39 protein-coding genes and 1 pseudogene are annotated in these 41,469 nt (G+C 67.3%); 14 read left to right on the plus strand and 26 right to left on the minus strand.

All coding sequences use genetic code 11. The annotated features are described in order from the left end of the window. Window positions 1–114: 114 nt before the first annotated feature. From CR157_RS13545 to CR157_RS13555, 3 genes are all read right to left on the minus strand, one after another. Window positions 115–1,167, minus strand: coding sequence for a class I fructose-bisphosphate aldolase (locus CR157_RS13545; protein WP_110284068.1), 1,053 nt, complete (start codon window positions 1,165–1,167; stop codon window positions 115–117). 131 nt (window positions 1,168–1,298) lie between these two features. Next, window positions 1,299–1,688 (minus strand): Hsp20/alpha crystallin family protein, encoded by a 390-nt coding sequence (locus CR157_RS13550; protein ID WP_110284069.1) that lies wholly within the window; start codon window positions 1,686–1,688, stop codon window positions 1,299–1,301. A 28-nt stretch (window positions 1,689–1,716) separates the two neighbouring features. Continuing rightward, window positions 1,717–2,178, minus strand: coding sequence for an Hsp20/alpha crystallin family protein (locus CR157_RS13555; protein WP_110284070.1), 462 nt, complete (start codon window positions 2,176–2,178; stop codon window positions 1,717–1,719). A gap of 241 nt (window positions 2,179–2,419) precedes the next feature. Between CR157_RS13555 and CR157_RS13560 the strand changes: the two genes are divergently transcribed. From CR157_RS13560 to CR157_RS13575, 4 genes are all read left to right on the plus strand, one after another. Continuing rightward, window positions 2,420–3,457, plus strand: a complete 1,038-nt coding sequence (locus tag CR157_RS13560) for a type I glyceraldehyde-3-phosphate dehydrogenase (protein ID WP_110284071.1) — start codon at window positions 2,420–2,422, stop codon at window positions 3,455–3,457. A gap of 37 nt (window positions 3,458–3,494) precedes the next feature. After that, window positions 3,495–4,661: a phosphoglycerate kinase gene (locus CR157_RS13565; RefSeq protein WP_110284072.1), complete on the plus strand. Its 1,167-nt coding sequence runs from the start codon at window positions 3,495–3,497 to the stop codon at window positions 4,659–4,661. Between the two features lie 84 nt (window positions 4,662–4,745). Further along, window positions 4,746–5,810, plus strand: coding sequence for a class II fructose-bisphosphate aldolase (gene fba, locus CR157_RS13570; protein WP_110284073.1), 1,065 nt, complete (start codon window positions 4,746–4,748; stop codon window positions 5,808–5,810). Window positions 5,811–5,931: 121 nt separating this feature from the next. Continuing rightward, a complete protein-coding gene (locus CR157_RS13575; protein ID WP_110284074.1) occupies window positions 5,932–6,918 on the plus strand; it encodes a 2-hydroxyacid dehydrogenase in 987 nt (328 codons plus the stop codon). Window positions 6,919–7,032: 114 nt separating this feature from the next. On the opposite strand, the gene CR157_RS13580 is transcribed toward CR157_RS13575, so the two are convergent. After that, a complete protein-coding gene (locus CR157_RS13580; RefSeq protein WP_110284075.1) occupies window positions 7,033–7,320 on the minus strand; it encodes a hypothetical protein in 288 nt (95 codons plus the stop codon). A gap of 383 nt (window positions 7,321–7,703) precedes the next feature. On the opposite strand from CR157_RS13580, the gene CR157_RS13585 reads away from it, so the two are divergent. From CR157_RS13585 to CR157_RS13595, 3 genes are read left to right on the plus strand one after another with little or no spacing between them, the layout of a single operon-like run. After that, window positions 7,704–8,732 (plus strand): LacI family DNA-binding transcriptional regulator, encoded by a 1,029-nt coding sequence (locus CR157_RS13585; RefSeq protein ID WP_110284076.1) that lies wholly within the window; start codon window positions 7,704–7,706, stop codon window positions 8,730–8,732. Between the two features lie 60 nt (window positions 8,733–8,792). Further along, window positions 8,793–9,782, plus strand: coding sequence for a sugar kinase (locus CR157_RS13590; RefSeq protein ID WP_110284077.1), 990 nt, complete (start codon window positions 8,793–8,795; stop codon window positions 9,780–9,782). An 11-nt stretch (window positions 9,783–9,793) separates the two neighbouring features. After that, a complete protein-coding gene (locus CR157_RS13595) occupies window positions 9,794–10,471 on the plus strand; it encodes an HAD-IA family hydrolase (RefSeq protein ID WP_110284078.1) in 678 nt (225 codons plus the stop codon). Here the strand turns inward: CR157_RS13595 and CR157_RS13600 are convergent. The 9 genes from CR157_RS13600 to CR157_RS13640 all read right to left on the minus strand — a co-directional run bounded on the left by CR157_RS13600 (window position 10,468) and on the right by CR157_RS13640 (window position 20,891). Next, window positions 10,468–11,358: an SMP-30/gluconolactonase/LRE family protein gene (locus CR157_RS13600; protein WP_110284079.1), complete on the minus strand. Its 891-nt coding sequence runs from the start codon at window positions 11,356–11,358 to the stop codon at window positions 10,468–10,470. The two genes, CR157_RS13595 and CR157_RS13600, sit on opposite strands and share 4 nt — an antisense overlap. Before the next feature lie 17 nt (window positions 11,359–11,375). Next, window positions 11,376–13,175 carry an IlvD/Edd family dehydratase gene (locus CR157_RS13605; protein WP_258364201.1) on the minus strand — a complete coding sequence of 600 codons (1,800 nt, stop codon included), beginning with the start codon at window positions 13,173–13,175 and terminating at the stop codon, window positions 11,376–11,378. Window positions 13,176–13,273: 98 nt separating this feature from the next. After that, complete coding sequence (locus CR157_RS13610) at window positions 13,274–14,158, minus strand: aldose 1-epimerase (protein WP_110284081.1); 885 nt, start codon at window positions 14,156–14,158, stop codon at window positions 13,274–13,276. Between the two features lie 19 nt (window positions 14,159–14,177). Continuing rightward, window positions 14,178–15,224 carry an ABC transporter ATP-binding protein gene (locus CR157_RS13615; RefSeq protein WP_110284082.1) on the minus strand — a complete coding sequence of 349 codons (1,047 nt, stop codon included), beginning with the start codon at window positions 15,222–15,224 and terminating at the stop codon, window positions 14,178–14,180. A gap of 56 nt (window positions 15,225–15,280) precedes the next feature. After that, complete coding sequence (locus CR157_RS13620) at window positions 15,281–16,888, minus strand: glycoside hydrolase family 43 protein (RefSeq protein WP_110284083.1); 1,608 nt, start codon at window positions 16,886–16,888, stop codon at window positions 15,281–15,283. Between the two features lie 12 nt (window positions 16,889–16,900). After that, window positions 16,901–17,728: a carbohydrate ABC transporter permease gene (locus CR157_RS13625; RefSeq protein ID WP_110284084.1), complete on the minus strand. Its 828-nt coding sequence runs from the start codon at window positions 17,726–17,728 to the stop codon at window positions 16,901–16,903. After that, window positions 17,725–18,657 (minus strand): carbohydrate ABC transporter permease, encoded by a 933-nt coding sequence (locus tag CR157_RS13630; protein ID WP_110284085.1) that lies wholly within the window; start codon window positions 18,655–18,657, stop codon window positions 17,725–17,727. The genes CR157_RS13625 and CR157_RS13630 overlap by 4 nt, the downstream gene beginning before the upstream one ends. 87 nt (window positions 18,658–18,744) lie before the next feature. Further along, window positions 18,745–20,034 (minus strand): ABC transporter substrate-binding protein, encoded by a 1,290-nt coding sequence (locus tag CR157_RS13635; protein ID WP_110284086.1) that lies wholly within the window; start codon window positions 20,032–20,034, stop codon window positions 18,745–18,747. 86 nt (window positions 20,035–20,120) lie between these two features. Beyond that, window positions 20,121–20,891, minus strand: coding sequence for an SDR family NAD(P)-dependent oxidoreductase (locus CR157_RS13640; protein ID WP_110284087.1), 771 nt, complete (start codon window positions 20,889–20,891; stop codon window positions 20,121–20,123). A gap of 257 nt (window positions 20,892–21,148) precedes the next feature. On the opposite strand from CR157_RS13640, the gene CR157_RS13645 reads away from it, so the two are divergent. From CR157_RS13645 to CR157_RS13660, 4 genes are all read left to right on the plus strand, one after another. Further along, the gene (locus CR157_RS13645) at window positions 21,149–22,351 is read left to right on the plus strand and encodes an ROK family protein (RefSeq protein ID WP_110284088.1); all 1,203 of its coding nucleotides are present in this window, start codon (window positions 21,149–21,151) and stop codon (window positions 22,349–22,351) included. 103 nt (window positions 22,352–22,454) lie between these two features. Then, window positions 22,455–24,026, plus strand: coding sequence for an aldehyde dehydrogenase (NADP(+)) (locus CR157_RS13650; protein ID WP_110284089.1), 1,572 nt, complete (start codon window positions 22,455–22,457; stop codon window positions 24,024–24,026). A 17-nt stretch (window positions 24,027–24,043) separates the two neighbouring features. Beyond that, window positions 24,044–25,222: a fumarylacetoacetate hydrolase family protein gene (locus CR157_RS13655; protein ID WP_110284571.1), complete on the plus strand. Its 1,179-nt coding sequence runs from the start codon at window positions 24,044–24,046 to the stop codon at window positions 25,220–25,222. Between the two features lie 47 nt (window positions 25,223–25,269). Beyond that, a complete protein-coding gene (locus tag CR157_RS13660; protein WP_219999953.1) occupies window positions 25,270–26,268 on the plus strand; it encodes a Gfo/Idh/MocA family protein in 999 nt (332 codons plus the stop codon). Between the two features lie 70 nt (window positions 26,269–26,338). Here CR157_RS13660 and uxuA read toward each other — a convergent pair whose 3' ends face one another. From uxuA to CR157_RS13700, 8 genes are all read right to left on the minus strand, one after another. Continuing rightward, a complete protein-coding gene (gene uxuA / locus CR157_RS13665; RefSeq protein ID WP_110284091.1) occupies window positions 26,339–27,517 on the minus strand; it encodes a mannonate dehydratase in 1,179 nt (392 codons plus the stop codon). Window positions 27,518–27,529: 12 nt separating this feature from the next. Further along, entirely contained in the window at window positions 27,530–28,999 is a 1,470-nt protein-coding gene (locus CR157_RS13670; RefSeq protein WP_110284092.1) for a mannitol dehydrogenase family protein, read from the minus strand. 62 nt (window positions 29,000–29,061) lie between these two features. Continuing rightward, window positions 29,062–30,342: a TRAP transporter large permease gene (locus CR157_RS13675; protein WP_110284093.1), complete on the minus strand. Its 1,281-nt coding sequence runs from the start codon at window positions 30,340–30,342 to the stop codon at window positions 29,062–29,064. Next, entirely contained in the window at window positions 30,342–30,926 is a 585-nt protein-coding gene (locus CR157_RS13680) for a TRAP transporter small permease (protein ID WP_110284094.1), read from the minus strand. Before CR157_RS13680 ends, CR157_RS13675 begins: the two co-directional genes overlap by 1 nt. A gap of 81 nt (window positions 30,927–31,007) precedes the next feature. After that, a complete protein-coding gene (locus CR157_RS13685) occupies window positions 31,008–31,976 on the minus strand; it encodes a TRAP transporter substrate-binding protein (RefSeq protein WP_110284095.1) in 969 nt (322 codons plus the stop codon). Between the two features lie 63 nt (window positions 31,977–32,039). Further along, window positions 32,040–33,062: a Zn-dependent oxidoreductase gene (locus CR157_RS13690; RefSeq protein ID WP_110284096.1), complete on the minus strand. Its 1,023-nt coding sequence runs from the start codon at window positions 33,060–33,062 to the stop codon at window positions 32,040–32,042. Between the two features lie 15 nt (window positions 33,063–33,077). Next, on the minus strand, window positions 33,078–34,289 hold the full coding sequence (gene manD / locus CR157_RS13695) for a D-mannonate dehydratase ManD (protein WP_110284097.1): 1,212 nt from the start codon (window positions 34,287–34,289) through the stop codon (window positions 33,078–33,080). Continuing rightward, window positions 34,286–35,023 carry a GntR family transcriptional regulator gene (locus CR157_RS13700; RefSeq protein WP_110284098.1) on the minus strand — a complete coding sequence of 246 codons (738 nt, stop codon included), beginning with the start codon at window positions 35,021–35,023 and terminating at the stop codon, window positions 34,286–34,288. The genes manD and CR157_RS13700 overlap by 4 nt, the downstream gene beginning before the upstream one ends. Window positions 35,024–35,282: 259 nt before the next feature. Here CR157_RS13700 and CR157_RS13705 point away from each other — a divergent pair, with 259 nt between their 5' ends. Both CR157_RS13705 and CR157_RS13710 read left to right on the plus strand, forming a co-directional pair. Beyond that, entirely contained in the window at window positions 35,283–35,969 is a 687-nt protein-coding gene (locus tag CR157_RS13705; RefSeq protein ID WP_110284099.1) for an HAD family hydrolase, read from the plus strand. Window positions 35,970–36,043: 74 nt separating this feature from the next. After that, window positions 36,044–36,418, plus strand: a complete 375-nt coding sequence (locus CR157_RS13710; protein ID WP_110284100.1) for a translation initiation factor Sui1 — start codon at window positions 36,044–36,046, stop codon at window positions 36,416–36,418. Here the strand turns inward: CR157_RS13710 and CR157_RS13715 are convergent. Further along, window positions 36,399–37,280, minus strand: coding sequence for an NAD-dependent protein deacetylase (locus CR157_RS13715; protein ID WP_110284101.1), 882 nt, complete (start codon window positions 37,278–37,280; stop codon window positions 36,399–36,401). The genes CR157_RS13710 and CR157_RS13715 overlap by 20 nt on opposite strands. A gap of 96 nt (window positions 37,281–37,376) precedes the next feature. Between CR157_RS13715 and CR157_RS13720 the strand changes: the two genes are divergently transcribed. Next, window positions 37,377–38,288 (plus strand): nuclease-related domain-containing protein, encoded by a 912-nt coding sequence (locus tag CR157_RS13720; RefSeq protein WP_110284102.1) that lies wholly within the window; start codon window positions 37,377–37,379, stop codon window positions 38,286–38,288. A gap of 9 nt (window positions 38,289–38,297) precedes the next feature. On the opposite strand, the gene CR157_RS13725 is transcribed toward CR157_RS13720, so the two are convergent. The 4 genes and pseudogenes from CR157_RS13725 to CR157_RS23220 all read right to left on the minus strand — a co-directional run. Continuing rightward, window positions 38,298–39,077 (minus strand): ribonuclease T2 family protein, encoded by a 780-nt coding sequence (locus tag CR157_RS13725; protein WP_110284103.1) that lies wholly within the window; start codon window positions 39,075–39,077, stop codon window positions 38,298–38,300. 4 nt (window positions 39,078–39,081) lie between these two features. After that, window positions 39,082–40,431 carry a deoxyguanosinetriphosphate triphosphohydrolase gene (locus CR157_RS13730; protein ID WP_110284104.1) on the minus strand — a complete coding sequence of 450 codons (1,350 nt, stop codon included), beginning with the start codon at window positions 40,429–40,431 and terminating at the stop codon, window positions 39,082–39,084. Window positions 40,432–41,147: 716 nt separating this feature from the next. After that, window positions 41,148–41,315 (minus strand): annotated as a pseudogene (locus CR157_RS13735) (helix-turn-helix domain-containing protein); the annotation flags it as partial. Next, a partial coding sequence (locus CR157_RS23220) for a helix-turn-helix domain-containing protein (RefSeq protein ID WP_306766785.1) occupies window positions 41,314–41,469 on the minus strand: 156 nt, incomplete at its 5' end. The gene CR157_RS23220 and the pseudogene CR157_RS13735, both read right to left, overlap by 2 nt.

Here is a 41,469-nt window from a genome sequence, read left to right on the forward strand (position 1 = left end):
CCCAGGCCAACGAGCTGCTCGACGCCTGAGCGCTGGCAGCGAGTCACGAAAGAGGGCACGGCCGATCGGCCGTGCCCTCTTCGTTTCCCGTCACCCTGGCTCAGGCAATGGTTCTCAGGCGATGGTCACGTCCTTCGACAGGTAGACGTCCTGGATGGCGTTGAGCAGCTCGACGCCCTCGGCCATCGGCTTCTGGAACGCCTTGCGCCCGGAGATCAACCCCATGCCGCCGGCACGCTTGTTGATCACCGCGGTGCGTACCGCCTGGGTCAGGTCGCCGGCGCCGCTGGAGGCACCACCGGAGTTGATCAGCCCGGCACGCCCCATGAAGCAGTTGGCCACCTGATAGCGGGCCAGGTCGATGGGATGGTCCGAGGTCAACTCGCTGTAGACCTTGTCGTGGGTGTGGCCGAAGCCGATGGCACGGTAGCCGCCGTTGGTCTCGGGCAGCTTCTGCTTGACGATATCGGCCTTGATGGTGGCGGCCATGTGGATCGCCTGGCCGGTGAGATCCGAGGCCACGTGGTAATCGGTGCCATCCTTCTTGAAGGCCGGGTTGCGCAGGTAGGACCACAGCACCGTGACCATGCCCAGTTCGTGGGCCCGCTCGAAGGCCTCGCTGACCTCCGTGATCTGGCGGCGACTCTCCGACGAACCGTAGTAGATGGTCGCCCCCACCGCCACGCAGCCCATGTCGAAGGCCTGCTCGACCTGGGCGAACAGCGTCTGGTCGTAGACCGCCGGGTAGGTCAGGGTCTCGTTGTGGTTGAGCTTGAGCAGCATCGGGATCCGGTGTGCGTAGCGCCGCGCCACCGAGGCGAGCCCGCCCAGCGTCGAGGCCACCGCGTTGCAGCCCCCCTCGATGGCCAGCTCGACGATGTTGGCCGGGTCGAAATAGATCGGGTTGGGGGCGAAGGAGGCCCCGGCCGAGTGCTCGATGCCCTGGTCCACCGGCAGGATGCTGAGGTAGCCGGTGCCGGCCAGCCGGCCATGGTCGAACAGCGCCTGCATGTTGCGCAGCACATGGGGCCGGCGGTCGCTGAGGGCCATCACCCGATCGATGAAGTCCGCCCCGGGCAGGTGCAGGCGCTCACCGGGAAAGCCGGTACAGACGTGGCCCAGCAGGTCGTCGGCCTCGTCACCCAGCAGCTTGGCGATATCGGTCATGTCGTTCCTCTCCTTGGGTTATCAAAGACGCTATTCCCAGCGTAGTGTAGGACCCTACCGAGCGGACACCCCCCCTTGCAAATGCGAGCGCCCACCCGCAGGGAGTGGGCGCTCGACGGCTAGCGCTCGGCTCAGGCCGCCTGGACCTCGATGCGCCGAGTCCGGTGGCTATCCTTCTTCGGCAGCACCAGATGCAGGACGCCATCCTCGACGCGCGCTTCGATGGCCTCACCGTCGATCTCGTGGCTCAGCGTGAAGCGGCGCGCGAAGCGCTGCGCCCGCACCTCGGCATAGGTCGCGGAGATGCCTTCGGGCATGTCGACCTGGATCTCGCCCTCGAGGCTCAACACATTGTTGTCCACCTCGATGCTCAGCGACTCCCGTTTCACCCCCGGCAGATCGGCCAACAGGTGCAGGGCATTGTCCTCCTCGTAGATGTCCACCGGCGGCAGCATGGCGGGTTCGCGCTGTTCGCGGGTGGCAAGGTCCCGAGCTTCCTCACGTTTGGCGATATCACTCATGGCAGATCACCTCCTTATCTCTCTCGCGTCATGCCGCCTTGATCTCGATGCGCCGCGGCTTGAGTTCCTCGCGCTTGGGCAAGTGAATCTCGAAGATCCCGTCATGGAAGCGCGCCTCGGAGAGGTCGGCATCCAGACCCTCGGGCAGGGCGATGGAGCGAGCAAACTCGCCGTCGAATCGCTCGCGACGGAAGTAGGGACGCCGACTGTCGCCTTCCGGCTCGGGCGGCAGCGCCTCGCGTTTGCCCCGCAGGGTCAGCACGTTGTCCTGGATGCTGATCTCGAGGTCGCTGGGTGAGAGACCCGCGGCAAACACATAGACACGAACCGCGTCGTCGGTGCGACCGACATTGATCATCGGATAACTGCCCCGCGGTACGGCACGGATATCCGCGACGCCACCTTCCGGGAAGAACTCGTCCATCAGTTGCCGGAACCAGTCCAGCCCCTGGAACGGGCCGGTATCGAAACGCCTGAGATCGTCGAACATATCAACCACCTCCTGCTGAAGACAGGTTGTCGGAAGGGGCCAGGTCGGGGCTGACAAGGCCCCCGTAATCTGCAAAATAGGAGCGCTCGATGGCGTTTCAAGTGCCCCGCAAGCAAAATTTTTCGCCCCCTTCACGGTGGCCGAAACCGCCTTTCGCGACTCGACCGGTGGGCCTGCTGGCCGCAAATGCGCTAGAATCGCGGGTTCGTGTTTCACGGCCCGGGGAGACTCCACCACCACCATGGCCCATCGCATCGCCATCAACGGTTACGGCCGCATCGGCCAGTGCGTGCTGCGCGCCCTCTTCGAACGCGCCGAACCGGCGCGTGAGCCGGAACTGGAGATCGTCGCGATCAACGAGCTCTCCGACCTGGCCACCATCGCCTACCTGACCCGCTACGACACCACCCACGGCCGCTTCCCCGGCCGGGTGGAGGTCGAGGGCGACCAGCTGGTGGTCAATGGTCGGGCGATTCGGCTGCTCTCCGAGTCCGATCCCGCCCGACTGCCCTGGGCCGAGCTCGGCATCGACCTGGTGCTCGAGTGCTCCGGCAGCTTCAAGGACCGCGCCACCGCCGAACGGCACCTGGCGGCCGGCGCCGGGCGGCTGCTGTTCTCCCAGCCGGCGGAGAGCGACGTCGACGCCACCATCGTCAGCGGCATCAACGACCAGGTGCTCGAGGCACACCACCGCATCATCTCGGCGGCCTCCTGCACCACCAACTGCCTGGTGCCGGTGCTCACCGTGCTCGACGAGGCGCTCGGCATCGAGCACGGCGTGACCACCACCGTGCACTCGGCGATGAACGACCAGCCGGTGATCGACGCCTACCACCAGACCGACCTGCGCCTGACCCGCTCGGCGATGCACTCCATCGTGCCGGTGGACACCGGCCTGGCCCGCGGCATCAATCGCCTGATGCCGCACCTGGCCGGGCGCCTCGAGTGCCTGCACATGCGCGTGCCGACCATCAATGTCTCGGCCATGGACCTGTCGATCTGCGTGCGACGCGACACCAGCGCCGCCGAGGTCAATGCCCTGCTGCGCGCCGAGAGCCACGCGCGGCTGGCCGGGCTGCTCGGCTACACCGAGGAGCCCATGGCCTCCATCGACTTCAACCACGATCCACGCTCCGGTATCGTGGACGCCACCCAGACCCGGGTGGCGGGAAGCCGCCTGATCAAGCTGCTGTGCTGGTTCGACAACGAGTGGGGCTTCGCCAATCGCATGCTCGACGTGAGCCGGCGCCTGGCCGCCATGCCCCCGCCCACCCCATGACCCCGCTTCGGTTTCTCCAGATGAGGAAGACGCCCCGATGAACGTGCGCAAGATGACCGACCTCGACCTCAACGGCCAGCGCGTGCTGATCCGCGAGGACCTGAACGTACCCGTCAAGCACGGCAAGGTGACCAGCGACGCCCGCCTGCGGGCCTGCCTGCCGACCATCCAGGCCGCCCGGGACGCCGGCGCCAGGGTGATGCTGATGAGCCACCTGGGTCGCCCCACCGAAGGCGAGCCGGCCGAGGAGTTCTCGCTGGCCCCGGTGGCCGAGCACCTCGGCGAGCTGCTCGGCCGCCCGGTCACCCTGGTCAGGGACTACCTGGGCGCCGCCCTGGACCTGGCCGACGGCGAGGTGGTGCTGCTCGAGAACGTGCGCTTCAATGCCGGCGAGAAGAAGGATGACGAGACCCTGGCGAAGCAGTATGCCGCGCTGTGCGACGTCTTCGTGATGGACGCCTTCGGTACCGCCCATCGTGCCCAGGCCTCCACCCATGGCGTCGCGCGCTTCGCCCCCACCGCCTGCGCCGGCCCCCTGCTGGCCGCCGAGCTCGACGCCCTGGAGAAGGCGCTCGCCGCCCCCAGGCGCCCCATGGCGGCCATCGTCGGCGGCTCCAAGGTCTCCACCAAGCTCGAGGTGCTCAATGCACTCTCCGCGAAGTGCGACCAGCTGATCGTCGGCGGCGGCATCGCCAACACCTTCATCGCCGCCGCCGGGCACAAGGTCGGCAAGTCGCTGCACGAGGCCGACCTGATCGAGAAGGCCAGGGAACTGATGGGCCGGGTCGAGATCCCGCTGCCCAGCGACGTGGTGGTGGCCACCGAGTTCTCCGAATCGGCCGAGGCCGTGGTCAAGCCGGTCGACCAGGTCGCCGACGACGAGATGATCCTCGACATCGGCCCCGAGACCGCCGCCCGCCTGGCCGCCCTGCTCAAGGACGCCGGCACCATCCTGTGGAACGGCCCGGTGGGCGTGTTCGAGATCGACCAGTTCGGCCGTGGCACCGAGGTGATCTCGCAGGCCATCGCCGAGAGCCCGGCCTTCTCCATCGCCGGCGGCGGCGACACCCTGGCGGCCATCGACAAGTACGGCATCGGCGACCGGATCTCCTATATCTCCACCGGCGGCGGCGCCTTCCTCGAATACGTGGAAGGCAAGACCCTGCCCGCGGTGAAGGCCCTGGAAGACGCCGCCGCGCGCTGAGACCGCCTCCCCCCTCGATACCCCCTGTCGGCGTGGCCCCTCGGTCACGCCGGCATCGATCGGATTTCACAGACAGGACACTTCATGGCACTGATCAGCATGCGCCAGATGCTCGACCACGCCGCCGAGCGCGGCTACGGCATCCCGGCCTTCAACGTCAACAACCTCGAGCAGATGCGCGCCATCATGGAAGCCGCCGACGCGACCGACTCGCCGGTCATCGTCCAGGCCTCCGCCGGCGCCCGCAAGTACGCCGGGGCCCCCTTCCTGCGTCACCTGATCCTGGCCGCCGTGGAGGAGTTCCCCCACATCCCGGTGGTCATGCACCAGGACCACGGCACCAGCCCCGCGGTGTGCCAGCGCTCGATCCAGCTCGGCTTCTCCTCGGTGATGATGGACGGTTCGCTGGGCGAGGACGGCAAGACGCCCATGGACTACGACTACAACGTCGACGTCACCCGCCGTACCGTCGAGATGGCCCACGCCTGCGGCGTCTCGGTGGAGGGTGAGCTGGGCTGCCTGGGCAGCCTGGAGACCGGCATGGCCGGCGAGGAAGACGGCATCGGCGCCGAGGGCAAGCTGGACATGGAGCAGCTGCTCACCGACCCGGAAGAGGCCGCCGACTTCGTCAAGGCGACCGGCGTGGACGCCCTGGCCATCGCCATCGGCACCAGCCACGGCGCCTACAAGTTCACCCGGCCGCCCACCGGCGACACCCTCTCCATCCGGCGCATCAAGGAGATCCACGAGCGCATCCCCGACACCCATCTGGTGATGCACGGCTCCTCCTCGGTGCCCCAGGAGTGGCTGGCGATCATCAACGAGTTCGGCGGCGAGATCCCCGAGACCTACGGCGTGCCGGTCGAGGAGATCGTCGAGGGCATCCGCCACGGCGTGCGCAAGGTCAACATCGACACCGACCTGCGCCTGGCCTCCACCGGCGCGGTGCGCCGCTTCCTGGCCCAGCACCCCGCCGAGTTCGACCCGCGCAAGTACCTCAAGGAGACCGTGGCCGCCATGCGTGATGTCTGCATCGCGCGCTACGAGGCCTTCGGCACCGCGGGCAATGCCTCCAGGATCAAGCCGATCAGCCTGGAAGCCATGTTCGAGCGCTACGCGAGCGGCGAGCTGGATCCCAAGGTGAAGTGATCTCCTCGCATCCCTTCGCGCATCTCTGTGCGACAGGCGAGTTCGGGCGGCCCTGGTGGCCGCCCTTTTCGTGGCAGGCTGCTAGGCTAGGAAACTGCCCACCCTCGATCAGGAGCCCCAGATGACCAAGCGCATCGTCGCCTATCGGCGGATCAAGCCCCACCACCTCGAGGCCCTGCGCCGCGATTTCCACGTGGATCATTTCCCCGAGCTCGCTTCCGCCGACGACCCGGCCTTTCGTGAGGCGATGGCCAGGGCCCACGGCCTGATCGGGGCGGGGCTCGGGGTCACCCCCGAACTGCTCGACGCCGCGCCGCGCCTGGAAGCCATCGCCACCATCTCGGTGGGCTACGACAACTTCCCGGTGGAGGAACTGACCCGTCGCGGCATCCTGCTCTGCAATACGCCCGACGTGCTCACCGAGACCACCGCCGATACCGGCTTCCTGCTGATCATGGCCGCGGCCCGCCGGGCGGTGGAGCTGGCCGAGCTGGTCAAGCGCGGCGACTGGCAGGCGAGCATCGACGAGCCGCACTTCGGCAGCGACGTGCACGGCAAGACCCTGGGCATGATCGGCTTCGGTCGCATCGGGGCGGCCATCGCCCGCCGCGGCGCGCTGGGCTTCGGCATGCGCATCCTCTACTCCAATGCCTCGCCCAAGCCGGCACTGGAGGCCGAGCTCGGTGCCGAACGTCGCGAACTGGACGCCCTGCTCGCCGAAGCGGATTTCGTCTGCGTGACGGTGCCGCTGACCGCCGAGACCGTGCACCTGATCGGCGCCCATGAGTTCGCCCGGATGAAGCCCTCGGCGATCTTCGTCAATATCGCCCGCGGCAAGGTGGTCGACGAGTCGGCCCTGATCGCCGCCCTGGAAAAGGGCCAGATCCTGGCCGCCGGCCTCGACGTCTTCGAGCAGGAACCGTTGTCGCCGGAATCGCCGCTGCCGCACATGACCAACGTGGTGGCCCTGCCGCACATCGGCTCGGCGACCCACGAGACCCGCGACGCCATGGCACAGCGCGCCGTCGACAACCTCACCCTGGCGCTGACGGGCGAGCGGCCCATCAGCCTGGTCAACGAGGCGGCCTGGACACGGCGCCGGCGCTGAGGCGGGCACGAAAAAAGCCGCCCCCGGCAGGGGCCGGAGGCGGTCGAGGCGGATGACGCCGGGAACGTCAACCGATGGGAGAACCCGCCGCCCGTCCGTGGGCAGCGTCAGGGCTTACCAACCCTGCTCTTCGTCATCCCCTTCTTCTTCCCACTCTTCTTCCTCGTACTCGAACTCCTCCTCCTCGTACTCGAACTCCTCCTCCTCGTTCTCGTACTCAGTGGTGCTATCGACGCCAGCACCCGCTTCGGCATTACCGCCAGCATCCGGCGCCGTCTCTTCCTGGGGAACGCCTTCCTGCTCCTCTTCCTCGTGGAAGTCGGCGAAGGCCAGCGGGCTGGCGATCAGGCCGAAAGAAACACCGAAGATACCGAGTTTCTTGAGGAATTCCTTGGACATCATGTTCGTACCTCCAATGGAGTCTGAGCTTGAGTTTCCTTGTGAAGCCTGGGGCTTCGCTCGTCATGCCGGTGAGGGTCCGCTTGCCACTTGGCGTGTCGAGGTCTCGGCCGGCATGTCTTGCTCGTCCTGACGACTGCAGGGAGCGGACCAGTTCTGCGCCAACAACAGATAAAAGACCTTAAAATCAAATTGCTATAACAAAATCCCGAATCCGAAACGGCACCCGAGCTCCCCTCGCGAGGTGGTGATATCTGACACATGGGCCCCGCGGACACAGCCACAGAGGATGGGGCGGCGATCGCCCGGCCTCACTCCCGCACCTTGCCGATCCTGCCCGATCGAATTAGAATGGGAACGTTCCCATAGGAGATCATCGAGTCATCATGACCACCACGCCGCCGCTACGACGTGCCACCATCCTCGAGGTCGCCAGGTCAGCCGGCGCCTCCAAGACCAGTGTGTCGCGCTACTTCAGTGGTGAACGTGAACGCCTCTCGCGGGAACTGCAGGCACGCATCGCCGAGGCCGCCCGCTGCCTGGGCTACCGCCCCAACCAGATGGCCCGTGGCCTCAAGGGCGGCCACTCGCGATTGATCGGCATGCTGGTGGCGGACATCCGCAACCCCTTCTCGGTGGCGGTGATGCATGGCGTGGAGCAAGCCTGCCGCGAGCAGGGCTATTCCCTGCTGGTCTGCAATACCGACAACGACCCGGCCCAGGAGCGCGCCCGCCTGGCATTGCTGGCCTCCTATCGAGTCGAGGGACTGGTGATCAACGTCGCCGGTCGACCCAGCCGCGAACTCCACACCCTGGCCGACCAGGGCATTCCCCTGGTGCTGCTCGACCGGGAGCTGGATCTGGTCGAGGCCGACGTGGTCGGCCTCGACAATGCCGGGGCCATCGACATGGCCCTCGACCACCTGGCTGGCCAGGGCTACGGCGAGTTGCTCTATGTCAGCGAGCCGCCGGAGCAGATCAGCTCGCGCCAGCGGCGTCTCGAGCGCTTCCGGCAGGGGCTGGGCGAACGTGGCCTGACGGGCGAGGCGCTCTGCCTGGCACTGGAAGGCCAGGAGGGCGCCCTGACCGACGGGATCACCACCTTCCTCGCCAGGCCGGGCCGCCCACCCAGGGCCCTGCTGTGCGCCAACGGCAATGTCACCCTCGCCGTCACCCGCACGCTCCAGAGGCTCGGTATCCGCCTCGGCGAGACCGGGCTGCTCGGTATCGACGAACTCGACTGGTGCGAGCTGGTCCCGCCGGGCATCACCACCCTGGCCCAACCCACGGCGATGATCGGCCAGGCCGCGGTCGACCGCCTGCTGCAACGCCTGGAAGCTTCCGGTCACCGAGCCCCACCGCGACGCCTCCACTATCAGCCGACATTGATCTCGCGAGGCTCCACGCGCCGCTGATTCACGGGAGCTTCACGACGACCCGCGACACAAGGTCCCGACACCCGAGAGAACACGACCATGACGCACGCCAGCGCAGCCAGTCCGGAAATCCTCGCCTTCGGTGAGGCCATGACCATGTTCGTTGCCGACACACCCGGCCCACTGGCCGAGGTGGAGCACTTCCATCGCCGGATCGCCGGCGCCGATACCAACGTGGCCATCGGCCTGGCGCGACTGGGCTTCCCGGTCGGCTGGCTGAGTCGGGTCGGTGCCGACAGCTTCGGCGACTTCATTCGCCACACCCTCGAGGCCGAGGGACTCGACTGCCGGCATCTGACATCCGACCCCACACACCCCACCGGCCTGCTGTTCAAGGCACGCGCCGAGGGCGGCGCCGACCCCCGGGTCGAATACTTCCGTCGCGGCAGTGCCGCCAGCCGGTTGTCGCCGGACGATACCCTCAGCGTCGACTTCGGCGCCCTGCGCCACCTGCATGCCACCGGCATCCCCCCAGCGGTCTCCACGAGCTGTCGCGAACTCTCCTGGCACATGCTGGACAATGCCCGCGCCGCCGGCGCCAGCATCTCCTTCGACCCCAACCTGCGCCCCAGCCTGTGGGCAAGCGAAGCCGAGATGCGCGAGACACTGAACGCCATGGCAGCCAGAGCTGACTGGGTGTTGCCGGGGCTGGCAGAGGGCCGGCGCCTGACCGGGCTCGAGACGCCCCACGATATCGCCGGCTACTATCTCGACCGGGGTGCCAGGGCGGTGATCATCAAGCTCGGTCCCGAGGGCAGCTACTACCGTGGTACCCTCGCGGGCCGGGAAGAGAGCTTCACTCAGGCCGGTTTTCCGGTGGCCGAGGTAGTGGATACCGTCGGCGCCGGTGACGGCTTCGCGGTGGGCGTGGTCAGCGCCCTGCTCGATGGCCTCTCGCCCCGGGGGGCCGTGCGCCGCGGCAACCTGATCGGCGCCCAGGCGGTTCAGGTGGTCGGCGACATGGAAGGCCTCCCCGACCGAGCCCGCCTGGGGGCACTCGAAGCCTCCCTGCCGCCCCTCACCCCCTGAAAGGAGCCCTCATGACCCCACCGCTCTGCCTGCTCTTCGACTCCGACGGTACCCTGGTCGACAGCGAGATCCTGCTCGCCCAGGTCATGGCGGAGGTGCTGCCGCGCTTCGGCCTGCCCTTCACCGCCCACCAGTACATGGAGGAGTTTCGCGGCGTCCGCTTCCTCACCATCGTGCTCACCCTGGAGCAGCGCCACGCCACGCTCGACGAACAACGCCGCCAGCAGATGGAGAGCGAGATGCGCGCGCTGATGGAGGCCCGCATGCGCGCCGAGCTGCTGCCCATCGACGGCATGCCGAAGGCCCTGGGGGCCCTGGCCGCCCACCCCAAGGCGGTGGTCTCTAACGGCCCGGAAGGCAAGATCCGCTGCGCCATGGAGAGCACCGGCCTCGCCCCGCATTTCGGCGACCGGCTGTTCAGCGCCTACACCCTGGGCGTGTGGAAGCCCGATCCGGGCCTCTACCGCCAGGCCGCCGAGGCCATGGGCCATCCCCCCGAACGCTGTGTGGTGATCGACGACGCCGCGGTGGGCGTGGCCGCCGGCCTCGAGGCCGGTATGCGGGTGATCCACCTCAACCGCCTCCCCGACGAGGAAGTCACCCCACCGGGTGCCATCGGCATCCGACATGCCAGCGAGCTGCCGGGGGTGGTGGCCCGGCTGGCTGCCGCCACCCACCCCCTCTGCTAGCCGCGACCGACGGGCTCCTCCAGCCCGGCCACCGGGGCCGGCATCCTGAGCAGGCCGCCGGCGGCCGGCCAGCGGGCTTTCCCTTCAGCATCCAGGTGCTGGGTGGCGGTGGTGATATAGAGGGTCTGCAGGTCGGCCCCGCCGAAGGCCACCATGGTGGGGTGCGGGCAAGGCAGTTCGACGCCGGCTACCAGTTCCCCGTCGGGCGAAAAGCGCACCAGTTGCCCCCCACCGTAGAGCACGCTCCAGTAGTGCCCCTCGCTGTCCACCGCGGCGCCATCGGGCACCCCCGGCAACCCCAGCGCCTCCAGATCAACCCAGGTCTCCGCCACGCCGGTGCCACCGCTCGCCACGTCGAAGGGATAGCGCAGGATACGCCGCGTCAGCGAGTCGGTATGGTAGAGCCAATGCCCGTCGGGGCTGAAGGCCAGGCCGTTGGAGATGCCGATGCCCGACCGGCGTGGTACCAGTTGGCCCTGGTCGAGGCAGTAGAGTGCCGCCGTGGGGCTCTGCTCGTCGGCGGCGATGGTGCCCACCCAGAGCCGGCCGTGCGCATCGCAGCGACCATCATTGAAGCGATTGCCGCCCTCCTCCCGCCACTCCGGGTTGTCCGCCAGACGCTCGGTCCGGCCATCGAACGGCAGGCGCAGCCTGACGATCCCCGAGGCGGTCGCGGCCAGCAGCCCCGCCTCGCACAGGGCAAGGCAACCGACCTTTTCGTCCAGCTCGATACGGGTGGGAGCTTCATCGTGGTCTGGCCGCCAGGCGTAGATCACCCCACGATTGATATCCACCCAATAGAGCGTCTGCCGCGCCACCGACCACAGCGGGCTCTCGCCCAGGCTCATGCCCAACGCGAGCGCCACCTCGATACGTGCCTCCGTCATCGCATCACCCCCCTGCCTCAGTGGTTGTCCCGCGGCGGGCTGAGCCTTGCCACGTCCCGGTACTTGGGCGCCGGTTCCAGCGTCATGCCGCGATCCAGCGGTTCCACCAGCGTGCGCTGGATCTCCTGCCAGGGTGTCTGGTGATCCGGGTAGCGGTAGCCGCCGTTCGCCTCCAGCCTCTGGCGGCGGGCCTCGAGCTCGGCGTCATCGATCAGCAGCTGCACCTCGCCCTTGCCCAGGTCGACTCGCAAGCGATCGCCGGTCTCGAGCAGCGCCAGGCCTCCGCCGCTGGCCGCTTCGGGCGAGGCGTTGAGGATCGACGGCGAACCCGAGGTGCCCGACTGTCGGCCGTCACCCAGGCACGGTAGCGATTCGATGCCGCGTCGGATCAGCGCCTCCGGCGGCTGCATGTTGACCACCTCGGCGCCGCCGGGATGGCCCACGGGGCCGGCACCGCGCATCACCAGGATGGTGCGCTCGTCGATGGCGAGGCTCGGGTCGTCGATGCGCGCATGGTAGTCCTCGGAACCGTCGAACACCGCCACGCGACCCTCGAAGGCGTCCGGGTCGTCGGGGTCGCTGAGGAAGCGCTCGCGGAAGTCCTTCGAAATCACGCTGGTCTTCATCAGCGCCGAATCGAAGAGGTTGCCCCCGAGGTTGAGGAAGCCGGCGTGCGCGACCAGGGGATTGCCATAGCGGCGGATCACGTCGTCGTCGCGGGTCTCCCGTCCGCGGACATTGTCGGCCAGCGAACGGCCGTTGACGGTCATGACATCCCCGTGCAGATGGCCGGCACCCAGGAGTTCACTGATGACCGCCGGCACCCCGCCGGCACGATGGAACTCCTCGCCGAGATAGGCCCCCGCCGGCATGACGTTGGCCAGCAGCGGGATGGCGTGGCCCAGGTGCTGCCAATCGTCGTTGTCGAGTTCGAGGCCGGCGTGGCGGGCGATGGCGTTGACGTGGATCGGCGCATTGGAGGAGCCGCCCAGCGCCGAGCAGGTGACGATGGCGTTCTCGAATGCCTCGCGGGTGAGGATGTCGCTGGGGCGCAGGTCCTCCCAGACCATCTCGACGATCCGCTCGCCGGTCCGGTAGGCGACCATGGCGCGCTCCTTGTAGGGCGCAGGAATCATCGCCGAGCCCGGCAGGCTCATGCCCAGCGCCTCGGCCATGGCGTTCATGGTCGAGGCGGTGCCCATGGTGTTGCAGTGGCCCACCGAGGGCGCCGAATCGGTAGCCCGGGCGAGGAACTCGGCATAGTCGATGTCACCGGCGGCGAGCCGCTTGCGCAGCTCCCAGATGATGGTCCCCGAGCCGACCCGCTCGCTGCCCCGCCAGCCGTTGAGCATGGGCCCGCCGGAGAGCACGATGGCCGGGATATTGACCGTGGCCGCCGCCATCAACGCCGCCGGGGTGGTCTTGTCGCAGCCGGTGGTCAGCACCACGCCATCGAGTGGGTAACCGTGCAGCACCTCCACCAGGCCCAGGTAGGCCAGGTTGCGATCCAGCGCCGCCGTGGGGCGGCGGGCATTCTCGTGGATCGGATGCATGGGGAACTCGAAGGGCACGCCGCCGGCGGCGCGGATGCCGTCCTTGACCCGCTTGGCGAGCTCCACGTGGTGGCGATTGCAGGGCGTCAGGTCGGAGCCCGACTGGCAGATGCCGATGATCGGCCGGCCGCTCGTGAGCTCCTCCAGGGTGATGCCGTAGTTCAGGTAGCGCTCGATGCACAGCGCCGTGGTCCCCGGGTGCTCGGGGTTGTCGAACCAGTCGCGCGAGCGCAGCTGGTCGGATGTGATCTTGGCGTTACTCATCATGTCGATACTCGTCTCATGGATAAAGGAAGCATTTCAGAGGGGAGGGTCAAGTGTCCCCCCAGGCTCCTGCATCACCGCTCGCCAGGCCTCGATCCTCAAGTCACGATAGACGAAGCCCGGAAACGGTAGCGCCGACGCAGGGACTGGCCAGGCGCCAGCTCGACCAGGCCATGCTCGCTGGCACCCAGATGATGGGCATCGACCGCGTGACTGACCGGCTCCACGCAGAAGAAGTCGGCCTCCGCCCCGGGCGAATAGACCAGATACCGCGACACTGCCGGTCCGGCGCTCATCTCCAGCGCCACCCCCCGTTCGGGCCAGTGCAGCAGCGCCCGTCCGCCCCAGCCGGTGAAGAGGTTGTCGATCTTGCCCTCGGGCAGGGCCGAGGGGGCAGAGAAGTTCCACGCCTCCCCCGTCTCGAGTCGGCGCCACTGGGTGGGCAGTTGGGCGGCATCCACCTCCCACACGCCCTCGGCGAGTGCCTCGAGGCGCGCGTCGGCGCTGCGCGGAAACCAGGGGTGCAGCCCCAGGCCGTAGGGCGCCGGCGCCTCGCCCAGGTGTGTGGCCGAGAGCTCGACCGCCAGGCTCTCGCCCTCGAGGCGATAGACCAGCTCCGCGCGGTAGTCGAAGGGGGGCTGCTCGCGCGAGCGCAGCACCAGGCGCAGCTCATGCCTCTCCTGGCCCTCGACCCGCCAGGGTCGCTGCCAGCCGTCGCCATGGATCGGCAACGGCTCGCCGGCGAGGTTGGGCGCCAGCGGATAGTGCCGGCCACGCCACTCGAAGCCTCCCGCCGAGATGCGGTTCGACCAGGGCACCAGCGGGTACATGGCGAGCCGGTTGGGGTCCTGCTCGTCGACGGTGCCGGGACGCATCAGCGCCACCGGGCCATCTTCGGTCAGGGCATCGAAGCGCACCACTGCCCCGCCAATGGCCGGATTGACCAACAGGCGCAACTTGCCGTTGTCGAGAGCAACCATCATGGCGTCCTCCGTGAGATGGTCAGCCGAGGCTGGTGGCATCAGTGCGCCGACGCACGACGTCATCCGACAGGCGCTTTCCGTCGTCGCCGAAGGCGTGCAGCAGCTCATGACGCGGCGTCATATACAGGGTGTCACCATGGCGCAAATCGGAATCGCCGGGCAGACGCACAATCATCGAGCCGGTCGCCTCACTGTCGACATAGGCGAAAGCATCGGCGCCGAGCATCTCGATGACCCGTACATAGCCCTGCCATTCGCCGCTATCGCGACTAACGTCAAGATGTTCCGGACGAATCCCGATCGTGTTAGCGCCGTAGGTTTCGGCGATCCGGCCCTCGATCAGATTCATCTTCGGCGAGCCGATGAAACCCGCCACGAACAGTGTCTCGGGGCGCTGATAGAGCGCCATGGGCGAGCCGACCTGCTCGATCTGTCCAGCGTTCATGACCACAATGCGATCGGCCAGGGTCATGGCCTCGACCTGATCGTGAGTGACATAGATCATGGTGGCGTCGAGACGATAGTGAAGCTCGGCGAGTTCCACGCGCATGCGGTTGCGCAACGACGCATCGAGGTTGGAGAGCGGTTCGTCAAACAGGAAGACCCCGGGGTTGCGCACGATGGCGCGACCGATCGCCACGCGCTGGCGCTGGCCACCGGATAACTCGGCCGGCTTGCGCTCGAGCAGCTCCTCGAGATGCAGCAGCTTTGCCGCTTCTTCGACCTTGGCCTGGCGCTCCTTGACGGGCACCTTGGCCAGGCGCATGCCAAAGTCGATGTTGCGAGCGACCGTCATGTGCGGATAGAGCGCATAGGACTGGAAAACCATAGCGATGTCACGGTCACTGGGCTCCGCCGTGGTCACGTCGCGCTCGCCGATGGCGATCGAGCCACGGGTCACCGTTTCGAGACCGGCGATCATGCGCAGCAGGGTCGACTTGCCGCACCCGGAGGGCCCCACGAGTACCGTGAAGGAGCCATCCTCGATCTGCAGGTTGAGATTGGGAATCACCGTGGCATTGCCGCGGAAGGTCTTTTCGATATCGACCAGTGTCACTTCAGACATGGTGTGCACTCTTTATCAAGCATAGGTTATGGTTCTCAGGCGTGATTGGCAGGCGCTCAACGGAGCTCGCGGCGATAGCGGAACCTGGCGAAGTCGGCCGGCGTACCGCGACCACTGATGTCGTGGGCCGCCATGCCCAGGAAATTGCCGGTGAAGTAGCCATGTGCGCGGCCACTGCCCTCGTCCGAGAGCAGCCCGGCATCGAGCACCGGACCGATCGGCTGCCACTCACCGTCGCCCTGGGCGTAGCGAAACTGCAGCTCTCGCTCGCGAATATCGACGCCGAGCTGCACGGGCGTTCCGGGCTCGAGAACCGCCCCCTGGGTGTCGGCGATATCCAGACGCCCGCTGGGCCACTCGTCGTGGCAGCTCATCACGCTGAGCACCTTGTCGCCGCCATCACCACGGGTTACCGCCAGATAGTGGAACTTGAAGCGGTTGTAGTAGGCAATCAGGCCAGCGAACTGCTGCAGGTCGTCCGGCTCGAATTCAAGCACGGTCTCGGCACTGCAGTACCAGTTGTCCTGACGCCGCGCCACCAGCGCCTGCTCGAACCAGGAGCCCACCGATTCGCGACCATAAAGGCGCAGGAAACCAGGGCGCTCACTCAGGGAGAAGAGCCGCTCGGGCTCGGGGGTGCGCAGCCACTGGAAGTTCGCCGGTAGCGTCTCGGATGCGAACTCGTGGGTCTCCTCGGTGTCCGGGGCACGTTGATCCGTGCCGGGCATCGACACCTCCAGCGTCGGGGTCTTGCCGCCGTCGGCCAGTCGCAACCAGCCGTCGTTGTCCCAGACGGCTCGCTGAATCGCCGTTTCGCGCCCCAACGGCGATAACCGCGTACCCGGCAGCGGACGGCCGCACAGATGCACCATCCAGGTCTCGCCCTCGGGTGTCTCGACCAGGTCGGCGTGGCCGGCACGCTGTAGCGGGTTGTCCGGGTCCTGGCGCGTGGTCAGCACCGGATTGTCGGGATGTACCGCATAGGGGCCGGTAAGATGGCGCGAGCGAGCCATGGTCACGGCGTGGCCGTAACCCGTACCGCCCTCGGCCACCAGCAGGTGGTACCAGCCATCGCGGCGATAGAGGTGCGGTCCCTCGGTGAGCTTCATTTCGGTGCCGGCGAAGATGTTATGGATCGGCCCCACCAGGCGCCTCCGCTCGGTGTCGTACTCCTGGAGCAGGATACCGCCGAAGCGGTCGCCGCCCTCGCGCTGGCGATAGTCCCACTGCAGGTTGACCAGCCACTTGCGACCGTCGTCATCGTGGAACAGCGAGGGATCGAAGCCGCTGGAGTTGAGGTAGACCGGATCGCTCCAGGGCCCCTCAATGGTGGGCGCGGTGACCAGGTAATTGTGGCCATCCTTGAAGTTGCCCTCGTAGCGCTTCATGTCAGTGTAGATCAGCCAGAACTGGCCGTCGGCATAGGACAGGCAGGGCGCCCAGATCCCGCAGGAGTCGGGGTTGCCGCGCATATCGAGCTGAGCGGCCCGCGTCAGCGGCCGAGTGACCAGGCGCCAGTTGGCCAGGTCTCGGGAGTGATGGATCTGTACCCCCGGGTACCACTCGAAGGTGGAGGTGGCAATGTAGTAGTCCTCGCCCACCCGACAGATCGAAGGATCTGGATTGAAGCCGGGCAGGATCGGATTGCGAATCACGTCTTTCATTTGCGGTATCCCTTATCCCTTGACGGAGCCGCCGGTGAGGCCGGCCACGATGTATTTCTGGGCAGCGAGGAAGAAGATCACGGCCGGTGTGATGGTCAGGGTCACGAAGGCCAGGATCATGTTCCACTGGGTCAGGTATTCGCCCTGGAACTGCATCATGCCGAGCGGCCAGGTGTAGATGTCACGGTCGTTGAGCACCACCAGCGGCAGCAGGAAATTGTTCCAGCTCTGCACGAAGACGAACACGCCCACGGTAGCCAGGATCGGCGTCGACAGCGGCAGGGTGAACGACCAGAAGAAGCGCAGATAGCTGCAGCCATCAAGGTAGGCGGCCTCGAACAGCTCCTTGGGAAGCTGATCGAAGAATGCCTTGAACAACAGGATCGCCAGCGACAGACCGAAGGCCGTCTGCGGCAAGATCACCGACCAGTAAGTGTCCAGCAGCCCCAGGTCGCGCACCTTGATGAACAGCGGCAGGATCGCTGCGGCAAAGGGAAACATCAGCCCCAGCAAGAGGTACGAGAGGATCATCTTCGAGCCGAAGAAGCGGATTTGTGAGAACACATAGGCTGCGGCCGCACCCACCACCAGAGTCAGGAATACCGTCATCGAGGAGATGAAGAAGGAGTTGCCCAGGTAACGCCAGAAGCTGCCGTCGAGAAAGATCGCGATGTAGTTTTCCGCGTTCCAGCTATTCGGTAGCCAAAGTGGGTTGGTACGTAACTCAGCATTACTCTTGAAACCGCCGAAGAACGATGCGAGCAAGGGGGCAATGACCAGGCTGGCGACCAAGATCAACAGGATCACGCGTAACGTATTGCGGGTTGTTACATTCTTCATGCTCGGCCCCCCCTCGTTGTAGCGCGCTGGTAGAAGAAGGCAAAACCGATGGCGAGTACGAACAGCACCACGGCGGCGGCGCTACCGAAGCCGATGTTCAGTCGTGACAGGCCGAAGGTATAGAGGTAGGTGACGATGGTATGGGTCGAGTTCGAGGGGCCGCCATTGGTCAGCGGGATGATGATGTCGAAGATCTGCAGCGAGCCGATGATGGCGAAGAAGCCGCTCACCACCAGGGCATGCTTGATCAGCGGGATCTGCACGAACAGGGCCACCTGGCGCGGCTTGGCCCCCTCCAGCTTGGCTGCCTCGATCAGGTCCTTGGGTACGCTCTGGAGCGCCGCAATGTAGATCATCATATGGAAGCCGAAGTACTTCCATACGATCACCGTCATGATTGCCGGAAAGGCCCACTGGTGATCGGCCAATACATAGATTGACTCCTGCCCAAGCGACTGGAATATAGAAGCGGTAATGCCGTAATCGCCGTCGAAGACAAAGCTCCAGATCAGGCCAGCGGCCACTTCCGCCAGGATATAGGGCAGGAAGAACACCAGCCGGAACAGGGTATTGGTCGGCGTCTTGCGATACACCAGCAATGCCAGCCCCAAGGCAAGCGGCATCTGGATGATTAGGGAAACCAGAATCAGCTTGGTGGTATTCCACAGCGCCGTATGGAACACCGAGTGATCAAACAGGCGCGTGTAGTTCTGAGTGCCGACGAAGTCCGTGGGCGAGCCATAGCCGTTCCACGAGAAGCCGCTGTAGTAGGCCGCATCGACCAACGGCAGGATGACAAACAGCGAGAACAGGATCAGTGCCGGTGGCAACAAGATGAGAACAGCGGAGAGCTTGCCGCTGACCAGGTTCTTCTTGATGCGATCGGCGGTACCCCGTTTGTGCACGGTGGGGCGAGTCATAGTCGTCATGATGAGCATCCATCCCGAGACGGGGAGTTGGTGCGTGCCGGCGGCATGCCGCCGGCGTAACAGCAAGGCCGTGCTGGCCGGCCAGGTTTACCGGAACTGCCAGGCCTCATCGACGCGTTCCGCCGCTTCCTCGGGGGTGATTACCCCCTGGGCCAGGTCGCCGCTGATATCGTTGACGGTGGCGCCGACCGAGGTGCCCAGGGCCTGATCGAGGAACACCTGATGGAAGGTCGATTCGCGGAGGATCTCGGCCACCTTGCGGGCATAGGGAGTGGCAAGCTCCTCCTCCGAGCCATGTGCCACCGGCACGAAGATCCCGCGGCTCGCGGCTTCGCGCTGGTTCTCCTCGTTGAGCAGGAAGCGCAGGAAGTCGACCGCCTCGTCGGGGGCCCCCTGGGTGACGGCGTAACCGTTCATGCCACCGAAGCTATGATCATTGCCGGGGGCGCCCTCCACGCTGGGGAAGGGAAGGAACTCCAGGTTCTCATCCGGTACCCCCTCGCCGCTCATGGAGCGCTCCTTCGAGGGGAGATAGTCCCAGTCCCCCATCAAGTGAAAGGCCGCCTCGCCATCACCGAACATGGCGCTGGCTCGTTCATAGGTGGTCGACATGAAGCCCGACTGGAAGGGCTCGAGATCGACGAACGCCTGAAGCAGCTCACCGGCTCGGACGAAGGGCTCGCCAGCGAAACCGCCATCCGCTCCGGTCTTGGCGGCCTCGATGCCGTCACCGCCGGCCAAGCGAGTGGCGAGATAGCCCCAGTAGAAGTGCATCGGCCAACCATCCTTGCCGCCCACGACCGCCGGGGTGATACCCTGCTCGCGCAGCGCCACCACGGCCTCTTCGAGGTCCTCCCAGGTCTCGATGGCATCGACATCGACACCGGCCTGCTCGGTCAGGGCGGTGTTTGTCCAGAAACCCACCACGGTGGCGTAGAGCGGTGCCCCATAGACCTTGCCATCGAGGGTGAAGGCGCTCACCGCCGACTCCGGATAGAGGTCCTGCCAACCGGCCTGCATCTCCTCGGTGATGTCGCGCACGAAACCGGCCTCCACCTTGTCGCGCAGCCCCTCGCCGCCCCAGCTATAGAAGATGTCGGGGCGCTGGTCGGACTGAAGCAGGGTCGGCAGCCGTGTCTTGTAGGCCTCGTTGGAGATATATTCGAGCTCGATGTTGACGTCCGGATTCTGCGCCTCGTACTCGGCGGCGATCTCGCTGTAGTACTCCTTCTCGACATCACTGATCTCGACCCGCAGCACCCGCAGGGTGGTATCCGCCAGGGCCACGCAAGGCCCCAGGAACGAAGCGACGGCGATCGCCACCGCCAGCCGGCGCCGATGGGGATAAGTGGCATTGTGCTGATAGGAAGCGTGCATTACGGACTCCTTGTTGTGTTGTAAGAGCATGGCGCACCTCTAATTTCTGATTACTGAAGAGAAGGCTGGTAACAGATACGACTGGATCAGCCCCAGCCGCCATCAACGGCGAGTTCCTGCCCGGTGATGGCGGCACTCTCGGCACTGGCCAGGAAGAGCACCGCCGGGGCGATATGTTGGGGTTCCAGGCGCAGCTTCAGGCACTGGTGAGCCTGAATGGAGGCCTCCTCCTCGGGACCGATCCATTTCTCGAGCTGCCTTTCGGTCATGATCGAGCCGGGCACCAGGGTGTTGACGCGGATATTGTGGGTGCCGAGATCGCGAGCCAGGCTGCGCGTCAGCCCGTGGACCGCTGCCTTGGCAGTGACGTAGGTGGAGAGATCACCGATAGCCATCTGCACGCTGATCGAGCCGAAGTTGATGATGGACCCGCCACCGGCCTCGATCATCTGGTGCGCGGCGGCCTGGGCGGCGAAGAACATGGGGCGCAGGTTGAGCGACATGCGCTCGTCCCAGTAATCGACATCGACGTCCTGCCAGGAGTGGCGGTCGTCGTTGGCGGCGTTGTTGACCAGGGTGTGGATCGGTCCCAGGCTCTCGCCGATCTCGGCGATCACCGCTTGCAGCGCCTCCACGTCACGAATGTCGCAGCGGTGAAACTGCGGTGCCGTGCCGGTCGCGGCCTTCAACTCATCGACCAGCGCCTGGCTGGCGGCGTCATCGATATCGACGAAGACCACCTTGGCTCCCTGGCGATGGAAGGCGCGGGTCAGTCCCGCGCCAATGCCACTACCGCCACCGGTGATGAAGACCACCCGCTGTTCCAGGCTGGGGTAACGTGTCGCATCATTGCTCATCTTGGCTCCCACTTGGTTTTATCTATTTACTAAGTGCAGAATGATGGGCGGTCCCTTATCCTTCAATGCGACGTTGGTATAAGTGCGGAAAGTCTCAATGCGTTGAGGTAGGCTTAGGGACCGGATCAGGCCGCCGACGGCACCTTCGACGAGGTGATCCGCAGCGTACGATTCGTTTAATATCAGTACCAAGATCCGGCGCGTGATGCTCGCCGAGCCATCGACACCGGGCAGAACGGATAGGGTTCGTTTCTTTTATGTCAACCAGCTTCCAGCAGCACAAGGCGGGCGACCTGCACTTCCTCAAGCGCCTCAACCGTAGCGCCATCCTCGAGCTGGTGCGCCGCACCCCCGGCCTGACCCGGGCCGACATCGCCACCCAGGCCCAACTGACCAAGGCCACCGTCGGCACCGGCGTGCAGTCCCTGCTGAACCAGGGCTGGCTCAGCGAGGGCGAACTGCAGAAGAGCAGTGGCGGCCGGCCGGGGCGGGCGCTGCATCTCAATGACCGTCACTACGTCATGCTCGGCGCCGAGGTCGGCGTGCACGGCCTGCGCCTGGTGGCCTGCTCGCTCTCCGGCGAGGTTCTCGCCTCGCACCATGAGCACCTGGTCCCGACCACTCCCGAGGTCACCGCCGGGCTGCTCGCCGAGCGGCTGCACTCACTGCACTCCGCACCTTCGGTTAGCGACCGTCACTGCCTGGGTGTAGGCGTCGCCCTGCCCGGCCCCATCGACCCCCGCAAACCCGTGCTGCGCCTGGCCCCCAACCTGGGCTGGCGCGACATCCGCTTCCTCGAACTGCTGCGCCCCCATTTCCCGAAGCTGGAGGGCACCTGGCTGATGGACAACGAGGCCAAGTCGGCCGCCTTCGGGGAGTTCTATTTCCGTACCGGCCAGGTGCCCGATTCACTGGTCTATGTCAGCGCCGGCACCGGTATCGGCAGCGGCATGGTCGAGGGCAATCACCTGCCGCTGCTTTCCCGGGGCCTCCAGGGCCTGGCCGGCGAGATCGGCCACACCATCCTGCAGCCCGGAGGCCTCTACTGCCACTGCGGCAATCGCGGCTGTGCGGAGACCCTGGTCAGCGGCTGGTCGATCCGGGCAGCCCTGGGTATCGCCGAGGACGAGGAACTCGTCGAGTCCCTGCTGCCCAGGCTGCAGGAGGAGAACGTCCAACTCACCCTGCGCCGCGCCGGCGAGGCCCTGGGTACCCTGCTGCTCAATCTGCACCACACCCAGAACCCCTCCGAGCTCGTTCTCGGCGGCTCGCTGGTCCAACTGGGTGCCCCACTCCTCGACCCCGCCCTGGCCTACTTCAAGGCCAACCAGAACCGCCTCCTCGGCACGACACAGCAGGTCCCGCTCCGCGTGATCGAGGATTCCACCTTCATCGCCGCCCGCGGCGCCGCCGCCCAGGTGCTGGCCAGCGTCATCCATGGTCCCAGCGACCTCATCTGAGGCATCGACCAAAGTCGAAGCCGGCAAGTAAGTAAATAGCTTGAACTTACACGCTCGACCGCTCAGGATAGTAAAAAGTACAAACCAACATGGGAGGCTCCCTATGCAACCGGCAGGAACGCTACTGCTCGGCCAACAGGCCGTCACCGGTACCCGTGGCGAGATCCGCGCCATCGATCCATCCAGCGGCGAGGCCCTTGAGCCCATCTACCGTGGCGGCGGTGAATTCGAGGTGGCACGAGCCTGCGAGCTCGCCGAGGAGGCCTTCGCCGGCTACCGCGAGAGCTCGCTGGAGGCGCGCGCGACGTTTCTGGAAACCGTCGCCGGCGAGATCGAGGCCCTGGGCGATGCCCTGATCGAGCGCGCCATGGCCGAGACCGGCCTGCCCCGGGCACGCCTGGAGGGCGAGTGCGGCCGCACCTGCGGCCAGCTGCGCCTGTTCGCCTCGGTGGTGCGCGCCGGCGAGTGGCTCGACGTGCGCCTCGACCCGGCGCTGCCCGAGCGGGCGCCGATGCCGCGGGTCGACCTGCGCCAGCGCCACGTGGCCCTGGGCCCGGTGGCGGTGTTCGGCGCCAGCAACTTCCCGCTGGCCTTCTCGGTGGCCGGCGGCGACACCGCCTCGGCACTGGCCGCCGGCTGCCCGGTGGTGGTCAAGGCCCACTCCGCCCACCCCGGCACCTCCGAGCTGGTGGGCCGCGCCGTGCAACAGGCCGTGGCCCAGTGCGGCCTGCCCGAGGGCGTCTTCTCGGTGCTGTTCGGCTCGGGCAAGGAGATCGGCCAGGCCCTGGTCGCCGACCCGCGTATCCAGGCGGTGGGCTTCACCGGTTCGCGCAGCGGCGGCCTGGCACTGATGGCCACCGCCCAGGCGCGGCCCCAGCCGATTCCGGTCTACGCCGAGATGAGCTCCATCAACCCGGTATTTCTGCTGCCGGAAGCATTGGCAACGCGGGGTGCCGAAATCGCCGAGGGCTTCGTCGGTTCGGTCAACATGGGGGCCGGGCAGTTCTGCACCAACCCGGGGCTGGTGATCGGCGTCAAGGGGGCGGCGCTGGACGCCTTCGTCGCGGCCGCCGGCGAGGCGGTGCGCGGCAGCGCCGCCCAGACCATGCTCACCCCGGGCATCTACGCCGCCTACGGCGATGGGGTGAGCCAGCTGGCGGGGGAAGCCCGCGAGATCGCTCGCGGCCCGGCCGGTGAGGGGCCCCACCCGTGCCAGACTGCGCTGTTCGCCGCCCGCGGCGCCGACTTCCTGAACAGCGAGGCGCTGCAGGCCGAGGTGTTCGGTGCCGCCTCGCTGGTCATCGAATGCGACGACCTCGACCAGGTCAAGGCTGTGGCCGAGCATCTGGAGGGCCAGCTCACCGCCACCCTGCAGTTGGACGACGGCGACGTCGAGGCGGCCCGCACGCTGCTGCCGGTGCTCGAGCGCAAGGCGGGTCGAGTGCTGGCCAACGGCTGGCCCACCGGCGTCGAGGTGTGCCACGCCATGGTCCACGGCGGGCCCTTCCCGGCCACCTCGGATAGCCGGACCACCTCGGTGGGCAGCGCCGCCATCCAGCGCTTCCTGCGCCCGGTGTGCTACCAGAACCTGCCCGCGGACCTGCTGCCCGAGGCACTCAAGGACGGCAACCCCCTGGGTGTCACCCGGCTGGTGGACGGCAAGCGCGAGGCATGAGCGACAGACCCATGAACATGACAACCAGGGAGCCCCCCTTGGATTACACAGCCTTTCTTCCCGAGGATCATGAACGCGCCTTGCTGGTAGGGCGCGTCTGGCGCCAGACGCCCCAACCGGGCCCGGCGCTGGTGGTGATCCGCCATGGCGAGGTCATCGATATCAGTGCCGACTACCGCTGCATGGCCGACCTGCTGGACCAGGACGACGCGGCAGGGATCGTCTCTCGCATCGAAGGCGAGTCCCTCGGCTCCGTGGCGGCACTGCTGGAGAACTCGCTGGCAGAACCGCCACGTACGCCCTACCTGCTCGCCCCCTGCGACGTCCAGGCGATCAAGGCCTGCGGGGTGACCTTCGCCGTCAGCCTGATGGAGCGGGTGATCGAGGAGCAGGCCGCCGGCGACCCGGCTCGGGCCACCGAGTTGCGCCGGGAATTTCAGGCGCTGATCGGCAGCGACCTGTCGCAGATCGTGCCCGGCTCCGAGGAGGCCATGGCCCTCAAGTCGGAGCTGCAGGCCCGCGGCGCCTGGTCGCAGTACATGGAGGTGGGCATCGGCCCCGATGCCGAGGTGTTCACCAAGGCCCAGCCGCTCTCCTCGGTAGGCTTCGGGGTCCGGGTCGGCCTGCACCCGGCCTCGCAGTGGAACAATCCCGAGCCGGAGATCGTGCTGGCGGTGGATGCCCAAGGCACGCCCAGGGGCGCGACGCTCGGCAACGACGTCAACCTGCGCGACATCGAGGGTCGCAGCGCCCTGCTGCTGGGCAAGGCCAAGGACAACAACGCCTCCTGCGCCATCGGCCCCTTCATTCGTCTGTTCGATGACGCCTTCACGCTCGACACCGTGCGCCAGGCCCGCGTCTCGCTGCGCATCGAGGGAGAGGACGATGGCTTCGTGCTCGACGACAGCAGCGACATGCGCCAGATCAGCCGCGATCCCCTGGACCTGGTGCACCAGACCATCGGCGCCCATCACCAGTACCCGGACGGCTTCATGCTGTTCCTCGGCACCATGTTCTCGCCGATCCAGGATCGCGACGGCGAAGGCCAGGGCTTCACCCACCACCTGGGCGACACCGTGACCATCGCCACCCCGGCCCTGGGCGCCCTGGTCAACCGGGTGGATCGCAGCGACCGCCTGCCGCCCTGGACCTTCGGCATCCGCCAGTGGCAGATTCAAATGTCGCACCAACGCTGACAACAGCATCGCTTCCCCTCGTTAACCCGACCTTGCAGGCATTGATGATGCAAACGCTCAAGTGGGGCATCCTCAGCACGGCCAAGATCGCCCGTACCGTCATGATTCCCGCCATGCGGACGGCCGCTCACGCCGTGCCGGTGGCCATCGCCAGCGAGCACGGCAAGGCAGTCGAGGTCGCCCGAGAGTTCGGCATTCCCCGCGCCCATGACAGCTTCCAGGCTCTGCTCGAGGACCCCGAGGTCGAGGCAGTCTACATTCCGCTGCCCAACAGCCTGCATGCCGAGTGGACAATCGCCGCCGCCAGGCATGGAAAGCATGTGCTCTGCGAAAAGCCCGCGGCGCTGAACCTCGACGAGGCCCGACGTATGCAGCAGGAGTGCAACGCTTATGGCGTGTGCCTAATGGAAGGTTACATGTACCGGCAGCACCCCCAGCACCAGCGGATCCGTGCTCTGCTGGAGGAGGGCGTAATCGGCGAGCTGCGCCATGTACGCGGCCACTTCTCCTTCCCGCTGGACCTCTCGGCGCCGAGCATCAAGCTCGACCGACAGTTGGGCGGTGGTAGCCTAAACGACGTGGGCTGCTACCCGCTGGACGTGATCCGCCGCCTGCTGGGCATGCCCGAGAAGGTCACGATCGTGGGCGAGCTCGACCCGTACCATGACGTGGACCTCACCGTCAGCGGCATCTTGCGCTTCGCCGAGGGTCGCCTTGCCGAGTTCACCTCCAGCTTCCGCCAGACGCTGACCCATCGCTACGAGCTGATCGGCACTCGAGGCCGAATCACCGTGGTCCGCGCCTTCCGCCCAGACAAGCATGACGGCGAAGGCTTGATCATGATCCATGATGGCCAAGGCAAACCGCGTAGCGAACGACTATCAGCGGATCAGTACCCGGCCCAGCTCGACCATTTCGCCGCCTGGGTGCAGGGAGACAACCGTCATGCCGCCGATACCGGCGAGGTTCTGGCGCAGGCCAGCCTGATCGATGCCTGCCAGCGATCAATGCGTAGCGGCCGGACCGAGGTTCCCGAGACGCCCTGAGGCAGGCGCTTCCCACCGGCACGCCCCCGCCGAGAGATCGGCGGGGGTGTCGTTTCAGGGCAAGCCAGGCTCAGGCCGTCAGCTGGTGCACCGCCAGCTCCACCCCGCGCAGTTCGGCAAGCCCCTTGAGGCGCCCGTAGAGCGGGTAGCCCGGGGCGGTGTCGCGGTGCCGGTCGTCGAGGATGTGGTGGCCATGGTCCGGGCGCAGCGGCAGGCGCGGGCCGCCTTCGCGTGCGCGGCGCCGCTCCTCCGCTACCAGCGCCTGGATCACCGCCACCATGTCGACGTCGCCGTCGAGATGCGGCGCCTCATGGAAGGAGCGCGGATCGGGCGCCTCGCGCCGGGTCGAGCGCAGGTGGGCGAAGTAGACCTTCGGCCCGAAGCGCCGGGCCATGTCGGCCAGGTCGATGTCGGCACGCACCCCGTAGGAGCCGGTGCACAGCGTCAGGCCGTTGGCCGGGCTGGGCACGGCGTCGAGGAGCCACCGGGCGTCCTCGGGGGTGGAGACCACCCGCGGCAGCCCCAGCATCGGGCGGGGCGGGTCGTCGGGGTGGATCGCCATGCGGATGCCCACCTCCTCGGCCACCGGGATCACCGCGCGCAAGAAGTACGCCAGGTGCTCACGCAGGCGTTCGGCATCGATCTCGGCATAGTCCGCCAGCACGCCGCGGAACCGCTCCAGGGTGTAGTGCTCCTCGGCCCCCGGCAGGCCGGCGATCAGGGTGTCGACCAGGGCGTCGCGCCCGGCCGCATCGAGGCCGTCGAGGTAACGCTGCGCCGCGGCCTGCTCCTCGTCCCCGTACTCGGCCGCGGCGCCGGGGCGCCGGAGCAGGTAGAGGTCGAAGGCGGCAAACGCCACCTGGTCGAAGCGCAGCGCCAGGGCCCCGTCCGGCAGCGACCAGCTGAGATCGGTGCGGGTCCAGTCGAGCACCGGCATGAAGTTGTAGCAGACGGTGTCGATGCCGCAGGCCGCCAGGTGGCGCAGGGTCTGGCAATAGGTGGCGATCAGGGCATCGCGCTCGGGCCGGCCCTGCTTGATCGCCTCGGGGACCGGCACGCTCTCCACCACCGACCAGGTCAGGCCGGCGGCCTCGATCAGCGCCTTGCGCTCGCGGATCGCCTCCAGCGACCAGACCCGGTCATTGGGCACCTCGTGCAGGGCCGTGACGATGCCGGTGGCTCCGGTCTGGCGGATCTCCTCGAGGCGGATGGGGTCCTTCGGGCCGAACCAGCGCCAGGTAGCTTCCATGGGGATCTCCTCTCAGCCTCGCACCAGGGCGGCGAGCGCCCCGTCGAGGCCCTGTTCGGTCAGGGAACGATAGGCCGTGAGTACCGCCGTCGCGTACTCGGCGTCGGCCGCCAGGGCCGGCGGCACCACGTCGTCCATGGCCAGGAAGGCGGTGACCAGCGCCTCGGGGTCCTGGCCGTGCCGCGCGTGGAGCTCGGCGAAGCGCGACGCCAGGGGGTCGTCCACCGGGTAGGCGTCGCCCTGGCGGTCCCGGCCGGCGGTATAGCGGATCCAGGCGGCCAGGCCCAGCGCCGTGCAGGGCGCCGCCTGCCCCGCCTCGCGGCGTGCCAGGCTGCCCTGCAGCCAGCGCTGCGGCAGCTTCTGGCTGCCGTCCATGGCGATCTGGTGCAGGCGGTGGCGCAGGCTGTCGTTGGCGAAGCGCGCCAGCAGCGAGTCGGCATAGGCGACGAGATCGGTGCCCTCGGGCATGGCCAGGGTCGGCGCCGCCTCCTCCAGCATATAGCGGTGCAGCAGCGCCCGCAGGTCGTCGCGGCTCACCGCCTCGAAGACCGTCTCGATGCCCTCCGGCGCACCCAGGTAGGCCAGCAGCGAGTGGCTGCCGTTGAGCATGCGCAGCTTCATGGTCTCGAAGGGGGCCACGTCGGCGACCATCTCCACGCCGTCGGCTGCCCAGTCCGGCCGGCCCTGGGGGAAGTCATCCTCCACCACCCACTGGGCGAAGGCCTCGCCGACCACGGCGTTGGGGTCCTCCACGCCCAGCTCGGCGAGTCGGGCGAAATCGGCCGCGGTCATGGCCGGCACGATGCGGTCGACCATGCTGCAGGGGAAGGCCACCTCGGCGGCGATCCACTCGCCCAGGGCGGCGTCGCGCCGCTCGGCCAGCTGGACCACGGCGTTGCGGGTGCGCTTGCCGTTGTCCGGCATATTGTCGCAGGAGAGCACCGTGAAGGGTGGCAAGCCTGTCTCGCGACGCCGCGCCAGCGCCTCCACCAGGATCCCCGGCGCGGTGCGCGGCTGTGTGGGCGTGGCGATGTCCGCGGCGATCATGGGGTCGTCGGCGAGCAGCTCGCCGCTGGCCGGGTTGAGGAAGTAGCCCTTCTCGGTGACGGTGAGGGTGACCAGGCGTGTCTCGGGCGCGGCCAGCCGCGCCAGCAGGGTCTCGCGGTCACGCCCCCAGCGCCCCTCGGCGTCACGGCCGCTGAACAGGGTTTCCTCGATCACCCCGATCTCGCGCAGGGTCAGGGTCTGGCTGTCGGCGTACTCCGCCACGTGATAGCGGTAGCCGGCCTCGCGCAGGGCGTCCACCAGGCCGACGCTGGCGCGCAGGTTGGCGCTGCTCACCCCCCAGCGCGTGTCACCGGTGCGCTGACGATAGCGTTCCAGGTAGACCGCCTGGTGGGCGCGGTGGAAGGCGCCGAGCCCGAGGTGGACGATGCCGATGCGGCCCGCCTGGGGCGCCGCGGGAAGGTGTGTCAGGTTCATGGGCATCCCTTTGATTGCTGGATTCGATCAGAGAACGTCATATGCGTGGAAAGTGCTGCCCCCTATTCGCCCAGCAGCAGGTTCGGCAACCACATCGAGATCGCCGGCACATAGGACACCAGCAGCAGCACGGCGAGGTTGCAGACCAGGAAGGGCACGATGGCCCGCGCCACGGTCAGCATGGGCAGCCTGCCGATCCCTGCGACCACGAACAGGCAGACCCCCACCGGCGGGGTGGTCAGGCCGATCATCAGGTTGAGCACCGCCATGACGGCGAAGTGCACCGGGTCCATGCCCACGCCGGTGGCCACCCCCAGCAGCGCCGGGAAGAGGATGATCAGCGCCGCGATGGTCTCCATGAAGGCACCGACGAACAGCAGGATCAGGTTGAGGATCAGGATGACGACGAGCGGGTTCTCGCTGATGGTCAGGATCAGGCCGGCGATCATCTGGGGGATCTGCTCGCTGGTCAGGATCCAGCCGAAGAGGTTGGCCAGCCCCACCATCAGCAGCAGTGCCGCGGAGGTGAAGACGGTATCGGTGAGGATGGCCGGCAGCTTGCGCCAGGAGAGGCCCTTGTAGACGTACATGCCCACTACCAGCGCGTAGAGGCTGGCGACGATGGAAGCCTCGGTGGGCGTGAAGAAGCCACCGATGATGCCGTAGAGGATGATCGCCGTCATCAGCAGCGCCCAGAAGGCGGTCCTGGCCTCGCGCAGCAACTGCAGGAAGGGCACGCGGGCCCCCTTGGGATAGCCGCGGCGGATGGCAAGGATGTACACCGTGACCATCATCGCCAGGCCCAGCAGCAGGCCGGGGATGGCGCCGGCCAGGAACATGCGACCCACCGAGACCCCGGAGAGCGAACCGGCGATGATCATGGGCACGCTGGGCGGAATGATCGGCCCCACGGTGGAGGAGGCGGCGGTGACCGCCGCGGCGAACGGCTTGTCGTAGCCGGACTTCGCCATGCCGGGGATCATCACCGAGCCGATGCTGGCCGAGTCGGCCACGGCGGTGCCGGAGATGCCGCCGAAGATCATCGAGCCCCCCACGTTGGCCAGGCCGAGTCCGCCACGGATATGGCCCAGCAGCGCATTGGAGAAGCGCACGATGTTCTCGGTGATATTGCCGACGTTCATCAGGTTGCCAGCCAGCACGAAACCGGGGATGCACAGCAGCACGAAGGTGTCGATGCCGGCGTACAGGCGCTGCGGCACGATGGTCAGGGAGATGCCTTCCAGCAGCAGGTAGGCCAGCGAGGCGATGCCCAGGGCGAAGGCGATGGGCATGCCGATCAACAGCAGGACCAGGAAAGCGCTGAACAGGATGATCACTTCCATCACGGCTTCTCCGATGCGGTGCGCTCAGGCGAACGAAAGATGGCGACGAGGCCCTCCAGGAAGCCGATGGCGCCGTAGACCAGCAACAGCGCGAACATCACCACCGTGGAGAAGAAGATGTAGAGCATGGGGATCTTGAGGGTGGGCGAGGTCTGCCAGGCGCCGTTCTGGGCGTACTGCCAGGCGTAGGGCAGCACCAGCCCGGCGAAGCCGGCGATCAGCAGGCAGATCAGCGCCTGGTAGGCGGCCCGCGCCCGCGGCCCCAGGTGGTGGTGGAAGAGCTCCACGCTGACGTTGCGATGCTGACGCAGCACCACTCCCGCCGACAGGGCCACCATGTAGATGAACAGGTAGCGCGACAGCTCCTCGGTCCAGGAGACGCTGAACGGCAGGAAGAGGCGCGCCGAGATCTGCAGCAGCACCGTGCCGGCGATGGCCAGCAGCGCCAGGACGGCGAGGACGGTGAACAGGGTGTCGACCCAGCCGAGCAGGCGCCCCAGGGCGCCCTGCAAGGTGGGCACGGACGAGAGGGAATCCAGCCGCTCGAGCACTTCCTGCTCGGCCGCCTTGTAGTCGGAGTCCATACGCATTCCTCGTGGTGCCGGCGGGCACCCTTGTGCGGGGGGACGGGCCCATGCCTGGCATGGGCCCGTCCGGATGCGACATCACAGGTCCTGGATGGCCTCGAACAGTTCGCGCTGCTCCTCGTCGAGGGCGTCGAGCACTGCCGGGCGAGCCTTCTCGGTGAAGGCATCGATATCCACCTCGACGAACTCCATGCCGCGCTCCTCGAGATCCTGACGCAGGCGCTCCTCATCCTCGGCGAAGAGGTCGGCCTCATAGGCCTGCATGGTATCGGCCGCGTCGAAGACCACCTCCTGCAGGTCCTCCGGCATGCTCTCGAGCTTGTTCCTGCCGATCACCACGTATATCCAGCTGCGCACGTGGCCGGTGAGGTTCACGTAGTCCTGGACCTCATCGAAACTGGCGCTCTCGATCAGGCTCAGCGGGTTCTCCTGGGCCTCGATGGTGCTCTGCTGCAGGGAGGTGAAGACCTCGCTGAAGGCCATGGGCGTGGGGCGGGCACCCAGCGCCTCCCAGGTATCCACGAACAGCGGCACGTTGGGCACGCGCAGGCGGATACCGTCGAGATCGTCGGGATGCTCGATCGGGCGGTTGGAGGTCAGGTGCCGCGGGCCGCGCTCGAACCAGGCCAGGGGCACCAGGTTGGCGCGCTCGGCGATCTGCGCCTCGATCTGGTCACCGATCTCGCCGCTGACCGCCGCATGCAGATGCTCGGAGTCGCGGAAGGCGTAGGGCACCGCCATCATGGCCGCCTTGGGCGCCCAGTTCTGCAGGCTCTCGCCGGTGATGGTCATATCCGCGGTCCCCAGCTGGATGCTGTTGATCACGTCCATCTCGGCGCCGAGCTGCTCGTTGGGGTAGAGCTGCACCTCGATGCGTCCATCGGAGTTGGCCTCGACCTCCTCCTTGAACTTCACCGCGGCCTGGTGCCAGATGTTCTCCTCGTTGGCGAGGTGGCCGAACTTCAGCGTGACGTCGGCGGCCAGGGCCGCCTGGCTACCCAGGATGGTCGCCCCGAGGACGGCACCGGTGAAAAGCTGCTTCATCATGATGTTCACTCCTGCACTTGCTTGTTGTGGATTGTCAGTGATTGCGCGTATCGAGATGGCGCCTCAGGTTCCGATCTGGATCAGCACCTTGCGCGCCCTTTCGGGATGGTGATCGAGCATGTCGATGGCGTCGGGCATGTCATCGAACGCCAGCCGGTGACTGACCAGCGCCAGCGGATCGAGCCGACCGGACGCCATCAGCTCGAGCACCTCCGGAAACTTGCGGTTGTTGAGTCGCGAGCCGACCAGGGTCAGCTCCTTCTTGATCACCTCGAGCTGCACCAGGTCGCTGGGCGTGGGGTTGAAGCCCAGCAGGCCGATGCGCCCGGCCGGCGAGGCCAGGCGCAGCATCTGCGGCAGCAGCGCCGGCACACAGGCGGCATCGGCGATCAGCGGCACGCCCTCGCCCTTGGTCAGTTCCATGACGGCCTGTTCGACGTCCCGGTCACGACCGTTGAGCACATGGCGCGCGCCGAGTGCCTTGGCGGCCTCCAGCCGCTCATCGATGACGTCGGTGACGATCACCTCCTCGATGCCCTTGGCCCGGGCCATCTGCAGGATGGTCAGGCCGATCACCCCGGCGCCGAACACCAGCAGGCGGTCGCCCGGGTGGGGTTGCATGCGATCGAGGACATTGGCAGCGATGGTGTAGGGCTCCACCAAGGCGGCGGCGTCCAGCCCCAAGTGCTTCGGCAGGTGGTGCAGGTTGGCCGCCGGCACGGCGACGCGCTCCTCGAAGCCGCCGTTGCGATGCACGCCGATCACTTCCAGCGAGGTGCAGACGTTGGGCCGACCGATGCGGCAGGGGTAGCAGTGGCCGCAGCTGATCACCGGGTCGATGCAGACGCGATCGCCCACGGCGATGTCCTGCACCCCCTCGCCCACGGCCTCGACCACGCCGGCAAATTCGTGGCCGGTGATGCGCGGGAAGCGCACGAAGGCGTTGTCGCCATGGATGATGTGCATGTCCGAGCCGCAGATGCCGGCGAAGGCGACGCGCACCAGCGCCTCACCGGGCGCGGCCTCGGGCATCTCGATATCGGTGATGCGGTAGTCCAGCGGTGCACTTACCTGAAAGGCTTTCATCGTCGTTTCACCTCGTTACCAGTGCCACAGGGTGCCGTCTTCCAGCCGGTTGACCGGCAGGCTGGCACGCTTGTAGGGATACTTCTTCGCCAGCTCCTCATCGATGTCGACGCCGTGTCCCGGCGCCTCGCCGACGATGAAGTGGCCGTCCTCGAAGCGATAGTCGTGGGGGAAGACCTCATCGGTCTCCTCGGTATGGGGCATATGCTCCTGGATGCCGAAGTTGGGCACCCAGGTGTCGAAGTGGATCGCCGCCCCCAGGCACACCGGCGACAGGTCGGTGGGTCCGTGGAAGCCGGTGCGCACGTGATAGAGCCCCGCCAGGTCGGCGAGGCGCCGCATGTGGGTGATGCCGCCACCGTGGGAGAGCGGCGTGCGGATGTAGTCGATCCACTGGTTCTCGAGCAGCTCGCGGTAGTCGTGGATCGAGTTGAACACCTCGCCCACCGCCAGCGGGGTGGTGGTGTGCTGGCGAATCAGGCGGAAGCCCTCCTGATTCTCGGCCGGCACGCAGTCCTCGAGCCAGAACAGGTGGTAGGGCTCGACCGCCTTGCCCAGGCGTGCCGCCTCGATGGGCGTCAGCCGGTGGTGCACGTCGTGCAGCACGTGCAGGTCGTCGCCGAAGCGCTCGCGCACCGCGGCGAACAGCTTGGGCACGTGGTTGAGGTACTTCTCGGTGCTCCAGACATGCTCGGCGGGCAGGTCGGAATCCGCCGGCTCGTAGCGTTCCCCCTCGCGCTTGGCGACGCCATAGATCGTGGGGATGCCGGGGATGCCGGCCTGCACCCGCACGGCGCGATAGCCGAGCTTGACGTGGGCCTCGACCTCCTCGAGACAGGCGTCGATATCCTTGCCGGTGCAGTGGGCATAGGTCATCACCCGCTCGCGGCTCTTGCCGCCCAGCAGCTGGTAGAGCGGCATGCCGGCCAGCTTGGCCTTGATGTCCCACAGCGCCAGGTCCACCGCGGCGATGGCGGACATGGTCACCGGGCCGCGGCGCCAGTAGGCCCCCCGGTAGAGGTAGTGCCAGATGTCCTCGATGCGCTGCGAGTCGCGGCCGATCAACGCCGGGATCACATGCTCCTCGAGATAAGCCACCACGGCCATCTCGCGGCCGTTGAGGGTGGCGTCGCCGATGCCGTAGACCCCCTCGTCGGTGACGATCTTGAGGGTCACGAAGTTGCGCCCCGGGGAGGTGACGATGGTATAGGCGCGTTCGATCTTCATGGGCTCGCCTCCGCGATGAGTGACTGGGTTGCCTGGGCCTCGAACATCTCGGGGAAGCGGCGCACCAGCTCGGGCAGCGAATGCAGGATCTCTCGCTGATGGCCGCTCATGGCCCGTTCCGCAGCGTCGACGTCGCGGCTGGCGATGGCATCGACTATCGCCTGGTGCTGGTCGGTGAGCTTGAGGATCGGGGTCGACTCCGGAATGCTCAGGTAGCGCACACGATCGAGCTGCGCCTTGACCTCCTCGGCCACCTTCCAGGCGGTCTCCTGGCCGATGCCCAGCGACAGGGTGCGATGGAAGGCCTCGTCGAGCAGGAAGAAGCGGTCGTGATCCGCCGGCTCGATGCAGCGCCGCTGGCGTTCGATCAGCTCGTTCAGCTCGGCGAGTGTGCGCTCATCCAATCCTTGGGTAGCGGCCTCGCGGGCCACCGCCACCTCCACCGCCTCGCGCACGAAACGGGCCTCGAGCACGGCCTGGCGGGAGATCCTCACCACATAGGTACCGCGTTGCGGACGCACCTCTACCAGGCCGGCTTCCGACAGGCGGATGAAGGCTTCCCTGACCGGCTGGCGGCTGACCGCGAAGGTCTCGGCGATCTCCTTCTCGGAGAGCGCCTGCCCCGGCGCCAGCACCATGCGGATGATCGACTGGCGCAGTACCTGATAGAGACGCTGACGCACCGTGCCCTCGTCACGCGTGTCCTGCCACAGGGCTTGCAAGCTGATGTTCATGGCGACTCCCCGACCATTCCGTGCAATGCCAGCGACTCGCCGGCTGATATGACTAGTATGGTAGTATGGTGAAAAAGATGATAGCCCGAATGAATTCGACCTTGGTCGCACCTTGAACAACCGCGGAAATGTAGTAATACTGTTAGGAAACAGCGTTCACAAAGTTATGGCGCGCACAAGCTCTCAATGAAAGCCGAGGCCTGCCGATATCAATGACACTGTTTTCTATCCGTCCATGACCTGCGCGAGATGACCGGCGATGGCATACGCTCCCTGCCTGCTCTTCGATTGTGATGGCACCCTGGTCGACAGCGAACCGCTGCTGGCCGCCGAGATGGCCAACGCCCTGAGTGCCGTCGGCCTACCCTTCCTCGCCAGCGACTACATGGGCGAATTCCGCGGCACCCGTTTCCGCCATATCGTCGCCGAGCTGCAGAGCCGCCATGGCCAGGTCGACCCCGACCACCTCGAGACCATGGAAATCGAGATGCGCCGCAACCTGATGCGTCGCCTGGAGACCGAGCTATTGCCGGTGCCCGGCGCCGCCGAGGCCCTCGCCGCCCTGGCCGACCATCCCATGGCGGTGGTCTCCAACGGCCCGGAAGCCAAGATCCGCGCCTCGCTGAAGAGCAGCGGCCTGGCCGAGTGCTTCGACGACCGCCTGTTCAGCGGCTACACCGCCAAGTGCTGGAAACCCGATCCCTGCCTGTTTCTCCATGCCGCCAGCATGATGGGCCATGCCCCGGAAGACTGTGTGGCCATCGACGACGCCATCGTCGGCGTCAAGGCGGCACTGGCGGCCGGGATGACGGTGATCCATCTCAACCGCTATCCGGACGCGGAGGAGACCCCGGAGGGCGCCATCATGATCAGCAACATGTTCCAGCTGCCCACGATCGTCGCCCGCCTGGTCAAGGCCCGCCGCACGGCCGTCTCCTTTTCCTGAACGTCCGCGCGCCATGCAAGCCGGCGCCGCGGGCGCTATCATCGGGCCAACACACTCGACGAAAGGAGCCCGTCATGGCCTCCCTGCAGGACCAGCTTCGCGGCCTGGTGTATTCCACCGAGCATGGCGACATCTGCCCCGACTGCCGTCACCCACTGGCTGACTGCCGCTGTGCCGAGCAGGCCGACGCGGCCCGTCTCGCGGCGCTCGACGGTGTCGTGCGCATTCGCCGCGAGACCAGCGGGCGCAAGGGCAAGGGTCTGACCACCGTCTCGGGCGTCCCGCTGGCGGAAGCCGAGCTCAAGGCGCTGGCCAAGGCACTGAAGAAGCGCTGCGGCACCGGCGGGGCGCTCAAGGAGGGCGTCATCGAGATCCAGGGGGACCATCGCGACCTGCTGAAGGGCGAGCTCGAGAAGCGCGGCTACCGGGTCAAGCTCGCCGGCGGCTGACGCCGCGGGACACCCCCACCTCCAGCGCCTCGCACAGAGCCACCAGGGCGTCGGCCGGGGCCTCCACCTTCAGCGCATAGAGGTCGTCGGCCCGGGTACGCCCCAGGTTGAGGCAGGCGATCGGCTTGCCGGCCCGGGACGCCGCCCGGGCGAAGCGAAATCCCGAGTAGACCATCAGCGACGACCCCACCACCAGCAGGGCATCGCTGGCGTCCAGCAGTCGATGGGCCGCCGCCACCGTCGCCTTCGGCACGCTGTCGCCGAAGAACACCACGTCCGGCTTCCAGATCCCGTCGCCGCAGCGATCGCAATTCGGTACCCGGAAGCCAGAGAAGTCCCGCTCCAGGTCGGCATCGCCGTCCGGCCCCACCCGGGCCCCCGTGGTCGCCCAGTGCGGATTGCCGCGCTCCAGTTCGGCATGCAGGGCATGGCGCATGCGCCGGGCACCGCAGCACATGCAGCGCACCAGGTCGGCCCGCCCGTGCAGGTCGATCACCCGCCGCGAGCCGGCCGCCTGGTGCAGGCCATCGACGTTCTGGGTGATCACCCCCGCCACCAGGTCCATCGCCTCGAGCCGGGCCAGGGCCCGGTGGGCCTCGTTGGGCCGGGCCTCGCTGAGCGCGCGAAAGCCCACCAGGGCCCGGGCCCAGTAACGCTGCCGGGCCGCATGGCTGGTCATGAACCGCTGATGCTGCATCGGCGGCGAGCGCTTCCAGTCGCCACGCTCGTCGCGGTAGTCGGGGATGCCGCTGGCGGTGCTGATCCCGGCCCCGGTCAGCACCGCCAGGCGCGGATGGCGCGCCACGAAGGCGGCCAGCGTCCGGAGATCGGGCGATAGCACCACCGGGGAAGGCTGCTGCATGACAAGGTCCTGCCGATGCCGAATGTATCCCGAGCATGGCCCCGAGGGGGCGAGGTTGTCTAGAATGGGGGCTCTCTCTCAGGGCAAGGAACCCCGATGGCCTGGCTGGAATACCTGCTCCCCCTGATCTTCCTCTTCCCCCTGGCCGCCACGGCGGTGATCGTGCTGGCACTGCGCAACCTGCATGACGCCCGGGTGCGCTCTCCCTTCGACGCCCACCCCCTGCGCGAACCTGGCCAGGCGCTGCGTGACCGGCTCGACCGCGCCTTCGCCGCGCTCTTCCTCGACGGTGCCCTCGGGCCCATCGTCACCCTGGCGCCGCTGGTCTACGGCATGGGCCGGATGCTCTTCGCCAGCCAGCAGAACTGGATCGAGTGGGCCCTCTACGGGGCGCTCAGCACCGTGCTGGTGCTGGTGTTCTGCCTGCTGCTGATCCGCGACTTCCAGCGTATCCGACGGCTCAAGCTGGGGCTGGCCTGCGAACTGGCGGTGGGCCAGGAACTCGAGACGCTGATCCGCCCCGAGGCCCACCCCTACTATGTCTTCCACGATGTCCCCACCGACAGCTACACCATCGACCATGTGGCGGTCACGCCCCACGGAGTCTTCGTGGTCGAGACCCGCGCCCGCACCCGCCCCTTCACGCCCGACGGCCGCGAGATCAATGTGGTCAGCGTGGAGCGCGAGCGCCTGCGCTTCCCCGGCTGGAGCGAGCGGGCGCCGCTGCTGAAGACCCGCCAGGCCACCCGCTGGCTGGCCGCCTGGCTGCAGAAGCGCACCGGCACGAGGGTGGCGGTGATGGGGGTGCTGACGCTGCCCGGCTGGGACATCGATACCAGCGAGGCAGCCAGCGACCTGCTGGTGATCAGTGGCGAGGACCTCTCGGAGCGACTCATCCGGACCCATCTGGGCGAGATCGACGACGCCACCCACGGCGCCGTGATCGCCGCCCTGCTCGAACGCGCCGCCCGGCTCGACGACGGACAGCTGCAGGGCCCGTCTATCTGACGCCGGACCTCAGTCGAAGGTGGCGATCCGCACCCGGGTGGCGCAGCGGCCACGATCCTGGCGCACCAGGCTCTCGGCCTCGGGAAACTCCTCCAGCCGGTCGACGGCGATGCCGATGCGGACCTCGGTCAGCAGCCGATTGCCGCGCCCGCGGCACTCCAGCCGCAGCGCCCGGCCGCTGCCCTCGCCGAAGGCCGCCTCGAAGGCGTGGATCAGGTCGTTGCGCCCTACCTCGCCGCCCTGGTTGAGTGCCACGAAGGCACCGAAGGCGCTCGCGTTGACCGTCTCGACCAGTGCCACGGAGGCGGCGAAGTAGTCCTCCTCGGGCAGGCCGAGGCAGGCGGCATGCTTGGCGTACTGGTAGCGGTCCAGGCAGCTGGCGCGCCCCGGCATGGCACCGTCCAGGGACTCGTCGAGCGCCTCGGGCAGGGTGAAGGGCGGGTGGGCGCGACAGAAACTCCCGTCGGCACGCGGCCGCTCGAGAAAGCAGCCGTCCTGCCACCAGCGCCGCCGGTCGATGCCCCGGCTGGCGAAGCGCTCGGGCAGCGAGGGCCACAGGCCGTGCAGCACGAAGCCCTGCTCGGCGCCCCGGCGCAGCTCGGGCTCGCGGCACTCCCGGGGCGGACGCGAGCGGCTCGCGCAGAAACCGGGGTGCCAGGTCAGCGCCAGGGTGTAGTGCGCGAAGCCCTCGCCCTGGAGCCGGTCCAGCGGCCCGTCGGCCGCGGCGACCGCTGCCAGCAGCAGCGCGGCCAGCCCGGTGAGAAGGCGCCCCTTCCAGCCCGTCGCCATCGCCTCAGTCCCCCTTCAGCCGCCCGCCCATCTCCTGGGCCAGGTCCACGGCGTAGTGGTCGGTCATGCCACCGATGAAGTCGAGCATGCGCCGGTAGCTGTCGTAGAGGCGCCAGGAGGGCCGCGGGGTGTTCTCCCCGATCAGCGCCAGCACCCGCTGGTGCTTGAAGGTGGAGCGGCCGGTGTGGTGCAGCTCATGGGCCGCCCCGATGAAGGCCTCCAGAAGAATCCCCAGCGTCGTATAAGCACCGATCTCCAGCTTGGCCTTGCGCTCGTTCTGGAAGATGCGCTCCCGGGCCAGCTGCTTGGCCGCGGCCACCCCCCAGCCCAGGTCCGGGTGACAGAGCTCCAGCAGGTCCTCCTGGAGGGTGCCGCTGCGCAGCGCGCTCTCGTGCTGAACGAAGACCGCGCCCACGTCGTTCACCGCCCGCTCCATGGCGGCGCCACGCAGGGCGGCGATACGCCGCCGCTGGGAGACGCCGTCACGCTGCATCTCGGCGTAGTCGGGCGGTGCGCCGCCGGCGATCTGGGTCAGCACCTCGGCCACCTCGTCGAAGCGCAGGATGCCCATCTCCAGGCCGTCCTCGAGGTCGAGCAGGGCGTAACAGATGTCGTCGGCGGCCTCCACCAGCCAGGCCAGCGGGTGGCGGCACCAGCGCCCCTCGCCGCGGGGCAGCAGGCCGAGGCGCTCGGCCACCTCGGCGAGCAGCGCCCGCTCGCTCTGGTAGCAGCCGAACTTGCCGGCCACGCCGCCGTGCTCCACCGTCCACGGATACTTGAGCAGGGTGCCCAGGGTCGCCGTGGTCAGGCGCATGCCGCCGCGAAACTGGTTGTACTCGATCTGGGTGACGATGCGGAAGCCCTGGGCGTTGCCCTCGTAGGTCAGCAGGTCCTCGCGCTCGAGCTCGGAGAGCCCCTCGAGCAGCCCGCTGCCGTCGGCCTCGGCACGCTTGAACCAGTCGCGGATGGCGTACTCGCCGGCATGCCCGAAGGGCGGGTTGCCAATGTCGTGGCCCAGGCAGGCCGCCTGGACGATCACCCCCATGTCCGCCGGGGTGATCCACTCGGGCAGCCGGTCGCGCAGCAGTTCGCCGACGATCATGCCCAGCGAGCGGCCCACGCAGCCCACCTCCAGCGAATGGGTCAGGCGGGTGTGGATATGGTCGTTGTCGGTGAGCGGGTGCACCTGGGTCTTGCGCCCCAGGCGACGGAAGGAACCGGCGAAGACGATCCGGTCGTGGTCCTTGTGGAAGGGGCTGCGGCCGATCTCGTCGCGGGCCCCGCCGGGGCGCTCGCCGCGCTTGTCGTGCAGGCGACTCGGGTCGAGCAGCCGCTCCCAGTTCATCTGCGTCATGCGATCTCTCCTTGGGAGCCCCATTCTGGCAGCCTCGGAAGCCGTCGCCCAGCCCGATGACGAGGTTGCGCATTGGTACCAGTCCCGGCGCCGAGGTCACGCCTGCGGGGTCTGACCCTGACGAATCCCCGCGTTTTTCTCGACATTGATAGCTTGTTCGCCGAAGAAGGCGCCGAGGCTGCCCCTATGGGGTCAGACCCCAGCCAAGTCGCGAAGCCCGTCATAGTGCGTCTTGCGAGCGGATTCGACGCCGCCGGGGTCTGACCCCATAGGGACCGGCAGCGCTGGCAACCTGCCACCCACCCATGCCCAACGCATTGATAATGCAGAAATATTTCTGGGGAGGCCTCAGGGTCTGACCCTGTGGCTGCACACGTTTTTCTCGACATTGATAGCTTGTCCGCCGAAAAAGGCGCCGAGGCTGCCCCTATGGGGTCAGACCCCAGCCAAGTCGCGAAGCCCGTCATGGTGCGTCTTGCGAGCGGATTCGACGCCGCCGGGGGTCTGACCCCATAGGGACCGGCAGCGCTGGCAGCCCCCACCCACCCATGTCCCATTCATTGATAATGCTGAAATATTTCAGGGAGGCCTCAGGGTCAGGCAAAAGGCGCGGCCTCGGCGGCCTCGCCGGTCTTGTGGAGAGCGCCCCGCCGGTATGCTTGAGCGCCGTCTCGATCAGGATCTTCTCGTGAACTCTGGAGAGCGGGACCGCTTCCTCATTCCCCATCGGCCAGCGCCGGCAGCAGCGTCTTCAGCTTGCGGGTCAGGGTATTCCTGCCCCAGCCCAGCAGCTCGGCGGCCTCGCCCTTGCGGCCACCGGTATGCTTGAGCGCCGTCTCGATCAGGATCTTCTCGTGAACTCTGGAGAGCGGGACCGCTTCCTCACTCCCCGTCGGCCAGCGCCGGCAGCAGCGTCTTCAGCTTGCGGGTCAGGGTATTCCTGCCCCAGCCCAGCAGCTCGGCGGCCTCGCCCTTGCGGCCGCCGGTATGCTTGAGCGCCGTCTCGATCAGGATCTTCTCGTGAACTCTGGAGAGCGG

The sequence above is a fragment of the Halomonas sp. LBP4 genome, from assembly GCF_003202205.1.
In the GTDB taxonomy this organism is placed as follows: Bacteria; Pseudomonadota; Gammaproteobacteria; order Pseudomonadales; family Halomonadaceae; genus Halomonas; species Halomonas flagellata.

Bases quoted from the DNA above. Each gene is read 5' to 3' on its own strand.
- CR157_RS13670 (WP_110284092.1), bottom strand. From the start codon at position 28,999: ATGAACCTGACACACCTTCCCGCGGCGCCCCAGGCGGGCCGCATCGGC.
- CR157_RS13685 (WP_110284095.1), bottom strand. From the start codon at position 31,976: ATGATGAAGCAGCTTTTCACCGGTGCCGTCCTCGGGGCGACCATCCTG.
- CR157_RS13720 (WP_110284102.1), top strand. From the start codon at position 37,377: ATGGCCTGGCTGGAATACCTGCTCCCCCTGATCTTCCTCTTCCCCCTG.
- CR157_RS13715 (WP_110284101.1), bottom strand. From the start codon at position 37,280: ATGCAGCAGCCTTCCCCGGTGGTGCTATCGCCCGATCTCCGGACGCTG.
- CR157_RS13700 (WP_110284098.1), bottom strand. From the start codon at position 35,023: ATGAACATCAGCTTGCAAGCCCTGTGGCAGGACACGCGTGACGAGGGC.
- CR157_RS13585 (WP_110284076.1), top strand. From the start codon at position 7,704: ATGACCACCACGCCGCCGCTACGACGTGCCACCATCCTCGAGGTCGCC.
- CR157_RS13575 (WP_110284074.1), top strand. From the start codon at position 5,932: ATGACCAAGCGCATCGTCGCCTATCGGCGGATCAAGCCCCACCACCTC.
- CR157_RS13730 (WP_110284104.1), bottom strand. From the start codon at position 40,431: ATGACGCAGATGAACTGGGAGCGGCTGCTCGACCCGAGTCGCCTGCAC.
- manD (WP_110284097.1), bottom strand. From the start codon at position 34,289: ATGAAGATCGAACGCGCCTATACCATCGTCACCTCCCCGGGGCGCAAC.
- CR157_RS13660 (WP_219999953.1), top strand. From the start codon at position 25,270: ATGCAAACGCTCAAGTGGGGCATCCTCAGCACGGCCAAGATCGCCCGT.
- CR157_RS13725 (WP_110284103.1), bottom strand. From the start codon at position 39,077: ATGGCGACGGGCTGGAAGGGGCGCCTTCTCACCGGGCTGGCCGCGCTG.
- CR157_RS13610 (WP_110284081.1), bottom strand. From the start codon at position 14,158: ATGATGGTTGCTCTCGACAACGGCAAGTTGCGCCTGTTGGTCAATCCG.
- fba (WP_110284073.1), top strand. From the start codon at position 4,746: ATGGCACTGATCAGCATGCGCCAGATGCTCGACCACGCCGCCGAGCGC.
- uxuA (WP_110284091.1), bottom strand. From the start codon at position 27,517: ATGGAAGCTACCTGGCGCTGGTTCGGCCCGAAGGACCCCATCCGCCTC.
- CR157_RS13625 (WP_110284084.1), bottom strand. From the start codon at position 17,728: ATGAAGAATGTAACAACCCGCAATACGTTACGCGTGATCCTGTTGATC.
- CR157_RS13690 (WP_110284096.1), bottom strand. From the start codon at position 33,062: ATGAAAGCCTTTCAGGTAAGTGCACCGCTGGACTACCGCATCACCGAT.
- CR157_RS13555 (WP_110284070.1), bottom strand. From the start codon at position 2,178: ATGTTCGACGATCTCAGGCGTTTCGATACCGGCCCGTTCCAGGGGCTG.
- CR157_RS13590 (WP_110284077.1), top strand. From the start codon at position 8,793: ATGACGCACGCCAGCGCAGCCAGTCCGGAAATCCTCGCCTTCGGTGAG.
- CR157_RS13560 (WP_110284071.1), top strand. From the start codon at position 2,420: ATGGCCCATCGCATCGCCATCAACGGTTACGGCCGCATCGGCCAGTGC.
- CR157_RS13710 (WP_110284100.1), top strand. From the start codon at position 36,044: ATGGCCTCCCTGCAGGACCAGCTTCGCGGCCTGGTGTATTCCACCGAG.
- CR157_RS13640 (WP_110284087.1), bottom strand. From the start codon at position 20,891: ATGAGCAATGATGCGACACGTTACCCCAGCCTGGAACAGCGGGTGGTC.
- CR157_RS13645 (WP_110284088.1), top strand. From the start codon at position 21,149: ATGTCAACCAGCTTCCAGCAGCACAAGGCGGGCGACCTGCACTTCCTC.
- CR157_RS13635 (WP_110284086.1), bottom strand. From the start codon at position 20,034: ATGCACGCTTCCTATCAGCACAATGCCACTTATCCCCATCGGCGCCGG.
- CR157_RS13705 (WP_110284099.1), top strand. From the start codon at position 35,283: ATGGCATACGCTCCCTGCCTGCTCTTCGATTGTGATGGCACCCTGGTC.
- CR157_RS13605 (WP_258364201.1), bottom strand. From the start codon at position 13,175: ATGAGTAACGCCAAGATCACATCCGACCAGCTGCGCTCGCGCGACTGG.
- CR157_RS13630 (WP_110284085.1), bottom strand. From the start codon at position 18,657: ATGACGACTATGACTCGCCCCACCGTGCACAAACGGGGTACCGCCGAT.
- CR157_RS13615 (WP_110284082.1), bottom strand. From the start codon at position 15,224: ATGTCTGAAGTGACACTGGTCGATATCGAAAAGACCTTCCGCGGCAAT.
- CR157_RS13595 (WP_110284078.1), top strand. From the start codon at position 9,794: ATGACCCCACCGCTCTGCCTGCTCTTCGACTCCGACGGTACCCTGGTC.
- CR157_RS13580 (WP_110284075.1), bottom strand. From the start codon at position 7,320: ATGATGTCCAAGGAATTCCTCAAGAAACTCGGTATCTTCGGTGTTTCT.
- CR157_RS13600 (WP_110284079.1), bottom strand. From the start codon at position 11,358: ATGACGGAGGCACGTATCGAGGTGGCGCTCGCGTTGGGCATGAGCCTG.
- CR157_RS13545 (WP_110284068.1), bottom strand. From the start codon at position 1,167: ATGACCGATATCGCCAAGCTGCTGGGTGACGAGGCCGACGACCTGCTG.
- CR157_RS13655 (WP_110284571.1), top strand. From the start codon at position 24,044: ATGACAACCAGGGAGCCCCCCTTGGATTACACAGCCTTTCTTCCCGAG.
- CR157_RS13550 (WP_110284069.1), bottom strand. From the start codon at position 1,688: ATGAGTGATATCGCCAAACGTGAGGAAGCTCGGGACCTTGCCACCCGC.
- CR157_RS13565 (WP_110284072.1), top strand. From the start codon at position 3,495: ATGAACGTGCGCAAGATGACCGACCTCGACCTCAACGGCCAGCGCGTG.
- CR157_RS13680 (WP_110284094.1), bottom strand. From the start codon at position 30,926: ATGGACTCCGACTACAAGGCGGCCGAGCAGGAAGTGCTCGAGCGGCTG.
- CR157_RS13675 (WP_110284093.1), bottom strand. From the start codon at position 30,342: ATGGAAGTGATCATCCTGTTCAGCGCTTTCCTGGTCCTGCTGTTGATC.
- CR157_RS13620 (WP_110284083.1), bottom strand. From the start codon at position 16,888: ATGAAAGACGTGATTCGCAATCCGATCCTGCCCGGCTTCAATCCAGAT.
- CR157_RS13650 (WP_110284089.1), top strand. From the start codon at position 22,455: ATGCAACCGGCAGGAACGCTACTGCTCGGCCAACAGGCCGTCACCGGT.